This window comes from Thioalkalivibrio sp. ALE23 (assembly GCF_000378545.1).
In the GTDB taxonomy this organism is placed as follows: Bacteria; Pseudomonadota; Gammaproteobacteria; order Ectothiorhodospirales; family Ectothiorhodospiraceae; genus Thioalkalivibrio.
In genome coordinates this window covers 575,313-628,543 of record NZ_KB900031.1, presented here as the reverse complement: position 1 = coordinate 628,543, position 53,231 = coordinate 575,313, and the positions used below count along the sequence as shown (strand labels likewise).

General features: G+C 67.0%; 66 protein-coding genes and 3 tRNA genes (2 of these 69 cut by a window edge). 55 read left to right on the top strand and 14 right to left on the bottom strand.

Going from position 1 to position 53,231, the window contains the following annotated elements; translation table 11 throughout:
* Positions 1-690, top strand: the 3' portion of a protein-coding gene (locus F573_RS0103135; protein ID WP_026300776.1) for a Nudix family hydrolase. Its footprint begins 297 nt before the window's first position; the window shows 690 of its 987 coding nt (coding positions 298-987); its start codon lies off the left edge, out of view; the stop codon is at positions 688-690.
* 28 nt (positions 691-718) lie between these two features.
* On the opposite strand, the gene zapD is transcribed toward F573_RS0103135, so the two are convergent.
* Genes zapD through pilB form a run of 5 tightly spaced genes read right to left on the bottom strand, consistent with a single transcriptional unit; the run spans position 719 to position 6,001 of the window.
* Complete coding sequence (zapD, locus tag F573_RS0103130; RefSeq protein ID WP_018869887.1) at positions 719-1,489, bottom strand: cell division protein ZapD; 771 nt, start codon at positions 1,487-1,489, stop codon at positions 719-721.
* Positions 1,490-1,544: 55 nt separating this feature from the next.
* On the bottom strand, positions 1,545-2,156 hold the full coding sequence (gene coaE, locus F573_RS0103125; RefSeq protein WP_018869888.1) for a dephospho-CoA kinase: 612 nt from the start codon (positions 2,154-2,156) through the stop codon (positions 1,545-1,547).
* Positions 2,157-2,165: 9 nt separating this feature from the next.
* Positions 2,166-3,032 carry an A24 family peptidase gene (locus F573_RS0103120; RefSeq protein ID WP_019021417.1) on the bottom strand — a complete coding sequence of 289 codons (867 nt, stop codon included), beginning with the start codon at positions 3,030-3,032 and terminating at the stop codon, positions 2,166-2,168.
* Positions 3,033-3,054: 22 nt separating this feature from the next.
* Positions 3,055-4,266 carry a type II secretion system F family protein gene (locus F573_RS0103115; RefSeq protein ID WP_019021416.1) on the bottom strand — a complete coding sequence of 404 codons (1,212 nt, stop codon included), beginning with the start codon at positions 4,264-4,266 and terminating at the stop codon, positions 3,055-3,057.
* A gap of 19 nt (positions 4,267-4,285) precedes the next feature.
* Positions 4,286-6,001, bottom strand: a complete 1,716-nt coding sequence (gene pilB, locus F573_RS0103110; RefSeq protein ID WP_018869891.1) for a type IV-A pilus assembly ATPase PilB — start codon at positions 5,999-6,001, stop codon at positions 4,286-4,288.
* Between the two features lie 260 nt (positions 6,002-6,261).
* On the opposite strand from pilB, the gene F573_RS0103105 reads away from it, so the two are divergent.
* From F573_RS0103105 to rplQ, 32 genes are all read left to right on the top strand, one after another.
* A tRNA-Tyr gene (locus F573_RS0103105) sits at positions 6,262-6,346 on the top strand.
* Between the two features lie 53 nt (positions 6,347-6,399).
* A tRNA-Gly gene (locus F573_RS0103100) sits at positions 6,400-6,473 on the top strand.
* Positions 6,474-6,493: 20 nt separating this feature from the next.
* Positions 6,494-6,569: transfer RNA gene (locus F573_RS0103095), tRNA-Thr, on the top strand.
* Between the two features lie 70 nt (positions 6,570-6,639).
* A complete protein-coding gene (tuf, locus tag F573_RS0103090; protein WP_019021415.1) occupies positions 6,640-7,830 on the top strand; it encodes an elongation factor Tu in 1,191 nt (396 codons plus the stop codon).
* 6 nt (positions 7,831-7,836) lie between these two features.
* Positions 7,837-8,148 (top strand): 30S ribosomal protein S10, encoded by a 312-nt coding sequence (gene rpsJ, locus F573_RS0103085; RefSeq protein ID WP_018870684.1) that lies wholly within the window; start codon positions 7,837-7,839, stop codon positions 8,146-8,148.
* Positions 8,149-8,255: 107 nt separating this feature from the next.
* Positions 8,256-8,900, top strand: coding sequence for a 50S ribosomal protein L3 (gene rplC, locus F573_RS0103080; RefSeq protein WP_026279564.1), 645 nt, complete (start codon positions 8,256-8,258; stop codon positions 8,898-8,900).
* A gap of 5 nt (positions 8,901-8,905) precedes the next feature.
* Positions 8,906-9,511, top strand: coding sequence for a 50S ribosomal protein L4 (gene rplD / locus F573_RS0103075; protein ID WP_019021414.1), 606 nt, complete (start codon positions 8,906-8,908; stop codon positions 9,509-9,511).
* A complete protein-coding gene (gene rplW / locus F573_RS0103070; RefSeq protein ID WP_018870681.1) occupies positions 9,508-9,804 on the top strand; it encodes a 50S ribosomal protein L23 in 297 nt (98 codons plus the stop codon). The genes rplD and rplW overlap by 4 nt, the downstream gene beginning before the upstream one ends.
* 2 nt (positions 9,805-9,806) lie before the next feature.
* Positions 9,807-10,628 (top strand): 50S ribosomal protein L2, encoded by an 822-nt coding sequence (rplB, locus tag F573_RS0103065; RefSeq protein ID WP_018946635.1) that lies wholly within the window; start codon positions 9,807-9,809, stop codon positions 10,626-10,628.
* Positions 10,629-10,640: 12 nt separating this feature from the next.
* Positions 10,641-10,913 carry a 30S ribosomal protein S19 gene (gene rpsS, locus F573_RS0103060; protein WP_018870679.1) on the top strand — a complete coding sequence of 91 codons (273 nt, stop codon included), beginning with the start codon at positions 10,641-10,643 and terminating at the stop codon, positions 10,911-10,913.
* A gap of 10 nt (positions 10,914-10,923) precedes the next feature.
* Complete coding sequence (gene rplV / locus F573_RS0103055) at positions 10,924-11,265, top strand: 50S ribosomal protein L22 (protein ID WP_018870678.1); 342 nt, start codon at positions 10,924-10,926, stop codon at positions 11,263-11,265.
* A 2-nt stretch (positions 11,266-11,267) separates the two neighbouring features.
* The gene (rpsC, locus tag F573_RS0103050) at positions 11,268-11,948 is read left to right on the top strand and encodes a 30S ribosomal protein S3 (protein ID WP_018870677.1); all 681 of its coding nucleotides are present in this window, start codon (positions 11,268-11,270) and stop codon (positions 11,946-11,948) included.
* A gap of 10 nt (positions 11,949-11,958) precedes the next feature.
* Entirely contained in the window at positions 11,959-12,372 is a 414-nt protein-coding gene (gene rplP / locus F573_RS0103045) for a 50S ribosomal protein L16 (RefSeq protein WP_018870676.1), read from the top strand.
* On the top strand, positions 12,372-12,566 hold the full coding sequence (rpmC, locus tag F573_RS0103040) for a 50S ribosomal protein L29 (RefSeq protein WP_018870675.1): 195 nt from the start codon (positions 12,372-12,374) through the stop codon (positions 12,564-12,566). The genes rplP and rpmC overlap by 1 nt, the downstream gene beginning before the upstream one ends.
* A 5-nt stretch (positions 12,567-12,571) precedes the next feature.
* On the top strand, positions 12,572-12,838 hold the full coding sequence (rpsQ, locus tag F573_RS0103035) for a 30S ribosomal protein S17 (protein WP_018870674.1): 267 nt from the start codon (positions 12,572-12,574) through the stop codon (positions 12,836-12,838).
* A gap of 22 nt (positions 12,839-12,860) precedes the next feature.
* Positions 12,861-13,229: a 50S ribosomal protein L14 gene (gene rplN, locus F573_RS0103030; protein ID WP_018870673.1), complete on the top strand. Its 369-nt coding sequence runs from the start codon at positions 12,861-12,863 to the stop codon at positions 13,227-13,229.
* A 7-nt stretch (positions 13,230-13,236) separates the two neighbouring features.
* Positions 13,237-13,551, top strand: a complete 315-nt coding sequence (gene rplX / locus F573_RS0103025; RefSeq protein WP_018870672.1) for a 50S ribosomal protein L24 — start codon at positions 13,237-13,239, stop codon at positions 13,549-13,551.
* A gap of 18 nt (positions 13,552-13,569) precedes the next feature.
* Positions 13,570-14,109 carry a 50S ribosomal protein L5 gene (rplE, locus tag F573_RS0103020; protein ID WP_019021413.1) on the top strand — a complete coding sequence of 180 codons (540 nt, stop codon included), beginning with the start codon at positions 13,570-13,572 and terminating at the stop codon, positions 14,107-14,109.
* Positions 14,110-14,122: 13 nt separating this feature from the next.
* On the top strand, positions 14,123-14,428 hold the full coding sequence (rpsN, locus tag F573_RS0103015) for a 30S ribosomal protein S14 (RefSeq protein ID WP_018870670.1): 306 nt from the start codon (positions 14,123-14,125) through the stop codon (positions 14,426-14,428).
* Positions 14,429-14,440: 12 nt separating this feature from the next.
* Positions 14,441-14,833: a 30S ribosomal protein S8 gene (gene rpsH, locus F573_RS0103010; protein ID WP_018870669.1), complete on the top strand. Its 393-nt coding sequence runs from the start codon at positions 14,441-14,443 to the stop codon at positions 14,831-14,833.
* Positions 14,834-14,843: 10 nt separating this feature from the next.
* A complete protein-coding gene (gene rplF, locus F573_RS0103005) occupies positions 14,844-15,374 on the top strand; it encodes a 50S ribosomal protein L6 (protein WP_018870668.1) in 531 nt (176 codons plus the stop codon).
* A gap of 10 nt (positions 15,375-15,384) precedes the next feature.
* Entirely contained in the window at positions 15,385-15,738 is a 354-nt protein-coding gene (gene rplR / locus F573_RS0103000; protein WP_018870667.1) for a 50S ribosomal protein L18, read from the top strand.
* Between the two features lie 24 nt (positions 15,739-15,762).
* Positions 15,763-16,269 (top strand): 30S ribosomal protein S5, encoded by a 507-nt coding sequence (rpsE, locus tag F573_RS0102995; RefSeq protein ID WP_018870666.1) that lies wholly within the window; start codon positions 15,763-15,765, stop codon positions 16,267-16,269.
* Between the two features lie 2 nt (positions 16,270-16,271).
* Positions 16,272-16,451 (top strand): 50S ribosomal protein L30, encoded by a 180-nt coding sequence (gene rpmD / locus F573_RS0102990; RefSeq protein WP_018870665.1) that lies wholly within the window; start codon positions 16,272-16,274, stop codon positions 16,449-16,451.
* Between the two features lies 1 nt (position 16,452).
* Positions 16,453-16,884, top strand: coding sequence for a 50S ribosomal protein L15 (rplO, locus tag F573_RS0102985; protein WP_018870664.1), 432 nt, complete (start codon positions 16,453-16,455; stop codon positions 16,882-16,884).
* A 2-nt stretch (positions 16,885-16,886) separates the two neighbouring features.
* A complete protein-coding gene (gene secY / locus F573_RS0102980; protein ID WP_019590827.1) occupies positions 16,887-18,239 on the top strand; it encodes a preprotein translocase subunit SecY in 1,353 nt (450 codons plus the stop codon).
* A 15-nt stretch (positions 18,240-18,254) separates the two neighbouring features.
* Positions 18,255-18,368, top strand: coding sequence for a 50S ribosomal protein L36 (gene rpmJ, locus F573_RS0102975; protein ID WP_018935185.1), 114 nt, complete (start codon positions 18,255-18,257; stop codon positions 18,366-18,368).
* A gap of 65 nt (positions 18,369-18,433) precedes the next feature.
* Complete coding sequence (gene rpsM, locus F573_RS0102970) at positions 18,434-18,790, top strand: 30S ribosomal protein S13 (protein ID WP_019021412.1); 357 nt, start codon at positions 18,434-18,436, stop codon at positions 18,788-18,790.
* 21 nt (positions 18,791-18,811) lie between these two features.
* The gene (gene rpsK, locus F573_RS0102965; RefSeq protein ID WP_018870661.1) at positions 18,812-19,201 is read left to right on the top strand and encodes a 30S ribosomal protein S11; all 390 of its coding nucleotides are present in this window, start codon (positions 18,812-18,814) and stop codon (positions 19,199-19,201) included.
* A 15-nt stretch (positions 19,202-19,216) separates the two neighbouring features.
* Positions 19,217-19,837, top strand: a complete 621-nt coding sequence (rpsD, locus tag F573_RS0102960) for a 30S ribosomal protein S4 (RefSeq protein ID WP_018870660.1) — start codon at positions 19,217-19,219, stop codon at positions 19,835-19,837.
* A 30-nt stretch (positions 19,838-19,867) separates the two neighbouring features.
* Entirely contained in the window at positions 19,868-20,857 is a 990-nt protein-coding gene (rpoA, locus tag F573_RS0102955) for a DNA-directed RNA polymerase subunit alpha (protein ID WP_019021411.1), read from the top strand.
* 42 nt (positions 20,858-20,899) lie between these two features.
* Positions 20,900-21,283 carry a 50S ribosomal protein L17 gene (gene rplQ / locus F573_RS0102950; RefSeq protein WP_018870658.1) on the top strand — a complete coding sequence of 128 codons (384 nt, stop codon included), beginning with the start codon at positions 20,900-20,902 and terminating at the stop codon, positions 21,281-21,283.
* Between the two features lie 102 nt (positions 21,284-21,385).
* Here the strand turns inward: rplQ and uvrA are convergent, their stop codons facing one another.
* The gene (uvrA, locus tag F573_RS0102945; RefSeq protein ID WP_026300775.1) at positions 21,386-24,238 is read right to left on the bottom strand and encodes an excinuclease ABC subunit UvrA; all 2,853 of its coding nucleotides are present in this window, start codon (positions 24,236-24,238) and stop codon (positions 21,386-21,388) included.
* A 157-nt stretch (positions 24,239-24,395) separates the two neighbouring features.
* Between uvrA and F573_RS0102940 the strand changes: the two genes are divergently transcribed.
* The 7 genes from F573_RS0102940 to lnt all read left to right on the top strand — a co-directional run bounded on the left by F573_RS0102940 (position 24,396) and on the right by lnt (position 31,660).
* Positions 24,396-25,766, top strand: coding sequence for an MFS transporter (locus F573_RS0102940; protein WP_019021409.1), 1,371 nt, complete (start codon positions 24,396-24,398; stop codon positions 25,764-25,766).
* Between the two features lie 114 nt (positions 25,767-25,880).
* On the top strand, positions 25,881-26,375 hold the full coding sequence (ssb, locus tag F573_RS0102935; protein WP_019021408.1) for a single-stranded DNA-binding protein: 495 nt from the start codon (positions 25,881-25,883) through the stop codon (positions 26,373-26,375).
* Between the two features lie 42 nt (positions 26,376-26,417).
* On the top strand, positions 26,418-27,770 hold the full coding sequence (gene miaB, locus F573_RS0102930; protein ID WP_019021407.1) for a tRNA (N6-isopentenyl adenosine(37)-C2)-methylthiotransferase MiaB: 1,353 nt from the start codon (positions 26,418-26,420) through the stop codon (positions 27,768-27,770).
* A 7-nt stretch (positions 27,771-27,777) separates the two neighbouring features.
* Complete coding sequence (locus F573_RS0102925) at positions 27,778-28,749, top strand: PhoH family protein (protein ID WP_019021406.1); 972 nt, start codon at positions 27,778-27,780, stop codon at positions 28,747-28,749.
* Positions 28,739-29,245, top strand: a complete 507-nt coding sequence (gene ybeY, locus F573_RS0102920; RefSeq protein WP_018870652.1) for an rRNA maturation RNase YbeY — start codon at positions 28,739-28,741, stop codon at positions 29,243-29,245. The genes F573_RS0102925 and ybeY overlap by 11 nt, the downstream gene beginning before the upstream one ends.
* Entirely contained in the window at positions 29,235-30,146 is a 912-nt protein-coding gene (locus F573_RS0102915; protein ID WP_019021405.1) for an HlyC/CorC family transporter, read from the top strand. The genes ybeY and F573_RS0102915 overlap by 11 nt, the downstream gene beginning before the upstream one ends.
* Positions 30,146-31,660 carry an apolipoprotein N-acyltransferase gene (gene lnt, locus F573_RS0102910; RefSeq protein ID WP_019021404.1) on the top strand — a complete coding sequence of 505 codons (1,515 nt, stop codon included), beginning with the start codon at positions 30,146-30,148 and terminating at the stop codon, positions 31,658-31,660. Before F573_RS0102915 ends, lnt begins: the two co-directional genes overlap by 1 nt.
* A gap of 63 nt (positions 31,661-31,723) precedes the next feature.
* Here lnt and F573_RS0102905 read toward each other — a convergent pair whose 3' ends face one another.
* Entirely contained in the window at positions 31,724-32,293 is a 570-nt protein-coding gene (locus F573_RS0102905; RefSeq protein WP_018870649.1) for a zinc ribbon-containing protein, read from the bottom strand.
* Between the two features lie 190 nt (positions 32,294-32,483).
* Positions 32,484-33,326, bottom strand: a complete 843-nt coding sequence (locus tag F573_RS0102900; protein ID WP_019021403.1) for a DUF2189 domain-containing protein — start codon at positions 33,324-33,326, stop codon at positions 32,484-32,486.
* Between the two features lie 195 nt (positions 33,327-33,521).
* Here F573_RS0102900 and leuS point away from each other — a divergent pair, with 195 nt between their 5' ends.
* Genes leuS through F573_RS0102860 form a run of 8 tightly spaced genes read left to right on the top strand, consistent with a single transcriptional unit; the run spans position 33,522 to position 41,166 of the window.
* Complete coding sequence (gene leuS / locus F573_RS0102895) at positions 33,522-36,113, top strand: leucine--tRNA ligase (RefSeq protein ID WP_019021402.1); 2,592 nt, start codon at positions 33,522-33,524, stop codon at positions 36,111-36,113.
* Complete coding sequence (gene lptE, locus F573_RS0102890; protein ID WP_019021401.1) at positions 36,110-36,622, top strand: LPS assembly lipoprotein LptE; 513 nt, start codon at positions 36,110-36,112, stop codon at positions 36,620-36,622. The genes leuS and lptE overlap by 4 nt, the downstream gene beginning before the upstream one ends.
* A 1-nt stretch (position 36,623) precedes the next feature.
* A complete protein-coding gene (gene holA / locus F573_RS0102885; protein ID WP_019021400.1) occupies positions 36,624-37,655 on the top strand; it encodes a DNA polymerase III subunit delta in 1,032 nt (343 codons plus the stop codon).
* Between the two features lie 3 nt (positions 37,656-37,658).
* A complete protein-coding gene (locus F573_RS0102880) occupies positions 37,659-38,963 on the top strand; it encodes a glutamate-5-semialdehyde dehydrogenase (RefSeq protein WP_019021399.1) in 1,305 nt (434 codons plus the stop codon).
* A gap of 21 nt (positions 38,964-38,984) precedes the next feature.
* The gene (nadD, locus tag F573_RS0102875) at positions 38,985-39,632 is read left to right on the top strand and encodes a nicotinate-nucleotide adenylyltransferase (protein ID WP_018870643.1); all 648 of its coding nucleotides are present in this window, start codon (positions 38,985-38,987) and stop codon (positions 39,630-39,632) included.
* An 11-nt stretch (positions 39,633-39,643) separates the two neighbouring features.
* On the top strand, positions 39,644-40,048 hold the full coding sequence (gene rsfS, locus F573_RS0102870; protein WP_026300773.1) for a ribosome silencing factor: 405 nt from the start codon (positions 39,644-39,646) through the stop codon (positions 40,046-40,048).
* A 15-nt stretch (positions 40,049-40,063) separates the two neighbouring features.
* On the top strand, positions 40,064-40,534 hold the full coding sequence (gene rlmH, locus F573_RS0102865; protein WP_019021397.1) for a 23S rRNA (pseudouridine(1915)-N(3))-methyltransferase RlmH: 471 nt from the start codon (positions 40,064-40,066) through the stop codon (positions 40,532-40,534).
* A gap of 17 nt (positions 40,535-40,551) precedes the next feature.
* Positions 40,552-41,166 carry a nucleoside triphosphate pyrophosphatase gene (locus tag F573_RS0102860; RefSeq protein WP_019021396.1) on the top strand — a complete coding sequence of 205 codons (615 nt, stop codon included), beginning with the start codon at positions 40,552-40,554 and terminating at the stop codon, positions 41,164-41,166.
* Here F573_RS0102860 and F573_RS0102855 read toward each other — a convergent pair whose 3' ends face one another.
* Genes F573_RS0102855 through F573_RS0102845 form a run of 3 tightly spaced genes read right to left on the bottom strand, consistent with a single transcriptional unit; the run spans position 41,167 to position 44,506 of the window.
* Positions 41,167-42,621 carry a sigma-54 dependent transcriptional regulator gene (locus F573_RS0102855; RefSeq protein ID WP_019021395.1) on the bottom strand — a complete coding sequence of 485 codons (1,455 nt, stop codon included), beginning with the start codon at positions 42,619-42,621 and terminating at the stop codon, positions 41,167-41,169. It abuts the gene before it with no gap.
* Positions 42,618-44,231: a PAS domain-containing sensor histidine kinase gene (locus tag F573_RS0102850; RefSeq protein ID WP_019021394.1), complete on the bottom strand. Its 1,614-nt coding sequence runs from the start codon at positions 44,229-44,231 to the stop codon at positions 42,618-42,620. Before F573_RS0102850 ends, F573_RS0102855 begins: the two co-directional genes overlap by 4 nt.
* A 26-nt stretch (positions 44,232-44,257) precedes the next feature.
* Positions 44,258-44,506 carry a PP0621 family protein gene (locus F573_RS0102845; protein ID WP_018870637.1) on the bottom strand — a complete coding sequence of 83 codons (249 nt, stop codon included), beginning with the start codon at positions 44,504-44,506 and terminating at the stop codon, positions 44,258-44,260.
* A 107-nt stretch (positions 44,507-44,613) separates the two neighbouring features.
* On the opposite strand from F573_RS0102845, the gene F573_RS0102840 reads away from it, so the two are divergent.
* Positions 44,614-45,147, top strand: a complete 534-nt coding sequence (locus tag F573_RS0102840) for an RNA pyrophosphohydrolase (RefSeq protein WP_196799382.1) — start codon at positions 44,614-44,616, stop codon at positions 45,145-45,147.
* Positions 45,148-45,170: 23 nt separating this feature from the next.
* Positions 45,171-47,438: a phosphoenolpyruvate--protein phosphotransferase gene (gene ptsP / locus F573_RS0102835; protein ID WP_018870635.1), complete on the top strand. Its 2,268-nt coding sequence runs from the start codon at positions 45,171-45,173 to the stop codon at positions 47,436-47,438.
* 18 nt (positions 47,439-47,456) lie between these two features.
* Here the strand turns inward: ptsP and F573_RS0102830 are convergent, their stop codons facing one another.
* Together F573_RS0102830 and F573_RS0102825 are read right to left on the bottom strand one after the other, a co-directional pair.
* A complete protein-coding gene (locus F573_RS0102830) occupies positions 47,457-47,972 on the bottom strand; it encodes a CopD family protein (RefSeq protein WP_018870634.1) in 516 nt (171 codons plus the stop codon).
* A 62-nt stretch (positions 47,973-48,034) separates the two neighbouring features.
* Positions 48,035-48,553, bottom strand: a complete 519-nt coding sequence (locus F573_RS0102825; protein ID WP_019021393.1) for a peroxiredoxin — start codon at positions 48,551-48,553, stop codon at positions 48,035-48,037.
* Positions 48,554-48,651: 98 nt separating this feature from the next.
* On the opposite strand from F573_RS0102825, the gene argC reads away from it, so the two are divergent.
* From argC to erpA, 4 genes are all read left to right on the top strand, one after another.
* A complete protein-coding gene (gene argC, locus F573_RS0102820) occupies positions 48,652-49,704 on the top strand; it encodes an N-acetyl-gamma-glutamyl-phosphate reductase (RefSeq protein ID WP_019021392.1) in 1,053 nt (350 codons plus the stop codon).
* A gap of 72 nt (positions 49,705-49,776) precedes the next feature.
* On the top strand, positions 49,777-50,451 hold the full coding sequence (locus tag F573_RS0102815; RefSeq protein ID WP_231384382.1) for a DUF6776 family protein: 675 nt from the start codon (positions 49,777-49,779) through the stop codon (positions 50,449-50,451).
* The gene (locus tag F573_RS0102810) at positions 50,448-50,882 is read left to right on the top strand and encodes a polymer-forming cytoskeletal protein (RefSeq protein ID WP_019021390.1); all 435 of its coding nucleotides are present in this window, start codon (positions 50,448-50,450) and stop codon (positions 50,880-50,882) included. The genes F573_RS0102815 and F573_RS0102810 overlap by 4 nt, the downstream gene beginning before the upstream one ends.
* Positions 50,883-50,936: 54 nt before the next feature.
* Positions 50,937-51,320 (top strand): iron-sulfur cluster insertion protein ErpA, encoded by a 384-nt coding sequence (gene erpA / locus F573_RS0102805; RefSeq protein ID WP_018870629.1) that lies wholly within the window; start codon positions 50,937-50,939, stop codon positions 51,318-51,320.
* 65 nt (positions 51,321-51,385) lie between these two features.
* Here erpA and F573_RS0102800 read toward each other — a convergent pair whose 3' ends face one another.
* The gene (locus tag F573_RS0102800) at positions 51,386-52,498 is read right to left on the bottom strand and encodes an anhydro-N-acetylmuramic acid kinase (protein WP_081619202.1); all 1,113 of its coding nucleotides are present in this window, start codon (positions 52,496-52,498) and stop codon (positions 51,386-51,388) included.
* Positions 52,499-52,602: 104 nt separating this feature from the next.
* Between F573_RS0102800 and tyrS the strand changes: the two genes are divergently transcribed.
* A protein-coding gene (gene tyrS / locus F573_RS0102795; RefSeq protein ID WP_019021388.1) for a tyrosine--tRNA ligase crosses the window boundary here: on the top strand, positions 52,603-53,231 show its 5' portion. It continues 571 nt past the right edge of the window; the window shows 629 of its 1,200 coding nt (coding positions 1-629); it begins with the start codon at positions 52,603-52,605; its stop codon lies beyond the right edge, outside the window.

Below are 53,231 nucleotides of genomic sequence, written 5' to 3'. Positions count from 1 at the left end.
GAGGTCCGGGAGTGCGAAGGACGTGCCCTGTGCTGGCGCGAGGCGGCCGCGCTGGATCCGGCGGATTTCCCGGCCGCCAACGGCCCGACACTGCGCCTGTTGCAGCTCCCCGATTTCCTTCTGGTGACGCCCGACCCGGCCGGGTCCGACGGCATCGCCGCCGTGGTGGACCGTGTGGCGGCCCGCCTCCGGCACGGGGACGTGGGGCTGTTGCAGATCCGTGCGCCGGGGCTGGCACGGGACGACTATCTCCGCTTTGCCCGGGATCTGGTGGCGGTGTCGCAGTCGCTGGGTACCGAAGTGCTGCTGAACGCGCCGCTGGACTGGCTGGACGAGCTGCCGCCGGCCGGGGTGCATCTGCCGGAGCGGCGCTGGCGGGCGCTGTCCCGGCGCCCCGCGGTAGCCGGCCGTATCAGCGTCTCGGCGCACGATGTCACGGGTCTCCGGGAGGCGGGGAGGCTGGCGCCCGATCTGGCCGTGGTCGGTCCGGTCCGGCCGACCCGGACGCACCCGGGGGCGACGCCGCTGGGCTGGGACGGTCTGGCACGTCTGACCGCTGCGAGTCCGGTGCCGGTCTACGCCCTGGGGGGGCTGGACGCGGGCAGCCTCGCGCCGGCCCGCGCCGCCGGTGCCTGCGGGATTGCGGCCATTCGTGGTCTGCTCGGAGAGCCGCCGGGCGGCGGGGAGTGACGGCACGGGCGGTGCCGCCCGGTCCTAACTACAGGGCGCAGCAGCAAAGGCCGAACGTCACATCCTCGCGCACCGGATTCGGGCGCGAGCGGAAATCGCCGGGATCCATGAAGCGCACGGTGAAGCGCTGACGCCCGCCCGAGATCTCGGGGTAGATGCCCAGCTGCGGGTCCACGCTGACCCGGATCATCTGCCAGGCGTGCTGGCTGTCCAGGGGCTGTTCCAGGAAGCCCTCCTCCGCGGTGACGCTGCGGTCGTTACCGGATCCGCGGATATAGCGCAGCACGTGCTGCGTGGCCTCGGTCACGCTCTCCAGCGGCCGGAACCACTCCAGCAGCAGCTCGGTGCGTGCTTCCACGGGCTGTGACAGCCAGTGGTGGTAGATCGGCAGATCGAAGTCGAAGGCTCCCCCGGGCAGGGCCATCCGCTGGCGCACACTGTTGAAGAATTCGTTCTCGCGGACCGCCCCGTCCAGCGCCCCGGCCTGCTCTTCGAGTGCGGTATGCAGGCGTCGCTGGTCGTCCATCGTGCTTCGGAAACGGCTGGCGTCGATCCCGGGCTGGTCGGCCAGCCGTTGCAGATTGGCGGTCTGGCGTTCGATCTCGCCCATCAGTTCGCGCTTGATGTCGACGCGCGTGACCAGCGCATAGATGTCGACCAGGGAGACCAGGGCTTCGTGATGGTCGTAAGGTTGCCCTGCCTGCAGGGCGTCACCGAAACGTTGCGTGAGCGCCTCCAGCCGGAGCAGGAGGCGGATCCGTTCGTGGAGGGGCTGTTCGAAGATCAGCGGACGGGTCACGGCGGCGCCATTGGATTGAAGATCCTGCAGTATCGAACATTGGGGGGCATGGTTTCTACCCGTCGGAAGTGAGGGAGCGCAATTCGCGGTCGATGGTCAGTACCTGTTCACGAAGCCGGGCATCGTCCACGCTGTCCCGATTGTCGATCCAGGCGTCCGCCCGCCGGCGCCGTTCGTCGGACCCGAGCTGACGCTCCATGATGGCGGCGACCTCCTCCCGGGTCCGGTCGTCGCGCCGGGTGACTCGTTCGATTTGCTCCTCGGGCGTGCATTCGACGGTGATCACCCGAACAAAATCGTCCTCCCAGCCGGCCTCGAACAGCAGCGGGACCACGATCAGGGCATACGGGGCGTCCGTGTCGTATTGCTGGAGTCGGGCATGGATCTCCCGATGGACCCGCGGGTGAACGATGGCTTCCAGCGCTTCGCGCTCGGCCGGGTCGGCAAACACGCGCGCGGCCAGCGCACGGCGATCGAGGTGACCGCGCGGATCGAGCACCCCGGGGCCGAAGTATTCAACGATGGCCCCGTGCAGGGGCTGGCCGGGTTCCTGCAGTTCGCGGGTGACGCGGTCGGCATCCAGAACCGGTACCCCCAGTTCCGCGAACAATGCCGCCACCCGGGTTTTCCCGGATCCAATGCCGCCGGTCAGGCCCGCCCGTTCCATACCCCCGGATTATAGGCCGTGAGGAAAATAGATGCGCAGCAACGCGTCGCCGGTGATCAGCGTCAGCCAGCCGGCGGCGGCGAGGTACGGGCCGAAAGGGATGGGGATGTTGCGGTCGCGCCCGCGCAGGGCGATCAGCGCGATCCCGACCGCTGCGCCCACCAGTGACGCGAGCAGCAGGATGACGGGCAGGGCCTGCCAGCCCAGCCACGCCCCGAGGGCAGCCAGCAGCTTGAAATCGCCATAACCCATCCCTTCCTTCCCGGTGAGCAGGCGGAAGCCGTGGAAGATCAGCCACAGGAGCAGGTAACCCGCCATGGCCCCGAACACCGCGGACTGCAGATCGGTGAACAGCCCGAAGCTGTTGACCAGCAGGCCGAGCCACAGCAGCGGGAGCGTCAGCTGGTCCGGCAGCAGGGTGGTGCGGGCGTCGATGCCCCCGGCCGCGACCAGGACGGACGTCAGGATCAGGGCCATGCCGGCTTCGATGCTCGCGCCGAAATACCAGACGGTGACTGCGAACAGGATCCCGGTGAGCAGTTCCACTGCCGGATACTGCCAGCTGATGCGCACACCACAGCCGGGACAGCGGCCACGCAGGAACACAAAGCTGAGCAGCGGGATGTTCTCGATCGCGCGGATGGCGCGCTGGCAGTTCGGACAGCGCGAGCGGGGACGGATCAGGTCGAAACGTTCCGCAGTGGCATCCGCTGCGGGTTCCTCGCCATCCAGCACATAGCGGGCCTCGGCCTGCCACTCCCTTTCGAGCATGACCGGCAGCCGCGCGATGACGACGTTGATGAAACTGCCGATCAGCAGGCCGAGTAAGCCGGCGATGATCGCCAGCGCCACCAGGTTGGTGAGCAGCTCGCTCATGCGCGGGGAAGACGGCCCGGCATCAGATTACCTGCCCCATCTGGAAGATCGGCAGATACATGGCGATCACCAGGCCGCCGACCAGCACGCCCAGGACGACCATGATCAGCGGTTCGAGGAGGCTGGACAGGCTGTCCACCGCGTTGTCGACTTCTTCTTCGTAGAAGTCGGCGACCTTGCCCAGCATCGTGTCCAGCGAGCCGGATTCCTCGCCGATCGCGACCATCTGCACCACCATGTTGGGGAACACGGCGGTATTGCGCATCGACCATTGCAGCTGGCCGCCGGCCGCGGTCTCATCGCGCATCCGCTCGGTCGCTTCGCGATAAACGGCGTTACCCGTGGCGCCGGAGACCGAGTTGAGGGCGTCCACCAAAGGCACGCCGGCGGCGAACATGGTGGACAGCGTGCGGGCGAAACGGGCCACCGCGGCCTTGCGCAGGATGGGCCCGAATGCCGGGGCACGCAGGATCGCGATGTCGAGGAAGCGATCGAATTTCGGGAGACGCTGGCGTGCCTGGACGAAGAGGAAACCGGCCAGAATGGCCCCGCCCAGCAGGGCCCACCACCAGGCCTGCACGAATTCCGACAGGTTGATGACCATGCGAGTGAACACCGGCAGGTCCGCGCCGAAGCCCTGGAACAGGGATTCGAACTGCGGCACCACGTAGATCAGCAGGATGGCCGTTACCACGATGGCCACCACGATGACCGCCGCCGGATAGAACAGGGCCTTGCGGATCTTGGCCTTGAGGGCCTCCGTTTTCTCCTTGTAGGTCGCGATCTTGTCGAGCAGCGTCTCCAGGGTTCCGGACTGCTCGCCCGACTCGACCAGATTCACCACGAGGTCGTCGAAGTGCTTCGGGTGCTTCGACAGGGCGGTGGCGAAGGTGTCGCCGCCCTCGACGTCGGTCTTGATCTGCATGATCAGATCGCGCATCGAGGCCTTTTCGTTGCCCCGTCCCACGATTTCGAACGCCTGCACCAGCGGCACGCCCGACTGCAGCATGGTGGTCATCTGCCGCAGGAAATATGCGATGTCGGCGGGGATGATCTTCTTCTGCCCGCCTCCCAGAAGGGGTTTCGGCTTCTTCTTGATTTTCAGAACGTTGACGCCGTTCTTGCGCAGTTCGGCGCGCGCGGAGGTCTCGTTCTCCGCGGGCACTTCGCCCTTGACGCGGTCGCCGTTCTTGTTGAGGCCTTCCCAAGTATAGATCGTGCCGGAATCGGCCATTCCCTGTCCCCCTTAGCCGCTAGTCGATGGTCACGCGGTTGACTTCTTCCAGGCTGGTCAGCCCTTCGATGACCTTGTGCAGGCCCGCCCGTCGCAGGTCCTTGATGCCTTCCTTTTCGGCCTGGCGGGCGAGTTCGGTGCTGTTGCCATTCTCAAGGATGATTCGTTCGAGTTCCTCCGAGATCGGCAGAACCTGGTAGATCCCGACCCGGCCCTTGTAGCCGTTGGTGCACTGATCGCAGCCCACCGGCCGGTACACCGTGAAGCCCTGTTCGAGCTCCTCGTCGGTGAAGCCCTCGTCGCGCAGCGTTTCCTCCGGCAGATCCTCGGGTGCCTTGCAGTTGGGGCACAGACGGCGCGCCAGTCGCTGCGCGATGATCAGCAGGATGGACGAGGCGATGTTGTATGGCGGGACCCCCATGTTGGCCAGGCGCGTCAGGGTTTGCGGCGCATCGTTGGTGTGCAGGGTGGAGAGTACCAGATGCCCGGTCTGGGCGGCCTTGATGGCGATCTCGGCGGTTTCCAGGTCGCGGATCTCGCCGACCATGATTACGTCGGGATCCTGGCGCAGGAAGGCGCGCAGTGCGCTGGCGAATGTCAGTCCGACCTTGGGGTTGATGTTGACCTGGTTCACCCCGGGCATGTTGATCTCGGACGGGTCTTCCGCAGTGGAGATGTTGCGGTCGGACGTGTTGAGGATGCCCAGACCGGTGTAGAGGGAGACGGTCTTGCCGGAGCCGGTCGGTCCGGTCACCAGGATCATTCCGTACGGGCGGCCGAGGGCCTCCAGGTACTGCGCCTTCTGCTCCTCCTCGTAACCGAGCTGATCGATGCCCATCGATGCCGAGCTCGGGTCGAGGATTCGCAGCACGATCTTTTCGCCGAACAGCGTGGGCAGCGAACTGACCCGGAAATCGATCGCGCGGGTGCGCGAGAGCTTCAGCTTGATGCGCCCGTCCTGCGGAATGCGGCGCTCGGCGATGTCCATGCGCGACATGACCTTGACGCGTGCAAGGATGCGCGGGGCCAGCGAGGTCGGTGGATGAGCCACCTCGTGCAGCACGCCGTCGATGCGGAAGCGCACACGGAAATCTTTCTCGAACGGCTCCAGGTGGATATCCGACGCCTTGCGGTTGATGGCGTCCATCAGGAGCTTGTTGACGAAGCGAACGACCGGGGCGTCGTCGACTGCGTCGCCTTCCTCGGATGCGTTGTCGGCGTCGGAATCCGCCTCGACGTTCAGGCTGTCGAGTTCGTCGTCGCCCAGGTCCTCCATCAGCTGCGACGCAGCATTGAGCGCGTCGTCGATCGCCCGGTCCAGCTTCTTCGGTTCCACCAGCACCGCCTCGACGGGCATTCCGGTGGCGAACTTGAATTCGTCGGTGGCCACCAGGTTGGTGGGATCGGACACGGCGATGAACAGCCGGTTGCCGCGCTGCATCAGAGGCAGGGCATGATGCTTCTGGATCAGCTTCTCGTTCAGGTGGTCACGCGGGATGACTTCCTCGTCAAAGGCCGCCATGTCCAGCACCGGAAGCCCGAACTCCTCGGCCGCCGCCTCCACCAGTCGCGGTTCCGGCACGTCGCCCTTGTCGGCCAGCAGCGCCATGAGGGGGGTCTGTTGGGTCCGCGCCTGTTCGACCAGCTGCTGGGCGATGTCCTGTGCAATCAGCCCGTTGTCGACGAGGCGTTTCGCCAGCCCCGGCAGGCGGGGCGTCGTGTTGCTGTTGGCCATGGGTGTTCGCAGACGTTATTGGGGATGATCCACACTCTACGTGGCGCGGTCCGGAATGAAAACGCATGTCCGGGGCGGCGCCGCGGCCGACCCGTGCATTCGCTCGATATTAGAGCGGTTATTCGGCGGATTACAAGGATGGGTGCAAGGTTTTTCGCCGTCAGCGCCCTCGATGCGGGCCGATCGAAGGTTTTGCGAACGGCCTCTCGCGCGGGGTTGACTTGCCCTGATCTGTCTCTCAGAATGCACGGCTTGGTTCAGGAGGGATACCCAAGCGGCCAACGGGGGCAGACTGTAAATCTGCTGGCACAGCCTTCGGAGGTTCGAATCCTCCTCCCTCCACCACCCAGTTTCATGCCAGCGACCCGAGCGGGCGATGGCGAGAAAGCCAGGGTTCTGCGGGTGTAGTTCAATGGTAGAACCTCAGCCTTCCAAGCTGATGATGTGGGTTCGATTCCCATCACCCGCTCCAGATTCTGGCTTGCAGGTCAGGCTCATGTAGCTCAGCAGGTAGAGCACTTCCTTGGTAAGGAAGAGGTCACCGGTTCGAGTCCGGTCATGAGCTCCATTTTTTCAGGCACGTAGCAGCGTCAGTGCTGCCGTCGTAACGACAGCGTCACGATCCGGGGAAGCGAGATATGTCCAAGGAAAAGTTCGAACGCAAGAAGCCGCACGTGAATGTGGGGACGATTGGTCATGTGGACCACGGGAAGACGACGCTGACGGCGGCGTTGACGGTGGTTCAGGCGAAGAAGTACGGCAGCGATGCGCGTGCCTTTGACCAGATTGACAACGCGCCGGAAGAGAAGCAGCGCGGTATCACGATTGCGACGGCGCACGTGGAGTACGAGTCGGACACGCGCCACTACGCGCACGTGGACTGCCCGGGTCACGCGGACTATGTGAAGAACATGATCACCGGTGCGGCGCAGATGGACGGCGCCATTCTGGTGGTTTCGGCGGCGGACGGTCCGATGCCGCAGACGCGGGAACACATCCTGCTGTCGCGCCAGGTGGGCGTGCCGCACATCGTGGTGTTCCTGAACAAGGCGGACATGGTGGACGATCCGGAGCTCCTGGAGCTGGTGGAGATGGAAGTCCGCGATCTGCTGTCGAGCTATGATTTCCCGGGTGACGACACCCCGGTGGTCACCGGTTCGGCGCTGAAGGCGCTGGAAGGTGACGAAAGCGAGATGGGCGCCCAGGCGATCCACAAGCTGGTGGACGAGATGGACCGCTTCATCCCCGAGCCGGAGCGCGCGGTGGACGGTGCGTTCCTGATGCCGGTGGAAGACGTGTTCTCGATTTCCGGTCGCGGTACCGTGGTCACCGGTCGCGTCGAGCGCGGCGTGGTGAAGGTTGGCGAGGAAGTGGAGATCGTGGGTCTGCACGACACGCAGAAGACCACGGTGACCGGCGTGGAGATGTTCCGCAAGCTGCTGGACCAGGGCGAGGCCGGCGACAACGTGGGCGTGCTGCTGCGCGGCACCAAGCGCGACGACGTGCAGCGCGGTCAGGTGCTGTGCAAGCCGGGTTCGATCACGCCGCACACCCAGTTCGAGGCGGAAGTCTACATCCTGAACAAGGAAGAGGGTGGTCGTCACACGCCGTTCTTCAACGGGTATCGGCCGCAGTTCTATTTCCGCACGACGGACGTGACGGGATCGGTCGAGCTGCCGGAAGGCACCGAGATGGTGATGCCGGGCGACAACGTGAAGATGACGGTGTCGCTGATCAGCCCGATCGCCATGGAAGACGGTCTGCGTTTCGCGATTCGCGAAGGCGGCCGCACCGTGGGCGCCGGCGTCGTCTCCAAGATTATCGAGTAAAGATCCATGGCTAATCAGCGTATTCGAATTCGGCTCAAGGCCTTTGACCACCGTCTCATTGACCGGTCAGCGGCCGAAATCGTGGAAACAGCGAAGCGGACGGGGGCGCGGGTCAAGGGCCCCATTCCGCTGCCGACCAAGCGGGAGTCGTACACGGTGCTGACCTCCCCGCATGTCAACAAGGACGCGCGGGATCAGTACGAGCTGCGTACCCACAAGCGCCTGATGGACATTATGGATCCCACGGACAAGACGGTGGACGCGTTGATGAAGCTGGACCTGGCCGCTGGGGTCAATGTTCAGATTCGACTTAACTAAGCGGAAACTTTCTGTCATAATATTGGGCTTTCCGTGGCCCGGCGTTCGGCGCCGGGCCACGACTTTGGGGCGCAGGGCCGCGCCAGCGATTACGAAGGGGTTGGAAAATGGCTCTTGGACTCATTGGTCGCAAGCTTGGAATGACGCGCGTGTTCACCGAAGAGGGCGCGTCGGTGCCGGTCACGGTGCTCGAGGTGGACAATAATCGCGTGGTCCAGGTGAAGCGTGCCGACAGCGATGGCTACGACGCGGTGCAGGTCACGGCCGGCTCGCGCAAGCCGCAGCGGGTGAACCGCGCGGCGAGCGGGCACTTCGCCAGGGCCGAAGTCGAACCCGGGCGGGGGCTCTGGGAGTTCCGCCTCGATGGTGAAGACGCCGAGGGCCTGAGCCCGGGCGACGCGATGACCGTCGATCGGTTCGAAGAGGGCCAGATGGTCGACGTGACCGCGCAGAGCAAGGGCAAGGGTTTCCAGGGGACGGTGAAGCGGCACAACTTCCGTACCCAGGACGCTACCCATGGTAACTCGCTGGCCCATCGGGCGCCGGGATCGATCGGGCAGAACCAGAGCCCGGGTCGCGTGTTCAAGGGCAAGAAGATGGCGGGCCAGATGGGCGCCGAGCGAAAGACCATTCAGAATCTCAGTGTGGTCCGGGTCGATGCGGATCGCGGACTGCTGCTGGTCAAGGGTGCCGTCCCCGGTCCGTCCAGCGCGGACGTGATGATCCGGCCCGCAGTCAAGGCGAAGGGTTGATAACGATGCAGATGACAACAGCCGATACCGGGGCCAGTGTGGAGCTTTCGTCCGCCTGCTTCGAACGCGAGTTCAATGACTCGCTGGTTCACCAGGCCGTGGTGGCGCAATTGGCGGCCGCCCGCCGCGGTACCCGTGCGCAGAAAACTCGTTCGCAGGTTTCCGGCGGTGGCATCAAGCCGTTCCGCCAGAAGGGGACCGGCCGTGCCCGTGCGGGTACGATCCGCAGTCCGCTTTGGATTGGTGGCGGCAAGGTGTTTGCGGCCCGCACGCGGGATTTCTCGCAGAAGCTGAATCGGAAGATGTATCGCGCTGCGCTGGCGTCGATCCTTTCCGAGCTGGTGCGGCAGGAGCGGCTGAAGGTCGTTTCCAGCTTCAGCGTGGATAGCGGCAAGACGCGTGATGGCGTCGCCGCGCTGCGTCAGCTCGGGATGGAGTCCGGTCTCGTCGTGCTCGATGCCGAGGATGAGCGGACCGACCTGGCATTGAGGAACGTGCCGCGCGTGGATGTGGCGACCCTGGGCGAGATCGGTCCGGCCAATCTCGTCGGAGCCGAAACCGTGGTGATGACCGAAGCGACCGTGCGCCGGATCGAGGAGTGGTTGGCATGAATGGCCGTCTGATGCAGGTAATCCAGGGCCCGGTGGTGTCGGAAAAAGCGACGATGGCCGGGGAGGTCGGGCAATACGTGTTCAAGGTGCTGCCCGATGCAAGCAAGGCCGAGGTGAAGGCTGCCGTCGAGCAGCTCTTCGAGGTGCGCGTGGAAGGCGTGCGCACGCTGCGGCAGCAGGGCAAGACCAAGCGGTTCGGTCGTCAGTTCGGACGGCGGAATCACTGGAAAAAGGCCTATGTGTCGCTGGCCCCGGGCGAAAGCATTGACATGGGTGAAGGGGAGCAGCTCTGATCATGGCTATTATCAAGACCAACCCCACGTCGGCCGGTCGGCGGCACACGGTGCAGATTCGCGGAGATGGTCTGCATCGAGGCGAACCATATCCGGGCCTGGTCGAAAAGAAACAGCGGACCGGCGGGCGCAACAACACCGGCCGCATCACCTCGCGGCATATCGGCGGCGGGCACAAGCAGCGCTACCGTACGGTCGACTTCAAGCGGACGAAGGACAATATCCCGGCTCGCGTTGAGCGGCTGGAATACGATCCGAACCGCAGTGCTCACCTGGCGCTTCTGCTGTATCGCGATGGCGAACGTCGGTATATCATTGCGCCGCGCGGGCTGAAGGTCGGGGATACCGTTTCGAGCGGCTCGCAGGCACCGATCCGGCCCGGCAACGCCATGGCGCTGCGGTCCATTCCGGTGGGCACCACAGTGCACGGCATTGAGCTGAAGCCTGGCAAGGGCGCGCAGCTGGTGCGCTCGGCCGGTGGCAGCGCGCAGGTGGTGGCCCGAGAAGGGCAGCTGGCAACGGTCCGGCTCGCGTCCGGAGAGATGCGCCGCATTCAGTCCGAGTGCCGGGCCGTGGTCGGCGAAGTCGGACACTCCGAGCATTCCCTGCGCAAATTTGGCAAGGCCGGCGCACGTCGCTGGCAGGGCAAGCGCCCGACGGTCCGCGGTACGGCGATGAACCCGGTCGACCATCCGCATGGGGGCGGTGAAGGCCGCAACTTCGGTCGCCATCCGGTAACCCCGTGGGGGCGCCCGACCAAGGGCTTCAAGACCCGTAACAACAAACGTACCGACCGCATGATTGTGCGTCGGCGCAAGAAGTAACGGAGCACGAGCATGCCGCGTTCACTGAAGAAAGGCCCGTTCGTTGACCATCACCTGCGCCAGAAGGTGGAAGTGGCGGCGGAAAAGAACGACCGTCGTCCGATCAAGACCTGGTCCCGGCGTTCGATGATCATTCCGCAGATGGTGGGTCTCACCATCGCGGTGCATAACGGGCGGCAGCATGTCCCGGTGCTCATCAACGAGAACATGGTTGGCCACAAGTTGGGCGAATTCGCCGCGACCCGGACCTTCAAGGGTCACATCGCCAACAAGAAATCGCGCTGAGGACGGTTTGATGGAAACGATCGCAAAACTCCGGTTCGCGCGGATGTCGCCGCAAAAGGCGCGGCTGATTGCTGACCAGGTTCGCGGCATGCCGGTGGAAAAGGCGCTGAACGAACTCACGTTCAGCCGCAAGAAACCGGCGGCCATCGTCAAGAAGGTGCTGGAATCGGCCATCGCGAACGCCGAAAACAACGACGGCGCCGACATTGACGAACTGCGCGTGTCGCGGATCCAGGTCGACGAAGGGCCGGTGCTGAAGCGCATGCAGGCCCGCGCGAAGGGCCGCGGCAACCGTATTCTTAAGCGCACGAGCCACGTGATCGTGGGTGTCAGCGAGAAGGGGGCGAAGTAAGCATGGGTAACAAGGTACATCCGACCGGCATTCGCCTCGGCATCTCGCGCCCGTGGTCCGCCACCTGGTATGCGGACGGCGAGGATTTCGGTGATACGCTGAACAACGACATCCAGCTGCGGGAGTTCCTCCTGAAGCGGCTGAGCCATGCGTCCGTGAGCCGTGTCATCATCGAGCGCCCCGCGAAAGCGGCGCACATCACGATTCAGACGGCACGTCCGGGTATCGTGATTGGCAAGAAGGGCGAGGACATCGAGAAGCTGCGCCGCGAAGTGGCGCGCGAGACGGGTCTGGACCAGGGTTCGGTCAAGATCAACATCGAGGAGGTCCGCAAGCCCGAAATCGAGGCCCAGCTGGTGGCCGAAGGTATCGCCCAGCAGCTGGAGCGCCGCATCATGTTCCGTCGGGCGATGAAGCGGGCGGTGGGCAACGCGGTGCGCCTGGGGGCGGAAGGCATCAAGGTGCATGTTTCCGGTCGCCTGAATGGCGCCGAAATCGCCCGGTCCGAGTGGTATCGGGAGGGTCGTGTTCCGCTGCATACGCTCCGGGCGGATATCGACTACGGATTCGCCGAGGCGCGAACGACTTACGGAATCATCGGCGTGAAGGTCTGGATCTTCAAGGGTGAGGTCTTCAGCCTGGAGCCCACCGAAGGCCGCCGCGCCGCGGCCAACGCGAGCTAGGACATAAGCCATGTTGCAGCCAAAAAGAACCAAGTTCAGGAAGCAGTTCAAGGGGCGCAACCGCGGTATGGCGTCCGTGGGCGCCAAGGTGAGCTTCGGCGAGTACGGGCTCCAGGCGGTCGAGCGCGGTCGGGTGAACGCCCGGCAGATCGAAGCCGCGCGGCGGGCGATGGTCCGTCACATCAAGCGCGGCGGCAAGATCTGGATTCGGGTGTTCCCCGACGTTCCGGTAACCAGCAAGCCCCTGGAAGTCCGCATGGGTAAAGGCAAGGGCGGCGTCGAGTACTGGGTATGCAAGGTCCAGCCGGGCCGCATGCTTTACGAGATGGAAGGGGTCAACGAGGATGTCGCGCGCGAGGCGTTTCGACTCGCCGCTGCGAAGCTCCCCGTCAAGACCGTGTTTACGCGTCGGCAGGTGATGTGATGAAAACGTCCGAACTCAGGAACAAGTCCGATCAGGAACTCGGCAGCGAGCTCGAGGCCCTGTACAAGGAACAGTTCGGTCTGCGCATGCAGCAGGCCGTCGGGCAGCTTTCGCGTCCCGACCGCATGAAAACCGTGCGGCGCGATATCGCCCGGATCAAGACGCTGATGAACGAACGCAGAACGGCGGGTTAACGAAGATGAACCAGGAAACGACGAAAACCCAGCGCTCCGTTGTGGGTCGCGTGGTCAGCGACAAGATGGACAAGACCCGCACGGTCGTGGTTGAACGGCGCGTTCGGCACCCGCTGTATGGCAAGTTCATTCGCCGGTCGACGAAGCTCCGCGTCCATGACGAAGAGAACGTGTCGAAGGAAGGCGATCGCGTACGGGTTCGGGAGTGCCGGCCCATGTCGAAACAGAAGCGCTTTGCCCTGATCGAAGTGGTCGGGCGCGACGCGCTGTGAACCGGATCCCGGGAGAACATCCATGATTCAGATGCAGACCGTCCTTGAAGCCGCCGACAATTCCGGCGCGCGCCGCATGCAGTGCATCAAGGTCCTGGGCGGATCCCATCGGCGTTATGCGCGGATCGGGGACGTCATCAAGGTGTCCGTCAAGGACGCCATTCCCCGGGGCAAGGTCAAGAAGGGCGACGTGTACAATGCCGTGGTCGTGCGTACCGCATCCGGTGTTCGTCGTTCCGATGGTTCGGTGATCCGGTTCGACCGTAATGCGGCGGTGCTGCTGAACAGCCAGTACCAGCCGGTCGGGACCCGTATCTTTGGCCCGGTGACCCGTGAACTGCGTGGAGAGAATTACATGAAGATCATTTCTCTCGCGCCGGAAGTGCTTTGAGGACGTCATGAAAAAGATTCGCAAGGGTGACGATGTCGTCGTGATCGCCGGTAAGGACAAGGGCCGGCGCGGCACGGTGATCAAGGTGCAGGACGACAAGGTCCTGGTGCAGAACATCAACATGGCGAAGAAACATCAGAAACCGAATCCCCAGCAGGGCGTCAGCGGCGGCATCATTGAGAAGGAGATGCCCATGCATATTTCGAACGTCATGCTGTACAACCCGGCGACCGCCAAGGGCGACCGGGTCGGGATTCGCACGCTGGAAGATGGCCGAAAGGTTCGGGTTTATCGCTCGAACGACGAGGTCGTGGACGCTTAACTGCAGGAATATCGGTTTATGGAACGCTTGAAAGAAGATTACGAGTCCAGGATCAAGCCGGCCCTGCAGGAGCAGTTCGGTTACGGCAACGTCATGGAGATCCCGCAGGTCACCAAGGTCACCCTGAACATGGGTCTTGGAGACGCGGTTGCTGACAAGAAGATCATCGAGCACGCGATGGGTGACATGACCGCCATCGCGGGGCAGAAGCCGGTCATGACCCGGGCGCGCAAATCCATTGCCGGATTCAAGATCCGCGACGGGTATCCGATCGGCTGCAAGGTGACGTTGCGGCGCCGCCAGATGTACGAGTTTCTGGATCGTCTGATCAACATCGCGCTGCCTCGTGTGCGCGATTTCCGCGGCTTCAGCCCGAAGGCGTTTGACGGCCGCGGTAATTACACCCTCGGGGTGAAGGAACAGATCATCTTTCCGGAGATCGATTACGACCGCGTCGATCGCCTCCGGGGGATGGACATTACGATTACGACCAGCGCCAAGACGGACGCGGAAGCCCGGGCTCTCCTGGAGGCCTTCAACTTCCCCTTCCGGCAGTAAAGAGGTAAGAGGAATGGCCAAGGTATCGATGGTCCAGCGTGAGCGTAAGCGTGAACGCCTGGCGAAGAAGCACGCCGAGAAACGGCAGGAACTCAAGGCGATTCTCGTCGACGAGAACCGGTCTGGCGAGGAACGTCTGGAGGCGATGAACAAGCTGCAGAAGCTGCCGCGTGACTCCAGTCCCGTGCGGCAGAAGAATCGCTGTGCCGTGACCGGTCGGCCGAAGGGTTACTATCGCCGGTTTGGCCTGGGCCGAAACAAGCTTCGCGAGTACGCCATGAAGGGCGAGATTCCGGGGCTGCGCAAGGCGAGCTGGTAAGGAGAAACCGCCATGATGACCGATCCGATCGCCGACATGCTCACCCGGCTGCGCAATGCACAGCGCGCCGACAAGGAGCAGGTGTCGATCCCGTATAGCAAGAACAAGGAAGCGATTCTGCGTGTGTTCGCGGACGAGGGCTTCATCGCCGATTACCGCTCGGAAGGCGAAGGTGCTCGCAAGGTGTTGATCGCCACCCTGAAATATTTCCAGGGCCAGCCGGTGATCGAAACCGTACAGCGCATCTCGCGGCCGGGGCTGCGGATTTACCGCGGCAAAAACGAGCTGCCCCGCATCAATGCCGGTCTGGGTGTGGCCGTGATCTCCACGCCGCGCGGCGTGATGAGCGATCGCGCCGCACGCGAGATCGGTCAGGGCGGCGAAGTGCTCTGCAAGATCTACTGAGGACGATTCGATGTCTCGCATTGCAAATCTGCCGCTGGAGCTGCCCAACGGGGTGTCCCTCGATCAGCAGGGCGACCGCATCACGGTCAAGGGGCCCAAGGGGGAGATTTCCCTCTCCGTCCCCGAGACCGTGCTGGTCTCCGTCGAGGACAATACCGTGACCGTTCAGCCCAGCGAGAAGGCGAAGACCTACGCGATGGCCGGAACCATTCGGTCGCTGCTCGGCAATCATGTCCATGGCGTCAGCCAGGGCTTCGAAATCGTGCTGGAGCTGGTCGGGGTTGGATACCGGGCACAGGTTCAGGGCAAGAACCTGAATCTGACCCTCGGATTTTCACATCCGATCGACTTCTCGATTCCGGAAGGCGTGACCGTCGAGGCGCGTTCGCCCACCGAAATCGCGGTGCAGGGGCATGATCGTCAGAGCGTCGGCCAGGTGGCCGCCGATATCCGCGCGCTGCGTCCCCCGGAGCCCTACAAGGGCAAGGGCGTGAAGTACAAGGACGAGCGTATCCAGCGCAAAGAAGCCAAGAAGAAGTAGGTAGGCACCAGTGGACAAGAAACAGGCCAGAATCAAGCGGGCACGTCGGGCGCGGTACAAGATTCGCGAGCAGGGCGTTCACCGTCTCTGTATCCATCGCACGCCGCGGCACATGTATGCACAGCTCATCGCCCCCAATGGCGACAATGTGGTGGCCGCTGCCTCCACGGTCGAGAAGGACCTGCGTGATGCGGGTACCTACACCGGGAATGCGGATGCTGCCGCGCGCGTGGGTCAGAAGATTGCCGAGCGTGCGCGCCAGGCGGGTATCCAGGAAGTCGCATTCGACCGTTCCGGCTTCCGCTTCCATGGTCGGGTGAAAGCCCTGGCCGATGCTGCCCGCGAGGGCGGGCTTCAGTTCTAGCAGACGGACCCAGCGGAGATAACAATGGCACGTAATGATGTAAGTGAAGCCACCGATGGGCTCCAGGAAAAGCTGATCGGCGTCAACCGAGTCGCCAAGGTCGTCAAGGGCGGCCGGCAGTTCCGGTTCGCCGCGCTGACCGTGGTGGGCGATGGCGAAGGCCGTGTCGGCTTCGGTTATGGCAAGGCGCGCGAGGTCCCGCAGGCGATTCAGAAGGCGATGCAACAGGCGCGCCTCGAGATGCGGGATGTGGCGTTGCAGGAGGGCACCCTGCACTACGCCGTGAACGGACGCCACGGGGCGGCGAAGGTCTACATGCAGCCGGCATCCGAGGGTACCGGTATCATCGCCGGTGGCGCGATGCGCGCGGTCCTGGAGGTCGCGGGCGTCAAAAACGTGCTGGCGAAATGTGTCGGATCCCGCAACCCCATCAACGTGGTGCAGGCGACAATCAACGGACTGGCCATGGTGAACTCGCCCGAACTGATCGCGGCGAAACGCGGCAAGTCGGTCGAAGACGTGAAGAGCTGATCATGAGCAAACTCAAAGTCAAACTCGTGCGCAGTCCGGCGAATCGGATCCGCAGCCACAAGGCGACGGTTCGGGGGCTCGGCCTGCGCAGGATGCACAGTACCTCGGTGATCGAGGCGACGCCCGAGAATCTGGGGATGGTGCGCAAGGTGCGCTATCTCCTGGACGTAGAGGAAGTCTGAAATGCGACTGAATGAGATTGCGAGTCCGCAGGGTGCCCGTAAGGCCGGGAAACGGGTCGGTCGCGGTATCGGCTCCGGCCTGGGAAAGACCGGCGGACGTGGCCATAAAGGGCAGAAGTCTCGCTCCGGCGGGTTCACCAAGACCGGCTTTGAGGGTGGCCAGATGCCCCTGCAGCGTCGGCTGCCCAAGGTCGGCTTCCGCTCGCGTCGCCAGGCCGAAACGGCCGAAGTGCGCCTGAACGAACTGAACCGCGTTGGCGGCGAGGTCAGTCTGGAGACGCTGAAGCAGGCGGGTGTGATCCCGGCTGAGGCCCGTGCGGCGAAGATCTTTGCCTCGGGCGAGGTGTCCGGCGCGGTCACCGTCCGTGGTGTCCGGGTCTCCAGGGGTGCGCGCGCGGCGATCGAGGCCGCGGGCGGCAGCGTCGAGGTCTGATAATGGCGCGCGGACCGGCAGCCCGAGCGGGTGGTGGAGGCGGACTGACCGGCTTCACTGAGTTGCGCAAACGCCTGCTGTTCGTGCTGGGCGCGCTGGTGGTTTATCGGATCGGGACGTTCATTCCGGTGCCGGGCATCAATCCGGTCGCGGTTCAGCAGTTCTTTGAACAGCAAAGCGGCACCATCCTGGACATGTTCAACATGTTCTCCGGTGGTGCGCTGGAGCGACTGTCGGTCTTCGCGCTTGGCGTGATGCCGTATATCTCGGCGGCCATCATCATGCAGCTTCTGGCCGCGGTGGTGCCGTCTCTGCAGCAGCTGAAAAAGGAAGGGGAAGCCGGCCGCCGAAAGATCACCCAGTACACCCGGTATGGCACCGTGGTGCTGGCTCTGTTTCAGAGTATCGGGATCGGTATCGCGCTGAACGGGCAGACCATACAGGGCATGCCCATGGCGCTGAATCCGGGTCCGATCTTCATCTTTACGGTGGTTGTGTCGCTCGTTACGGGAACGCTGTTCCTCATGTGGCTGGGTGAACAGATCACGGAACGGGGCATTGGCAACGGCATTTCGATCATTATCTTCGCCGGGATTGTGGCGGGGCTGCCGGGCGCGATTGGCGGAACCCTGGAACTGGCGCGGACGGGCGAACTGGCTGCTGCCTTCGTGGTGATCCTGCTGATCCTGGCCCTGGCGGTGACCGCGTTCGTGGTCTTCGTGGAGCGCGGCCAGCGGCGAATCACGATCAACTATGCCAAACGGCAGGTGGGTCGCAAGATGGTGGGTGGACAGTCGTCCCACCTTCCGTTGAAGCTGAACATGGCGGGGGTGATCCCGCCGATCTTCGCGTCGAGTATCATCCTCTTCCCGTCGACGCTGGGTCAGTGGTTCGGACAGGCCGAAGGGATGGACTGGCTGCGGGAGATCTCGACCACGCTGGCGCCCGGACAGCCGTTGTACGTGGGCTTTTATGCCGCGGCGATCATATTTTTCTGTTTCTTCTATACCGCGCTGGTATTCAATTCGCGGGATACGGCGGAGAACCTGAAAAAACAGGGTGCGTTCATCCCCGGGATCCGTCCGGGTGTGCAGACGGAGCGCTACATTGACGGGGTGATGACCCGGCTGACAGCGGTGGGCGCGGTGTACATCACCGCAGTGTGTCTGCTGCCCGAGTTCCTCATCCTGTACTGGAACGTGCCGTTCTACTTCGGCGGTACGTCGCTGCTGATCATCGTGATCGTGGTCATGGACTTCATGGCGCAGCTGCAGTCGCACCTGGTATCGCATCAGTATGAAGGCCTGATGAAGAAGGCGAATCTCAAGGGTTTCGGCGGGACCGGGATCCGCTAGCACAGGAGAAGGAAAATGAAGGTACGCGCATCCGTTAAGCCGATCTGCCGCAACTGCAAGGTGGTGCGTCGCAACGGGACCGTCCGTGTGATCTGTACGGAAGCCCGTCACAAGCAGCGCCAGGGCTGAGCTTGGCCGCTGACCGAAACGCTGATACTATAGTCGGCTTTGCCGAATCTTGATGGAGAAGTTGGATGGCTCGCGTCGCTGGAATCAATATTCCTGATCAGAAGCATACGGTGATCGCACTGACGTCGATCTATGGCATTGGTCCCACGCGTGCCCGGCAGATCTGCGATTCCGCCGGGGTGCGTCCGGAGATGAAGGTGAGGGATCTCACCGATGCCGAGGTGGATGCGCTGCGGGCCGAGGTCGACAAGTTCCCAGTTGAAGGGGACCTGCGGCGCGAGATCAGCATGAACATCAAGCGGCTGATGGATCTCGGTTGCTACCGGGGCGTGCGCCATCGTCGCGGCCTTCCGCTGCGCGGGCAGCAGACGCAGACCAACGCGCGCACCCGCAAGGGCCCGCGGCGTCCGATTCGCAAGTAACACGACTGGGAATACAGGTTAATGGCACAAGCGCAGACCCGGACCAAGAAAAAGGTCCGCAAGAACATCGCCGAGGGCGTCGCGCATGTCTATGCGACGTTCAACAACACGATCATCACCATCACCGATCGCCAGGGCAATGCGATCAGCTGGGCGACGTCCGGCGGGTCCGGCTTTCGCGGTTCACGCAAGTCGACGCCCTTTGCCGCGCAGGTGGCGGCCGAGCGCGCCGGCAATGCAGCGGCGGAGCACGGGGTGAAGAACCTGGACGTCGAGGTCCGCGGCCCGGGGCCGGGGCGCGAGTCGGCGGTGCGTGCGCTGAATAACGCGGGTTTCAAGATCACGAACATCAGTGACGTGACACCGATCCCGCACAATGGTTGCCGGCCGCCCAAGAAGCGGCGCGTCTGAGGCTGGAGTCGAATTATGGGTCGTTATATTGGACCGAAGTGCAAACTGAGTCGTCGCGAGGGTGCCGATCTCGGTCTGAAGAGCCGGGCGCGCGCACTCGAGACGAAGTGCAAGCTGGATCAGCCGCCGGGTCAGCATGGCGAACGCCGTACGCGGCTTTCGGACTATGCGGTCCAGCTGCGCGAGAAGCAGAAGCTGCGCCGGACTTACGGTGTACAGGAAAAGCAGTTTCGTAATTATTACCACAAGGCTGCGCAACGGAAGGGTTCGACCGGGGAGAATCTCCTGAAGCTCCTCGAAGGCCGTCTGGATAACGTGGTCTATCGCATGGGCTTCGGCTCGACGCGCTCCGAAGCGCGCCAGCTCGTGGCGCATCGCGCGATTCTGGTCAATGGCCGGGTTGTGAATGTGGCGGCCTATCAGGTTCAGCCGGCGGATGTGGTGAGTGTTCGCGAGAAGGCCCGCAAGCAGGTTCGGATCCAGGATTCCATGACCCTGGCCGAACAAAGCGGTCTGCCCGAGTGGGTGGAGGTCGACAGCAGCAAGTTCGAGGGCACCTTCAAGGCGGTGCCGGATCGTGCGGATCTGCCGGCCGACATCAACGAGTCGCTCGTCGTCGAGCTTTATTCGAAGTAAACGCCAGCGGGCATTTCGCCGGGAGCATCAATGCAAGCCAACGAACTGGTCAACAAACAGCAGATCGAGGTCGAGTCGGAGGCGCGGAATCAGTCGCGTGTGGCGCTCGAGCCGCTGGAGCGTGGTTTCGGGCACACGCTCGGCAACGCGCTGCGGCGGGTGCTGCTGTCTTCGATCCCGGGTGCGGCGATCGTCGAAGCCCGCATCGAGGGCGTGCTGCACGAGTACACGACCATTGAGGGCGTGCAGGAAGACGTCGTGGACATCCTGCTGAACCTGAAAGGCGTGGCGCTGCGCATGCATGCGCGGGATGAGTCCACGCTCACGCTCAAGAAGAAAGGTCCGTGCACCGTGACGGCTGCGGACATCCAGGTGGACCATGACGTCGAAGTGGTCAATCCGGAGCACGTGATCGCGACGATCAACAAGGACGTTGAGCTCGACATGACGATGACGGCGCGGACGGGGGAAGGCTACGAGCCGGTCACCGCCCGCCAGACCGGCGGAGAAACGGACGAAACCGGGATTGGTCGTCTGCAGCTGGACGCGACGTTCAGTCCGATTCGCCGCGTGGCCTATCGGGTGGAAAGTGCGCGCCTGGCTCAGCGTACGGATATGGATCGCCTGGTGCTGGAGCTGGAAACGAACGGGGCCATTGCTCCGGACGATGCCGTTCGGCAGGCAGCGACCATCCTTCAGGGACAACTGGCGCCGTTCGTCGATCTGCAGGAAGAGGTCTCCGAAACAGCGACCGGTGGTGCCAGCGCGGTGGATCCGGTGCTGCTGCGTCCGGTGGACGAGCTTGAGCTTACCGTGCGCTCGGCGAACTGCCTGAAGGCCGAGAACCTGTACTACATCGGTGACCTGGTCCAGCGTACGGAAGTGGAACTGCTGCGTGCCCCGAATCTCGGCAAGAAGTCGCTGACCGAGATCAAGGACACGCTTGCGACCCACGGGCTTTCCCTGGGTATGCGGCTGGAAAACTGGCCGCCGCCGGGTCTGCGGGACGAGAACGAGTAATCAGTGGGCGTCACACGCCAATAGCATTCAGAGGATAGTCCAATGCGTCATCGTCATTCCGGCCGGCAGCTCGGCCGCAACAGTTCGCACCGCAAGGCCACCATGCAGGCGCTGACGAATGCGCTGTTTCGGCACGAACTGATCAAGACCACGCTGCCCAAGGCGAAGGAGCTTCGCCGGGTAGCCGAGCCGTTGATCACCCTGTCGAAGAATGACAGCGTGCATGCGCGGCGCGAGGCCTTCTCCCGCCTGCGGGACAAGGAAACCGTGGGCAAGCTGTTTACCCAGCTGGGCCCGCGTTACCAGGAACGTCCCGGGGGGTATCTGCGTATCCTCAAGTGCGGCTTCCGCGCAGGAGACAATGCGCCGATGGCCTACGTGGAGCTGGTGGACCGTCCGATGCCGGACGAGGAAGAGGCAGCCTGACGCCACGTCGGCCGTCGCTGTGAGAAGAGGCCGCCCTTCGGGGCGGCCTTTTTCGTTTCGGGGGGGTAGTCTGGTCCGCGGCTCGAGTCTGCGCCGTCCGCGTCAGGCAGGGGCATCCTCGGTAGCGGGCCACGGGGCGAGCATCGGGCCGAGGAAGTGGCCGGTATGGCTGGCGGGCGTGGCCGCGACGGTTTCGGGTGTTCCGGCGACGATCAGCTGCCCGCCCCCGCTGCCGCCCTCGGGTCCGATGTCGACCAGCCAGTCGGCCGTCTTGATGACGTCCAGGTTGTGTTCGATGACCACGATGGTGTTGCCGTGGTCACGCAGGCGATGCAGGACGCGAAGCAGCTGGGCGATATCCTCGAAGTGGAGACCCGTGGTGGGTTCGTCGAGGATGTAGAGCGTCTTGCCGGTGTCGCGTTTGGACAGTTCGCGGGCGAGCTTGATGCGCTGGGCTTCGCCGCCGGAGAGGGTGGTGGCGTTCTGCCCGAGCTGGATGTAGGAAAGCCCGACCTCCATCAGCATTTCGAGCTTGCGATGGATGACGGGGACCGGCTGGAAGAAGTCCAGCGCTTCTTCCACGGTCATTTCCAGGACTTCGTGGATGTTCTTCCCCTTGTAACGAACCTCGAGGGTCTCGCGGTTGTAGCGCTGGCCGCGGCATACGTCGCAGGGCACGTAGACGTCCGGGAGGAAATGCATCTCGACCTTGATGACGCCATCACCCTGGCAGGCCTCGCAGCGCCCACCGCGCACGTTGAAGGAAAACCGGCCGGGCTTGTAACCGCGTGAACGGGCCTCGGCGGTGGCGGCGAACAGCTCCCGGATGGGGGTGAACAGGCCGGTGTAGGTCGCGGGGTTGGATCGTGGCGTGCGGCCGATCGGGCTCTGGTCGATGTCGACCACCTTGTCGATTCGTTCAAGCCCTTCGATGCGGTCGTGTTCGGCGACCGGATGCCGCGCGTTGTGCAGGGTGTTGGCCGCGGCGGGATACAGGGTGGCGTTGACCAGCGTCGACTTTCCGGAACCGGAGACCCCGGTCACGCAGGTGAACAGCCCCAGCGGGAATTCAAAGTCGCCGCCGCGCAGATTGTTGCCGCGCGCGCCGCGAACCCGAAGCGTATGGTCCGGATCGGCGGCGTGGCGCTGTTCGGGGATCGCGATACTGCGCCGCCCGGAGAGGTAGGCGCCGGTCAGGGAATCTTCGCTGGCGGCGATCTCTGCCGGCGTGCCCGCGGCCACGACTTCGCCGCCATGGCGGCCGGCCCCGGGCCCGATGTCGAGGACATGATCGGCTTCGCGGATGGCGTCCTCGTCATGCTCCACCACGATGACCGTGTTGCCGAGGTCGCGCAGGCTGGCCAGGGTGTTGAGCAGGCGCGCGTTGTCCCGCTGGTGCAGGCCGATGGAGGGTTCGTCGAGGATGTACATCACGCCGACCAGTGCCGAGCCGATCTGTGACGCCAGGCGGATGCGCTGGGCCTCGCCACCGGAGAGGGTTTCGGCGGAACGATCCAGCGTCAGGTAGTCCAGACCGACATCCACCAGGAAACCGAGCCGGGCGGCGATCTCGCGGACGATTTTTTCCGCGATGCGTGCGAAACGCCCCGGCAGCTCGAGGTCGTCGAAGAAGGCCTGGGCGCCGGCGACGCTCATGTGCGTGATCTCCGGCAGGGTGTGGCCCTTGACGAACACGTTGCGAGCGGCGGCATTGAGACGCGTGCCATGGCACGAGGGGCAGGGCTGCTCGTTGAGATAGCGCCCCAGTTCCTCGCGCACGGCCGCCGAATCGGTCTCCCGATAACGCCGTTCGAGGTTGGGGATGATGCCCTCGAAGACCCGGTGGTCGGTGCGCAGGCGCCCGTTCGCTGCCGGGGTGCTCAGGGGGATCTCCTCGGCACCGGAGCCGTGCAGGATCACGGCCCGGACCTCCGCCGGCAGGTCCTTCCACGGCGTCTCCACATCGAAGCCGTAGTGGCGGGCCAGGCTGTTCAGGAGGCTGAAGTACCAGGCGTTGCGGCGATCCCAGCCGCGAACCGCGCCACCGGCCAGGCTGACCTCGGGCTGGGCGACCACACGCTCGGGGTCGAAGTACTGGTGCACGCCCAGGCCGTCACAGGTGGGGCAGGCACCGGCGGGATTGTTGAAGGAGAACAGGCGCGGTTCCAGTTCGCGCAGCGCATAGCCGCACACCGGGCAGGCGAAGCGGGCCGAGAAGGTCATCGGTTCGCGTTCCGGCTGGTCCATCCAGGCGACCAGTGCCAGGCCGTCGGCCAGCTCGGTCGCGGTCTCGAAGGATTCGGCCAGGCGCTGCCGCAGGTCCTCGCGGACCTTGAAGCGGTCGATGACGATCTCGATGTTGTGCTTGCGTTTGGGGTCCAGCTCGGGCAGGGCGTCCAGTTCGTGGATCTCGCCGTTGATGCGCGCACGCAGATACCCGTGGGCACGCATGGATTCCAGCAGCTTGTGGTGTTCGCCCTTGCGGTCGCGCACCACCGGCGCCAGCAGCATCAGCTTTTCGCCTTCAGGCATCTCCAGTACCTGGTCGACCATCTGCGAGATGGTCTGTGCGGCCAGGGTCTCGCCGTGATCAGGACAGCGCGGCTCGCCGGCGCGGGCGAACAGCAGGCGCAGGTAGTCATAGATCTCGGTGATGGTGCCGACGGTCGAGCGGGGGTTGTGGGAGGTGCTTTTCTGCTCGATGGAGATGGCCGGGGACAGACCGTCGATCTGGTCGACATCCGGTTTTTCCATCATCGACAGGAACTGCCGCGCGTAGGTCGACAGGCTCTCGACGTAGCGTCGCTGGCCTTCGGCGAACAGGGTGTCGAAGGCCAGCGACGACTTGCCCGACCCCGAGACCCCGGTGATCACGATCAGCCGCTCGCGCGGCAGTTCGATATGCAGGTCCTTGAGGTTGTGGGTGCGGGCGCCGCGGATCTGGATGTTCTGCATCATGGGACGACGGATACTCCGGAGTCGTTGGGAAGGGCAGCCGGCGGCTGCCAGCCGGCCATGGTAACACCCGGTCACGGCCCGCCGGAGGCCCGGGGCTCTGGTAGACTCCCGTCCGCGTTCGTTCACCGGCGTGCCATGCAGGAGTCCTGACCACATGAATGCCCGCGAGTTGCGAGCCACCTCCGGACTGGCGGCCATCTACGGCGTGCGCATGGCCGGCCTGTTCCTGATCCTGCCGGTGTTCATGCTGCACGCCGACGATATCCCGGGTGCCACGCCGCTGCTCGCCGGGCTGGCGCTGGGGATCTACGGCCTGACCCAGGCGGCCCTGCAGATTCCGTTCGGTCTGCTCTCCGATCGCCTCGGCCGCAAGCCGCTCATCGCGGCCGGCCTGGGCCTGTTCGTGCTCGGCAGCCTGGTGGCGGGACTGGCGGAGGACATCCACGGGATCATCCTTGGCCGGGCCCTGCAGGGAGCGGGTGCGGTTGCCGCGGTGGTGCTGGCGCTGACCGCCGACCTGATCGCCGAGGAACGCCGGACCCGGGCGCTGGCGGTGATCGGCCTGACCATCGGGCTCACGTTCACCGTCTCGATGGCACTGGGGCCGCTGCTCGATCGCGGCGTCGGTCTTTCCGGCATTTTCCTGGTTGCGGCGGGGCTGGGGGTGCTGGCACTGCTGATCCTCCTGTTGTGGGTCCCGTCGCCGGGTCGAAGGCGCCAGCATCCGGACATGGTCCCGCAATGGGCCATGCTGCCGCGGGTGCTGGCGGACCCGGAGCTCGCGCGGCTCAATGCGGGGATCTTCATCCTGCATCTGGTGCTGGCGGCCAATTTTCTGGTGCTGCCGACGTACCTGGTGGCGGGGGCCGGCCTGCCGGCGGCCGAACACTGGGCCTTCTACCTGCCGGTGTTGCTGGCCGGCTTTGCGTTGATGCTGCCGGGGGTCATCCTCGGCGAGCGGCGCAGGCGCATGCACGGCGTGCTGCTGCTGGCGATCGCCCTGCTGGTGCTCGTGCAGACCGGCCTGGCTCTGGCTTTCCATCTTGACGGCGGCGTTTGGTGGCTGGCGCTGTTGATGGTCGGCTTTTTCGCGGCCTTCAACCTGCTGGAGGCGGGGTTGCCCGCGATGGTGTCGCGCGCAGCCCCGCTGGCCCACAAGGGCACCGCGATGGGCGGATTCGCGACCGCCCAGTTCCTCGGGATCTTTGCCGGTGGCGCGCTGGGCGGGGTGCTGCTGGGTCTGGTCGGGCCCGTGGCGGTCCTGCTGGCCAGTGTGCCGGCGCTGGTGATCTGGTTCCTGCTGGCCCGCGGGCGCAGCCCGGAGCATTACGTGACCCGGACGCTCGCGGTGCCGACGGTCTGGGAGGGGCAGCCGGGGAGGCTGCTGAGCGAACTGCGCGGCTGTCCCGGCGTGGCCGAGGTCGCGCTGTCGCCGGATGCAGGCTCGGTTTATGTGCGCCTGCATCCCGATGTGCAGGCGGACGGATCGCTGCGGGAACGCCTGGAGCGCGGCCCGGCCGGGTGAAGCCCGCGCCCGCACCGCCCGGTGACCCGCGTCACGCGGGCGGGTTCTGTTGCGCCCGTCAGCGCCTGCTACACTATCGACTCGATTAACCCGTGCCCGACACAAGGAGTTCCCATGGCCCGCGGAGTCAACAAGGCGATCATTCTCGGCAACCTCGGTGCCGACCCCGAAAAGCGCGAAACGCCCGGCGGGGCGACCGTCACCAACTTCCGCGTGGCCACCACGGAGCAGTGGACCGACAAGCAGAGCGGGGAGCGGCGCGAAAACACCGAATGGCACCGGGTCGTGATGTTCGGCCGTCTGGCCGACATCGCCGCGCAGTATCTGTCCAAGGGCTCCCAGGTGTACATCGAGGGCCGGATCCAGACCCGCAAGTGGCAGGGGCAGGACGGTCAGGATCGCTATACCACCGAGATCGTCGCCAGTGACATGCAGCTGGTCGGTGGACGCGGCGGAGGCGGTGGCGCCGGCGGTGCCGCTGCCGGTGGTGGCTACGGCGGCGGTTACGACCCGGGCCCCGGTGGCGGTGGCGACGGCTTCGGGGGCGGTTCGTCCTCCCCGTCGTCCGGTCCGGGTGGCTCCTTCGATGACGATGACGTCCCGTTCTGACGGGTATCCAGAAGGCACATCAGCTGAGGTGGCCAACACGCAATGACCCGCAAGATCTACATCCAGACCCACGGCTGTCAGATGAACGAGTACGACTCCGACCGCATGCTGGACGCCCTGAAGGCGGACGGCGGCGCGGAGCGTACCGAGGATCCCGAACAGGCCGATGTCCTGCTGCTGAACACCTGTTCGATCCGCGAGAAGGCCCAGGAGAAGGTCTTCTCGCTGCTGGGCCGCTGGCGCGCGATCAAGGAGCGCCGGCCGGGGATGGTGATCGGGGTCGGCGGCTGTGTGGCGAGTCAGGAGGGCGAGGCCTTGCGTCAGCGCGCGCCGTACGTGGATCTGGTGTTCGGGCCGCAGACCCTGCATCGCCTGCCGGAGATGATCCGCGAGGCGCAGCGGGCGCGCGCCCCGGTGGTGGACATCTCGTTCCCCGAGATCGAGAAGTTCGACCGCCTGCCCGAACCGCAGGCCGAGGGCCCCACGGCCTTCGTCTCGGTGATGGAGGGCTGTTCCAAGTACTGTTCGTTCTGCGTGGTGCCCTATACCCGCGGTGACGAGATCTCGCGCCCCTTCGACGACGTGATCGCCGAGGTGGTGGCGCTGGCCGAGCAGGGGGTGAAGGAGATCAACCTGCTGGGGCAGAACGTCAATGCCTATCGCGGTCCGATGGAGGACGGAGACACCGCCGACCTCGCGCTGCTGATCCACTACGTGGCGGCGGTGGACGGGATCGAGCGCATCCGCTTTACCACCTCGCATCCGGTGGAGTTCTCCGACTCCCTGATCCAGGCCTTCGCCGACGAACCCAAGCTGGTCAGCCACCTGCATCTGCCGGTGCAGAGCGGTTCCGACCGGATCCTGGCGCAGATGAAGCGCGGGCACACCATCCTCGAGTACAAGGCGAAGATCCGTCGCCTGCGCGAGGCGCGCCCGGAGCTGGACCTGTCGTCGGACTTCATCGTCGGTTTCCCCGGCGAGACCGACGCCGATCACCGGGCGACCATGGACCTGATCGAGGAACTGCACTTCGATTTTTCCTTCAGCTTTATCTACAGCGCGCGTCCGGGTACGCCGGCGGCCTCGCTGCCCGACGACGTCCCCATGGCGGTGAAGAAGGCACGGCTGGCGGAGCTGCAGGCCGTCATCGAGCGGCATGGCCGCGAGCGCAACCAGTCCATGGTGGGGGGTATCGAGCCGGTACTGGTGGAGGGGCCGGCGAAGCGCAATCCGGACGAGCTGGCCGGGCGCACCGCCAACAACCGCATCGTGAATTTCCCCGCCGACCCGTCCCTGATCGGGCAGATGGTGCCGGTGGAGATCACCGAGGCCCTTGCCCACTCCCTGCGCGGGCGCCGGGTGGTCGAACCCGTTGCCGCCGCCGCGACCGCCTGAACCCGGCATGGCAAACCGACTGGATTTCACCCTGGAACCGGGCGACCAGGAGACCCTGGCACGCCTGTCCGGTCCGCTGGATGCCCACCTGCGTCTGATCGAGAACCGCCTGGGCGTCGCCGTCCACAACCGGGGGCCGCGCTTCAACCTCACCGGGCCCAGCGCCGCGGTGGATGCGGCCGGTGCGCTGATCCACGATCTGCATCGCATGGCGCAGGAGGAGCCGGTCTCCCTGGAGCAGGTCCACACCGCCCTGCAGGAAGCCAATGTCGAGGCCCTGGCCGACAGCTCATCCGACACGCCCGATCCGGTGCTGCGGCTGAAACGTGCCGCGATCCGCGGGCGCGGTCCGCGCCAGTCGCGGTATATCGCCGGGATCGGTCGCAACGACCTGACCTTCGGCATCGGCCCGGCAGGCACCGGCAAGACGTTCCTCGCGGTGGCCGCGGCGGTGGCCGCGCTGGAGCAGGACCGCGTCCAGCGCCTGGTACTGGTGCGCCCGGCGGTGGAGGCCGGCGAGCGCCTGGGATTCCTGCCCGGGGACCTGGCGCAGAAGATCGACCCCTACCTGCGGCCGATGTATGACGCCCTGTACGAGCTGATGGGATTCGACCAGACCGCGCGCCTGATGGAGCGCCAGGTAATCGAGGTCGCGCCGCTGGCCTACATGCGCGGGCGCACCCTGAACGAGGCCTTCATCATCCTCGACGAGGCGCAGAACACCACCGTCGAACAGATGAAGATGTTCCTCACCCGCATCGGCTTCGGCTCGACCGCGGTGGTCAACGGCGACGTGACCCAGGTGGACCTGCCGCGCGGGCAGCATTCCGGCCTGCGGCATGCGATCCGCATCCTCGAGGGCGTGGAGGGCGTCGGCATCCACCACTTCCGCGGCGAGGACGTGGTCCGCCATCCGCTGGTGCAGCGCATCGTGCAGGCCTACGATGCGCACGAAGAGGAGCGTGGCGATGACGCTTGAGGTCGCGGTGCAGTATGCCGTCCCGCGGGCCGGCGTGCCCGCGGCGCGGCGTCTGCATGCCGCCGCCCGCGCGGCCTGGCGCGGCGAGGCCGCGACCGGCGTGACCCTGCGGATCGTGGATGCCGACGAGGGGCGCGAGTTGAACCGGGCCTTTCGTGGTCGCGACCGGGCCACCAATGTGCTGTCGTTCCCGGTGCCGGAGGACATGCCGCTCCCGCCGGAGGCCGGCCCGGGCGGTCTCGGCGATATCGTGCTGTGCGATCCGGTGCTGCAGCGCGAAGCGCGCGAGCAGGGCAAGCCGGTGGCCGACCATTACACCCACATGGTGGTGCACGGGATGCTGCATCTGCAGGGGTTCGATCATCAGGACGCTGACGAGGCGGCCGAGATGGAGGCCCTGGAAACCGCGATCCTGGCCGGCCTCGGACTTGCGGACCCGTATCGCGTGCCGGAGACCCGGTGCGCGGCCGGCGCACGGAGTGTTCATGGCGCCTGAGCCCGGGGCCGCCACTGGCGGGTTGTCGCTGTGGCGGCGCCTGCTGGAGCCGCTGCTGCGCCGTCTGCGGCGCGAACCGCGCAGCCGGCGGGAGCTGGTCGAGACCCTGCGCGGGGCGCAGGAACGCGAGCTGCTGGATCCCGAGGCGCTGACCATGCTGGAGGGCGTGCTCAATGTCGCCGACATGCAGGTGCGCGACATCATGATCCCGCGTGCGCAGATGGAAGTAGTGCGGCGCGATGCCCCGCTGTCGGAATTCCTGCCCGACGTGGTGGCGTCGGCCCATTCGCGCCTGCCGGTGGTTGGCGACCATCGCGACGAGGTGGTCGGGATCCTGCTGGCCAAGGACCTGCTGCGCTTCTTCGGGGATCCCGATGACGCCGGGTTCGACATGCAGGAGATCCTGCGCCCGGCGGTGTTCGTGCCCGAGAGCAAGCGCCTGAACGTACTGCTGAAGGAATTCCGCCTGAGCCGCAATCACATGGCCATCGTGGTCGATGAGTACGGCGGGGTGGCCGGTCTGGTGACCATCGAGGACGTGCTGGAGCAGATCGTCGGCGAGATCGAGGACGAGCACGATGTCGAGGACTATCTGACCCAGATCATGCAGCACCCCGGCGGGCGCTACACCATCAAGGCGCTGACCCCGCTGGACGAATTCAACGCCTATTTCCAGACGGCCTACGACGAGGATGCCTTCGACACCGTGGGCGGGCTGCTGCTGTCGCATTTTGCCCATGTGCCGCACCGCGGCGAGACCCTGCAGCTGGATGGCATGCAGTTTCGCGTGCTGCGTGCGGACAATCGCCGGCTGCACCTGGTGGAGATGCGTCTGGCCGAGCCCGCCGCAGGGCCGGCGGCGTCGTCCGGCCCCGGCGAATCCGGCACGGAGGTCCCGTGATGCGCGGCCTGCCACTGCCCGACCTGAGCGGCCGCTGGGTCGGTGGCCTGCTGGCCCTGCTCGCGGGGGCGTTCGCGGTGCTGGCGTTCGCGCCGGTGGGGCTGTTCACCGCCGCGCCGCTGGCGCTGGCGGTGTGGTTCGGGCTGCTGGTGCGGGTGCAGGGGCGGCCACGGCGTGCCGCGTGGTTCGGCTGGCTGTTCGGCCTGGGATTCTTCGGCGCCGGCACGTCCTGGATCTTCAACAGTCTGCTGGTGTTCGGCCAGGCCCCGCTGGTGGTCGCCAGCGTGATCACGGTGGCCTTCGTGCTGGTGATGGCGCTGTACCCGGCATTGTTGAGTGCGCTGGCCGCGCGCTTTCTGCCGCTGCACCGAATGGAGGGCCTGCTGGCCCTGGCCGGCGGGCTGGTGCTGCTGGAACTGGCACGTTCCTGGCTGTTCTCCGGATTCCCCTGGCTGCTGTTCGGCCATGCCACGCTGGAGACGCCGCTGGCGTCCTGGCTGCCGCTGGGTGGCGAGCTGGCGGCCAGCCTGATGGTGGCACTGATCGCCGCCGGACTGGTGCTGGCGGCCGGGCGGCGTTCGCGCGGCATCGGCGTGGGTCTGGTGGCGGGCGTGGTGGTGGTCTCCGCGGCCCTGCTGCCGTTGCAGTGGACCGAGCCCGACGGCGAGCCGGTCAGCGCGACGCTGGTGCAGGGCAACATCGAGCAGGAGCGCAAATGGGCCCCGGACGGCATCCGGCACTCGCTGGAGGTGTACCGCGAGCTGACCGCGCAGGCCGAGCCGGCGGATCTGGTGGTGTGGCCGGAAACCGCGATCCCCGCGCTGACTGGCGAGGTGGCCGGGGCGCTGGAACAGGTGGCCGCGGAGCTGCCGGGCGAGGACGCGCAGCTGGTGACCGGGCTGTTCGACGGCCACCGCGACGGGGATATCCATAACGCGATCCTGACCTACCCGGGCGGGGCGGCCTACCACAAGCGGCAGCTGGTGCCGTTCGGCGAGTACATCCCGCTGCGTGAGCAGCTGGCCTGGCTCGACCGGCTGCTGATGATCCCGATGTCCGATCTGGCCCGGGGGGAGGATGACGGTCGGATCACGCTGGCGGGGCGCACCGCCGGGGCGAGCATCTGCTACGAGTCGGCCTATGCCCGGCACATCCGCGCTGCCCTGCCCGAGGCGGGCTTCCTGGTCAACGTGTCCAACGATGCGTGGTTCGGCGACAGCCTGGCCCCGGCCCAGCATCTGCAGATCGCGCGGGTGCGGGCGGTGGAGACCGGACGTCCGATGCTGCGCGCGACCAACACCGGGGTGTCCGCGCTGATCGACTTCGACGGCCGGCTGATCGACGCTTCGCCCCTGTTCGAACCGGCTACCGTGCACGGCGAGATCCGGCCACGCAGCGGCATCACCCCGGCGGCGGCGATGGGCGAGGGACCCGCGGTGCTGGCCGCACTGGTGCTGGTGGTGCTGGGCGCGGCGGTCGGTCGGCGGCGGGCCGGCGCCGAAGACCGGGACTGACCGCCGCCCCGGGTCTGCTCGACTCGGGTTCACTCGACCCGGGCTGCCCCGGCACCGCGGATCTCAGCCGGCGTCGGCCTCCGGCGGCGGTCCGCGGCGAAACGCCGTGTGGTGACACTGCGCGCAGGGCGGAATGCGGCCGACCCTTTCCATGTGCAGCGGGTGGCCGCAGTGCTTGCAGACCAGTTCGCCCGGGCCGGTGATCTCGCCGGTGTGCCACTCGCCCATCACCTGCGCGCGGGCCGTCAGCTCGGTGATCTCCACCCGGGTGCGATCGGCGATGCGCTCGAGGGCGTTCTTGATGCTGGCCTCGATCAGGCCGATGTCGATGCGCAGCCAGCTGCGCCAGTCCTCGCTGCGCGCATCGATGTAGGCACCCAGGTCCTGCAGGTCGCGCTGCAGGTACTCCATCACCTCGTGGGCCTCTTCGCGCGTCAGGTCGGTGGCATTATGTACCCGGTCGCGTGCGCCCTCGAGCGCCTGGCTGATGGCCTTGCCGGTGCGTTCCTCCAGTTTCTCGAGGTCTTCGGTGACCTCGTGCAGCATGCGGTGGTAGGCATCGCTCAGGCGCGATTCGCGTTCATGCTGGTCCTCTTCCTGCCCGCCCTCGGGATTCCTGTTCTTGTCGCTCATCGGCATCACTCCGGATTGATCGGTGCTCGGAGGTACGTTAGCACGAGCATGCCCCGAAACGGGCGCGCGGCCGGGTCTTCCTGTCGCCCGTATGCAGAACGGGGCGCAGCCCCCGCCCGGGCGTGCGCCCCGTGGAGTGATACCCCGTTACCCGCCGACGCCTCCGCGAGCGCCGGTAACGGGGCCTGCGTCAGGTCGTCGGAGCCGCCTCCTCCGGGGGTTCGACTAGGTCGCGGTAGGCGTGCCACATGGCGTAGCCCAGCCAGGGGAACACGACGATCAGGGCCAGCAGAGCGGTGGCCACCGAGACTGCGAACAGAACGGTGATCAGCGCGGCCCAGATCAGTGTGGCGGCCGGGCTGGTGCGCAGGGCCTTCAGGCTGGTGCCCATCGCCGTCATGAGTCCGGTCCGGCGGTCCAGCAGCGTCGGGATCGTGACCACCGAGAGCGCCAGAACCACGACCGCGAGAGCCGCACCGGCGACGACCAGACCGGCCAGCGAGATCAGTCCGCTGGTGCTGCCCAGCAGGACCGGAAGGGCCTCGTGCAGCGGGCCCAGGAGTCCGGCGTGGCCGACGTTGAGGACCCCCATCCACAGCCAGACGAAGGCGGTCCAGGCCAGGAAGATCGAGGCCAGCAGGGCGGCGAAGGCCCAGATGGCACCGCCGGTCGCCTCCAGCGCGCCGAAGCCCGAGCGCAGGCCGACGGTCTCGCCGCGTTCGATGCTCCGGGCCAGGCCGTTGAGGCCGGTGGCGAGGACGGGTCCGACCAGAAGGAAGCCCGTGAGGGCGGCAACCCCGGCCCATGGCCAGGACCAGAGCACACCCATGATGACGGCTCCGATCGCGGTCACCATCAGGCCGTGCAGAAGCCCGGCCGGGGCATGCCGCAGGTCGTGCCAGCCGGCACCCAGCCAGCGCAGCGGGCGGCCGGCCTCGATCCGGCGTACGCCGGGCGTGGCCTCCTCGTACCCGTGGCGGGGCCGGATTTCGGAAAGGTCGTCCGGATAACGGCGCTGGATCAGGGAGATCATGCTGCACCTCCTTCGCATCGCATCGGTCGATGCGCCAAGGGTATGTATCCTGAAGTCTAGATGGCCATGCGCCGCCTTGCGGTTGCGTTTGACGGAACCATTCGGCAGATCCGGGACTTGTCTGGAAGGGGGGCGGGGTGACTGGTATTCTGCGCGGTTCTTCGTTCGCGGCGGCAAACAGCACAGGTGAGGCCCATGCAGGAGCATTATTCCCCGGAGCAGGTGGAGACCGAGGTCCAGCGTCGCTGGGACGAGACCGGCTGTTTCCGGGCGCGGGAAGATGCCGCGGGAGAACCCTTCTATTGCCTGTCGATGTTCCCGTACCCGTCGGGCAAGCTGCACATGGGCCACGTGCGCAACTACACCATCGGCGACGTGATCGCGCGCTTCCAGCGCATGCAGGGCAGGAGCGTGCTGCAGCCGATGGGCTGGGACGCCTTCGGCCTGCCGGCGGAGAACGCGGCGATGCAGAACAATGTGCCGCCGGCGACATGGACGCGCCAGAACATCGAGCAGATGCGCACCCAGCTCCAGCGCCTGGGCTTCGCCTATGACTGGTCGCGCGAATTCGCGACCTGCGATGCCGAATACTACCGCTGGGAGCAGTGGCTGTTCGTGCGCCTGCTCAAGAAGGGTCTGGTCTACCGTGCCCGGGCCACCGTGAACTGGGATCCGGTCGACCAGACCGTGCTCGCCAACGAGCAGGTGATCGAGGGGCGCGGCTGGCGCTCCGGCGCGCCGGTCGAGCGCCGCGAGCTGCCGCAGTGGTTCCTGCGCATCACCGACTACGCCGACGAGCTGCTGGAGGCCCTGGACGACCTGGACGGCTGGCCGGATCAGGTGCGCACCATGCAGCGCAACTGGATCGGGCGTTCCGAGGGTGTGGAGCTGGAGTTCGCGGTGGAAGGCGGCGAGCCGCTGAACGTGTTCACCACGCGCCCGGACACCCTGTTCGGCGTCAGCTACATGGCGCTCGCGCCGGAGCACCCCACGGTGCAGGCGCTGGCGCAGAACGATCCGGAACTGGCTGCGTTCGTGGACGAGTGCGGCCAGGGCGGGGTGGCCGAGGCGGACCTGGCCACAATGGAGAAGAAGGGCCGCGCGCTGGGCTTCACCGCCCGCCACCCGCTGACCGGCGAAGACATCCCGGTGTGGGTCGCCAACTTCGTGCTGATGGAATACGGCACCGGCGCGGTGATGGCGGTGCCGGCACACGACGAGCGCGACCACGAGTTCGCGACGCAATATGGCCTGCCGATCCGCCAGGTGATCGCCCCGGCCGACGGGGGCGAGTGCGACGTGCAGGTCGCCGCGTTCACCGAACCCGGCGTGCTGGTGAACTCGGGAGATTTCACCGGGCAGGACTCGGAGGCCGCGAAGGCCGCGATCGCCGATCATCTGGAGCAGGCCGGACTGGGCCGGCGCCGGCGCAACTACCGTCTGCGCGACTGGGGTATCTCGCGCCAGCGCTACTGGGGCTGCCCGATCCCGGTGATCCACTGCGACGACTGCGGGGCGGTGCCGGTGCCGGAAGAGGATCTGCCCGTGCGCCTGCCGGAGGACGTGATCCCGGACGGGGCCGGCTCGCCGCTGGCGCGCATGCCGGAATTCTACGAGGCGACCTGCCCGCAATGCGGCAAGCCGGCACGGCGCGAGACCGATACCTTCGACACCTTCTTCGAGTCCAGCTGGTACTTCGCCCGCTACGCCTGCGCCGACAACGACACGGCGATGCTCGACGAGCGCGCCGATCACTGGCTGCCGGTGGATCAGTATGTCGGCGGCATCGAGCACGCGGTACTGCACCTGCTGTATGCGCGCTTCTTCCATAAATTGCTGCGCGACGAGGGGCTGGTGGGCTCCGACGAGCCGTTCACCCGGCTGCTGACCCAGGGCATGGTGGTGGCGCCCACCTTCTACCGCGACCGCGGCGATGGCGGGAAGGACTGGATCAACCCCGCCGACGTGGAACTGGAACGCGCGGAGGATGGTTCGGTGAAGGCCGCACGCCATCGCGAAGACGGGCAGCCGGTGGCGATCGGCGGCATGGAGAAGATGTCCAAGTCGAAGAACAACGGCGTGGACCCGCAGGCGCTGATCGAGCGCTTCGGGGCCGACACCGCGCGGCTGTTCACCATGTTCGCCGCCCCGCCGGACCTGTCGCTGGAATGGTCCGACTCCGGCGTGGAGGGCGCGCAGCGTTTTATCCGCCGCCTGTGGCGCACGGTGCGCGAACATGTCGGAGGCCCGGCGGCGTCGCCGCTGGATCCCGAAAACCTGTCCGAACCGGCGGCCGAGCTGCGGCGCAAGTTGCACGACACCATCGCCAAGGTCACCGACGACATCGGTCGGCGCCAGACCTTCAATACCGCAGTCGCGGCGAACATGGAGCTGCTGAACGAGCTCGGGCGGCTGCCGGAGGATGCCGAGGGCGCCATCGCGGTCCGCCAGGAGGTGCTCGAAGGTATCGTACGCATGCTGGCTCCGATCATTCCGCACGTGACCCAGGTGCTGTGGGAGGCGCTGGGCCATGACGGGCTGGTGGCCGATACCCGCTGGCCGCAGGTCGACGAGGCCGCCCGTCAGGCCGCCCGCGAGACCCTGGCGGTGCAGGTCAACGGCAAGCGCCGCGCGGAGATTGCGGTACCGGCCGGCGCGGACCGCGAGAGCGTGGAGCGTATCGCGCGGGAGGACGAAAACGTCCAGCGCCATCTCGAGGGGCAGGGCATCGTGAAGGTGATCGTGGTCCCCGGACGCCTGGTGAATTTCGTGGTCAAGCCGCAATGACCCGGTTCCTGCCTCGTCTGCTGGCGGTGCTCGTGCTGACGGCCTCGCTGGCCGCCTGCGGGTTCCAGCTGCGCGGCACCGGGGGCTGGCCGGCGGAACTGGACCCGGTGGAGATCCGCGGCCTGCAGCCGCGAGACTCCCTGTACCAGGAACTGGCCCGGGGCCTGCGTGCCTCCGGGATCGAGATCGTGGACGAGCGCCCGGAAGAGCGGGGCGCGACCCTGGAGATCCGCTCGGTGGATGATTCGCGGCGCGCGCTGTCGGTGTCCGATCAGGCGCGGGTCAGCGAGTACGAACTGACCCGCAGCCTGCGCGTGCGCCTGCGCCCGGCCGATGGTGAAGCGATGGATCTCGAACCGCTGCGTGCGTCCCGCACTTACGTCTATGACGAGACCGCCGTGCTCAGCCGCTCGGAGCGCGAGGAGGACCTGCGGGCCACCATGAACCGCGATCTGGTGGCCCTGCTGCAGCGTCGGGTGCGAGCCCTGACCGGGGGGGGCGAGGACTGACATGGCCGTCGAACCGGGACGCATCGATCAGTCCCTGCGCAAGGGCGTGGCCCCGCTGTACATGCTGCTGGGCGAGGAACCGCTGCAGACCATCGAGGCCGCCGATGCGATCCGGGCCGCCGCCCGCGAGCAGGGTTTCGACGAGCGCACGGTGCTGGATCTCTCCGCCCAGTCCGACTGGTCGGCCCTGGATGCGGCGCTGCGTGACCGCTCGCTGTTCGCCAGCCGCACGCTGGTGGACCTGCGTCTGGCGACCGGCAAGCCCGGGCGCGAGGGCGGGGAGAAGCTGAAGGCCTGTGCGGCGGCGCCGCAATCCGACACCGTGCTGCTGTTGCAGCTGCCGCGCCCGGATCGCGACATGCGCCGGGCCGCCTGGTTCAAGGCCATGGAGTCGGCTGCGGTGGTGGTGCATGCGCGGCCGGTACCGCCGGATCGCCTGGGCGGCTGGATCCGCGAACGCCTGGCCCGCCACGGGCTGCGGATTACCGACGAGGCCCTGCAGCTGCTGGCCGCCCGGGTGGAGGGGAATCTGCTGGCCGCGCGCCAGGAGATCGAAAAGCTGTCGCTGGCGGGCGTGCGGGAGATCGATCTGGAGACCCTGTCCGAGTCCACCGCGGATGCCGCGCGCTTCGACCTGTTCGGCCTGTCGGCGGCCGCCCTGCGCGGCGAGACCGGCCGCGCCCTGCGCATGCTGGAGGGTCTGCTGGACGAAGGTCAGCCCGAGCCGCTGATCCTGTGGGCGCTGGCGCGCGATGCCCGGCTGCTGGTGCAGGCCCTGGAACGCCGGGCCGCCGGGGCGAACGACCGCGACGCCTTCCAGGGCAGCTTCGGCGACCAGCAAAAGGCCCTGCGCCTGGCGGCGGGACGCCTGGACGTGGCGCGGGCGCGTGACATCCTGTGCCTGGCCGCCCGCGTGGACCGGGTGATCAAGGGGCAGGAATCCGGCAGCCCGCGGCGGCTGTTGCTAGACTTGGTGGCCCGGATCGCCGGGCAACCGCTCACCCTTTCCGTGCCCGAACTCGAGACCGTCTGAACCATGAATGCCGTGACCGACGAAGACAACGCCATCGACGCCGACCTGTTCGAGCGCATGCAGGCCCTGGGCCGCGCCGCCCGCGCCGCCTCGCGCCACATGGCCGAGGCCGAACCGGGTGCCAAGAACGCGGCGCTGCAGGCCATCGCCGAGGGGATCGCCGAGCGTCGCGCGGAGCTGGCCGAGGCCAACGAGCGCGACCTGGAGGCGGGGCGAGCCCGCGGGCTGGACGCGGCGATGCTGGACCGTCTGGCGCTGACCGATGCGCGCATCGACACCATGATCGAGGGCTGCCGGCAGGTCGCGGGTCTGCCGGACCCGGTGGGTACGATCACCGACATGGCCTATCAGCCGAGCGGGATCCAGGTGGGTCAGATGCGGGTGCCGCTGGGGGTGATCGGCATCATCTATGAATCACGTCCCAATGTGACCATCGACGCGGCGGCGCTGTGCCTGAAGTCGGGCAATGCGGCCATCCTGCGCGGGGGCTCCGAGGCGGCGCATTCCAATCGCGCGCTGGCCGGCATTATCCAGTCCGGACTGGCGACCGCGGGGCTGCCGCGCGAGGCGGTGCAGATCGTCGACACCACCGACCGTGCCGCGGTGGGCGCGCTGCTGCGCATGCCCGAGTACGTGGATGTGATCGTGCCACGCGGCGGCAAGGGCCTGATCGAACGTATCAGCCAGGAGTCGCGCATCCCGGTGATCAAGCACCTCGACGGGGTGTGCCACGTGTACGTGGACGCCGCGGCGGACCCGGACAAGGCGCAGGCGGTGGCGGTGAACGCCAAGACCCAGCGCTACGGGACCTGCAACACCATGGAGACCCTGCTGGTGCACGCCGACCGTGCCGAGGGTTTCCTGCCGGCGGTGGCGGCCGAACTGGACGGGCTGGGGGTCAGCCTGCGCGGCTGCGCCCGCACCCGCGCGGTGCTGGCCGACGGCGGGCCGGAGGTCGCCGAGGCTGGCGAGGAGGACTGGGCGGCCGAATACCTGGGGCCGATCCTGGCGATCCGCGTGGTCGATGATCTGGACGCGGCGATCCAGCACATCAACACCTGGGGATCGCACCACACCGACAGCATCGTGACCGAAAACTGGGGGCATGCGCGGCGCTTCCTGCGCGCGGTGGATTCCAGTTCGGTGATGGTCAATGCCTCCACCCGCTTCGCCGACGGCTTCGAGTACGGGCTGGGCGCGGAGATCGGGATCTCCACCGACAAGCTGCACGCGCGCGGGCCGGTGGGGCTGCACGGCCTGACCACCCTGAAATACATCGTGTTTGGCGACGGCCATGTGCGTGACTGAGCGCGGCGGGAAGGTGGCGGCTTGATCGGGATCCTCGGCGGGACCTTCGACCCGATCCATTTCGGTCATCTGCGCCCGGCGCTGGAGGTGCAACAGCACCTGGGGCTGGAACGGGTGCACTTCGTGCCCTGCCACGTGCCGCCTCATCGCGCCAGCCCCGGGACTTCGGGCGAGGACCGCCTGGCCATGGTGGAGCGCGCGGTGGCCGGTGTGGAGGGGTTCGTCGCCGACCGGCGCGAGCTGGACCGCACCGGGCCGTCCTACACCGTGGACACCCTGCTGACCTTCCGCCGGGAGCTGGGTGACGATGTGCCGCTGGTGCTGATCATGGGCATGGATGCCTTCGCCGGCCTGTCGTCCTGGCACCGCTGGGAGACCCTGTTCGAGCTGGCGCACGTGGCGGTGTCGCATCGCCCCGGAAGCCCCGCCTCGCAGGACCTGGGCGACGGCCCGGGAGGCGCGGTCACTGACGATCCCGCCGTGTTGCGGGCGAGTCCGGCCGGCCGGGTGTACTTCCAGCCGGTGACCCAGCTGGATATCTCCGCTACCGCCATCCGGGCCCAGCTGCGCGAGGGGACCAGCCCCCGCTTCCTGCTGCCCGGGGCGGTCGAACGCTACATACAGGAGCGCGGGCTTTACCGGTCCGCCGCAGGAAACGCATCGATATGACATCCGAGACCATGAACAGCGAACAGTTGCTGGAGCTGACCATCGAGGCGCTCGAGGACATGAAGGCCCGCAACATCCGCAGCATCGACGTGCGCGGCAAGACCACCCTGGCCGATTTCATCGTGATCGCCTCGGGGACCTCCGGGCGCCACGTGCAGTCCACCGCCGAGAACGTGGCGACCGAGGCCAAGCACCGTGGCATCCAGCCGCTGGGCGTGGAGGGCCAGGAGGGCCAGGAATGGGTCCTGGTCGATCTCAACGACGTGATCGTCCACGTGATGCTCCCCGAGACCCGCGATTTCTACAACCTGGAAAAGCTGTGGCTGGCCGAGGAAGAGGCCGCGGAGGGGGACGGGGCCGATGGCGGCATGGAGGGCGACCCCGGCCTGCAGCGGGTCCGCCGGCTGCGCGGCTGAAGCGGAGCGCCGGCGATGCGTCTGCATCTGATCGCCATCGGCCGCCGCATGCCCGACTGGGTCGCCTCCGGCCTTGCCGAATACCGGGACCGGCTGCCCCGCGAATGGGGTTTCCGGCTGCACGCACTGGCGACCCCGGCGGGCTCGAAATCCATGGATGCCACGACCCGGCTGCGGCGCGAGGGCGAGGCCCTGCTCAAGGCGGTGCCCGAGGGTGCCCGGATCATCACCCTGGATGAATGCGGCCGTGAGGTGGACACCCGCGGACTGGCGCAGCGTCTGGCAGGCTGGCAGGACGACGGGCGCGACGTCGCGCTGCTGATCGGCGGCGCCGACGGTCTGGATACGGCCGTGCGCGAGCGGGCCGAGTGGGCCTGGTCGCTGTCGCCGCTGACCTTCCCGCACATGCTGGTGCGGGTGCTGGTGGCGGAGCAGCTCTACCGCGCCTGGTCGTTGCTCAACAATCATCCCTATCACCGCGCCTGAGTCGCGCGGCGTCCGCCATGTCCTTCGCCGCTCCCGGAAACCGCCCCGACGCCCTGCCCCTGCTGCTGGCCTCGGCGTCTCCCCGACGGCGCGAACTGCTGACGCAGATCGGGGTGGTGTACGAGGTGGCGGCCATGGATGTGGACGAGACCGCCTGGCCCGGGGAGGATCCAGCGGTCCTGGTCGAGCGCCTCGCGGCGGCCAAGGCGGAAGCCGCGCGCGGCCACGCCCGCCGCGGGCAGTGGGTGCTGGCGGCCGATACGGTCGTGACGATCGACGGAGAGGCGCTGGGCAAGCCCGCGGACGAGGCTTCGGCCGCCGCCATGCTGCAGCGGCTGTCCGGCCGCGAACACCGGGTGATCACCGGCATGGCACTGCTGCGCGATGACGGCCCGGTACGCACCGGGCGCGGCGAGACGCGGGTATGGATGCGCCCGCTGGACACCCGCGACATCGCGGCCTACTGGGCCAGTGGCGAGCCGCGCGACAAGGCGGGGGGTTATGCCCTGCAGGCGCGAGGCGCGGCCTTTGTCGAACGCATCGACGGTTCCTGCAGCAACGTGATCGGCCTGCCGCTGTTCGAGCTGGAGCAGTGGCTGAACGACCTGGAGGACCCGCCCGCCCGAGCCTGACTATTCGATTCCGAGTTTCTTCAGACGGTAGCGCAGCTGGCGGAAGCTGAGCCCCAGCAGCCGCGCGGCCGCGGTGCGGTTGCCGCCGGTCTGGTGCAGGGCGGTCTCGATCGCCTGGCGCTCCTGGTCGGCGAGGTGATCATCCAGACCCACATCCTCGTAGCGGATCGACGGCGGGGTGCGGCGCTCCTTCACCCCGGGGGGCGGGGTGCCCGGGTTGTCTGCGCCGGGGCCGGCGCGGCGGTCCCCGTCGTTGTGCTCCGGGGTCGGGGCGGTGGCCGGAAGATCGATGTTCTCGGCGTGGATTGCCGCGCCCTCCGCGAGGGTGGCGGCGCGCTCCAGGATGTTCTCCAGCTCCCGCACGTTGCCCGGGAAGGGGTGGCGCTCCAGCAGCTCCTGCGCGTCCGGCGCGAGTTCGCGGGCCTCCAGGCCCCATTGTTCGGCGATTCGCTGCAGCATCACGGTGGCCAGGCCGGGAATGTCGCCGTCGCGTTCGCGCAGCGGCGGGACCCGCAGTTCGATCACGTTGAGACGGTAATAGAGGTCCTGGCGGAAACGGCCTTCGCGCACGGCGCGCTCGAGGTCGTGATGGGTCGCCGACAGGATGCGCACGTCCACCGGAATCTCCCGCGAGCCCCCGACCGGCTTGATCGCGCGCTCCTGGATCGCGCGCAGCAGCTTGACCTGCATCGCCAGCGGCAGGTCGGCGACCTCGTCCAGGAACAGGGTGCCGCCCTCGGCCGCCTGGAACAGCCCGGGGTGGTCCTGGGTGGCCCCGGTGAAGGCGCCCTTGCGATGGCCGAAGAACTCGCTCTCCATCAGTTCCGCCGGGATCGCGCCGCAGTTCACCGGCACGAAGGGGCGGTCGGCGCGCGGCCCCAGCCGATGGATCTCGCGCGCCACCAGTTCCTTGCCGGAACCGGATTCTCCGGCGATGAACACCGGCGCCTGGGAGCGCGCCAGCTTGCGTATGGTGGCGCGCAGTTTCTGCATGGGTTCGGAGTCGCCCAGCAGCGGGCTGTCGGGGTCTTCGGTCGTGCTGCAGCGGGTCGGCGTCGAGCCGCACGCCGCCTCCGTCGCCGGCGCGGATTCCATGCGCAGGGCGCTGTCGATCAGTTCGCGCAGCTGCTTGAGGTCGACCGGCTTGCTGACGAAGTCGAACGCGCCCAGCTTGAGGGCCTGCACCGCCGTATCGACACTGCCGTGCGCGGTGATGACCGCCACCGGCAGCTCCGGGCGGGTGGTCTGGATGTGACGCACCAGGTCCAGCCCGTCCCCGTCCGGCAGGCGCATGTCGGTCAGGCAGAGGTCGAAGTCCCGCTGCGCCAGCAGCTGCCGTGCCGGGTCCAGCGCGCCGGCCGTTTCGGCCTCCAGGCCCATGCGCGCGAGGGTGATCTCCAGCAGTTCGCAGATGTCGGGTTCATCGTCGACAACCAGCACGTGCTTGATGCTCATGACGCCGATCCCTGGTGTTGTTCGTCGGGGGCAAACAGGATGCGGAAGCAGCCCCCGGAGGGTGCATGCGCGTATTCCAGCGAGGCCCCGTTGTTTTCGCACAGCATGCGCGAGATGTACAGGCCCAGGCCGGAGCCGCCGGAATGGCCGGAGACGAAGGGCTCGAACAGCTCCTTCTCGGTTTCCGGATCGATGCCGGGGCCGGCGTCCAGCACGTCGAGGCTGACCACGCGGGCCACCTGGCCGGAACCGCCACGCAGGATGATGGGCGGGCTGTCGGGCCGGTCGTGCCCGCCGTGCACCCGGGCATTGCCGCACAGGTTCCACAGCACCTGGTTGAGCTGCGACGGGTCGAACAGCACCACGGAGTCCGCCGGTTCCACGTTCACGTGCAGTGATTCCCGCGGTATCTGCAGCGCACTGCAGAATTCCTCGGCGAAGCGTTCGAGCTCGTCGCGCAGGTTGAGACGCTGGCGTTCGCCCGATTCGCGACGCGAGAGGCTGAGGACGTTGGCGATCAGACTGTTCACGCGGTCGCTCTGCTTGTCGATGATCGCCAGCAGGCGCTGGTCGGGTGCCGAAAGGTCGGGCGATTCGCGCAGCAGCTGGGCGCTGTGGGAGATCGCGCCCAGCGGGTTGCGGATCTCGTGCGCGATACTGGCGGTCAGGCGGCCGAGGGCCTGCAGCTTGCTTGCCTGGGCCTGGCGGCGCAGTTCGGCGGCGTCTTCCAGGATCAGCAGAGTACCCTGATCGCCCTGGTTGCCCAGCGGGGCCAGGCGGACCTGCAGGGCCGGCTGTTCCTGGTCGCCGGGCAGGTGGCGGGTGCGGCTGGCCGGCCCGGTTTCTTCCTGCCATTCGCGCACGGCCCGGGCCAGGCGCGGCGAGATGGACGACAGGTGGCGCCCCGGGCGGGGCGGGAGGAGCTGGCGCGCCGCCTCGTTGATGGAGCGGATGTAGCCTCGGGGATCGATCGCCACCACCCCGGCGCTCATGCGCGCGATGATCTGGGCGTTGAGTTCCGCCAGGCTGGCGAGATCGACCTCCTGCTGTTCGACCTGGGCGCGGCTTTCGTCGGCCCGCCGGCTGAAATGGTGGGCCAGCAGGGTCCCGGCCAGCAGCGCGGCCCCCAGCAGCCCGGCCTGGGTCAGGCTGTCGAGGTCGCCCAGCGTGATCAGGATGGCGAGGCCTTCCGCACCCAGCAGGCCGGCGGTCACGCCAGCGGCCAGCGGGAGCCCCAGGCGACCCGCCGACAGCAGGGCGGTGGCCATCACCGCGGGGATCAGCAGCAGGCCGATGCCGGTGTGGACGCCCCCGGCAACCACCATCAGGGCGAGCAGGCCCGCGGCATCCCCGGTGCCGCCCAGCAGGATCATGCGGCGGAACTGTACGACGCGCTCGGGTTCGCGGTTGCAGTGTTCGGCAAACGTCGCCATGAACACCGAGAACACCAGGTAGCCACCGGCCAGTGCCGGATAGACTTCGGGGACCGCGGGGGCCACGCCCACCGGCAGGCCCGGGAACAGGCCCATCAGGAGCAGAACCAGCGCGACGAACACCCGGTACAGGGCGTACAGACGACTGGAGCGCTGGGTGTCGCTGTCGATGACCATCGATCAGGGGTTCCCCGTGACGGTGGTCAGCTGCGGCCGGAAGGTCCGGCGTCGGCATGTTGCCGCGAGCAGTAGCAGAGGTCGCCGTCGCAAACCGCCTGGTCCTCGGGCACGTGTACCCCGCAGTGGGCACAGCGGACCATGGCGCCACTTTCGCGCAGGCTTTCCGGAGGTTCGTCGCGGCGCACGCGGCGGCGCTCGCCGCTGGAGCGCACGAGGGTGCGTACGGCGAGAAAGATGGCAACGATGGCGATGATCAGCAGGAGCAGCCTCATGCCGCGAGTCTAAAACAATGTGCACCCGCATGCCTTCCGCGGGTCTTTGCCGCATTGCAGGGGGTGTGGAACAATGCGGGTAAACGAGAAGCGTCTGGTTGCGGCAAGTGATTGATTGCGATGGATTTCGTCCCAATGTAGGCATCATCCTGTGCAACCGGGAGCGGCAGTTGTTCTGGGGCAAGCGCGCGGGTCAGGACGCCTGGCAGTTTCCGCAGGGCGGCATCCGCACCGACGAGACGCCGGAAGAGGCCCTGTTCCGTGAACTGCGCGAGGAGACCGGGCTGCTGCCGGAGCATGTGGAACTGCTGGGCAGCACCCGACGGTGGCTGCGCTACAGGCTGCCGGAACGCATGATCCGGCGGCATCGCAACCCGGTGTGCGTGGGGCAGAAGCAGCGCTGGTTCCTGCTGCGCATGACGGGCGAGGAGAGCAATGTAATGCTGGATGCGATGGATACGCCGGAGTTCGATTCGTGGTGCTGGATTGACTACTGGCGGCCGGCGCGCGAGGTGGTGCACTTCAAGCGCAATGTCTACCGCCGGGCGCTGTGCGAACTGGTGCCACTGATGTTCCCCGAGCTGCAGCGCGACGGCGATGCGGCACCGCCATCCTGCAACCCGCCCGCGGTGCCGCGTTGAACGCCCCCGTGAACCCGCCCTCCATGCTGCAGGTCCTGCGCCGCGTGGTGCAGGAGGTCAATGGTGCGGCCGATTTCTTCGAGGCCCTGCACATCATCGTGACCCGGGTGAAGGCGGCGCTGGATATCGATGTCTGCTCGATCTACCTGAAGTCGCCGAGCTCCGGGCGCCTGGTGCTGATGGCCTCGGAAGGCCTGCATGCCGAATCGGTGGGGCAGGTGGAGATGGACCCGTCGGAGGGTCTGGTCGGGCTGGTCGCGTCACGCGCGGAGCCGGTCAACCTCGACAGCGCCCAGGACCATCCGCGGTTTCGCTATTTCCCGGAGACCGGCGAAGAGCGCTTTCTCGCCTTCCTGGGCGTGCCGATCATCCACCAGCGCAGCATGCTGGGGGTGCTGGTGGTGCAGCAGCGCGAGGCCCGCCGGTTCGACGACGAGCACGTGTCCTTCCTCATCACCCTGGCCGCGCAGCTGGCCGGGGCGATCGCCTATGCCGAATTCAACGACGAGATCTCCAGCGAGACCCCGCTGATCGGTCACCAGAACGTGGAGGCCACGGGGATCCCGGGGTCGCCGGGCGTGGCCATCGGGCATGCCGTGGTGGCCTATCGGCTGGCGGACCTGGATTCCATCCCCGATCGCGAGGGGGCCGGCCCGGAGGCCGAGCTGGAACGCTTCCGCCAGGCGGTCAGCGATACCCGCGACGAGATCCAGGACCTCAAGCAGCGCATGGGCGAGGCCCTGGGGCCGGACGAGCAGGTGCTGTTCGACGCCTACCTGATGCTGCTGGGCTCGGATTCCCTGGTGCACAAGACCGAGGGCCGGATCTCCGCGGGCCAGTGGGCCCCGGCGGCGCTGCGCGACACCGTGCGCGAGAGCGTGCGGGTGTTCGAGGACATGGAGGACCCCTACCTGCGCGAACGCGCGGCGGATGTGCGTGACCTCGGACGCCGCGTGCTGTCGCATCTGCTGCCGGCGGATCGCAGCCAGGACGAGTTCCCCGACGGCGGGATCCTGGTGGGGGATGACCTGACCGCATCGCATCTGGCCGAGGTGCCGATCGAGCGTCTGGGCGCGATCGTGTCCGCGCAGGGCACCGGCTCCTCGCACATCGCCATCCTGGCGCGGGCGCTGAACGTGCCCGCGGTGATGGGGGTGTCGGATCTGCCGGTGGGGCGGCTGGAGGATCGCGAGATCCTGGTGGACGGCTATCGCGGCCGGCTGTTCGTGAACCCGAATGCCGAGCTGCGCGCGGAGTTCGAACGCCTGGTGCGCGAGGAGCGCGAGCTGGCCGAGGATCTGCGCGCGCTGGCCAGGGATCCCGCGGCGACCCGTGACGGCCACCCGGTGCCGGTGCTGGCCAACTCCGGCTTGCTGGCGGACATCAAGCCTTCACTGGAATCGGGTGCCGAGGGCGTCGGGCTGTACCGCACCGAGGTCCCGTTCATGATCCGCGACCGTTTCCCCGGCGAGGAGGAGCAGGTCCGGCTGTACGAGCAGATCGTCGCCTCCTTCGACCCGATGCCGGTGACCCTGCGGACCCTGGACATCGGCGGGGACAAGGCGCTGCCGTACTTCCCGGTGCAGGAAGACAACCCCTTCCTCGGCTGGCGCGGCATCCGTATCTCGCTGGACCACCCGGAGATCTTCCTGACCCAGCTGCGGGCGATGCTGCGGGCGAGCCGCGAGCACGACAACCTGCAGATCCTGTTCCCGATGATCTCGGCGCTGGACGAGCTCAAGGGGGCGATGGCCCTGCTCAACCGGGCACGCGAGGAACTGCTGGACGAGGGCTACCGCATCCCGATGCCGAAGGTCGGGGTGATGGTGGAGGTCCCCGCCGCGGTGTACCTGGCGGAGACCCTCGCGCGGCGGGTGGACTTCCTGTCGGTGGGCACCAATGACCTGGTGCAGTACCTGCTGGCGGTGGACCGCAACAACGCCCGCGTCGCCAACCTCTACGACACCCTGCATCCGGCCTGCATCCGTGCGCTGGAAGCGGTCGCCGAGGGGGCGCACCGGGCCGGCAAGCCGGTCTCGGTGTGCGGCGAGATGGCGGCGGATCCGGCGGCGGTGATCCTGCTGGTGGGGATGGGGATCGACAGCCTGAGCGTGAGCGTCTCGGCGATCCCGCGGGTGAAGTGGGTGATCCGTTCGTTCTCCACCGATCGTGCCGAGGCCCTGCTGGCGCAGTGCCGGCTGCTGGAAAACCCGGAACAGATCCGCTCCCTGCTCAACAATGCGCTGGTGCAGGCCGGGCTGGGCGGGCTGGTGCGCGCCGGCAAGACCTGACCCGCCGACGCGGCTGCGTCAGTTCCGCGCGCGGCGCCAGGCGGCCACCGCGGCCGAGATCACGAACAGCAGCAGGATGGCGCCGATGCCGATCAGGGCATCGGTGATCGAGCGGTTGACGGCCAGGATCACGATGCCCACCAGTGCCGGGACCGGCAGTTCATTGAACCAGCGATACCAGGTGTGGCCGCGGGTGTTGCGGTCCGCGGCGAAATCCGCCACCAGCTTGCCGCACCACAGGTGATAGGCGATCAGCAGGGCGATCAGGGTGAGCTTGAAGTGCATCCAGGGCTGTTCCAGGTGCACCGGCACCAGAGCCAGCATGATGCCGCCGAAGATCACCGTGATGATCCCCCCCGGTGTCATGATCCCGTAGAACAGCTTGCGTTCCATGACCTTGAAGCGCTCGTTGCCGGGCGCGTCCTCGGTCATTGCGTGGTACACGAAAAGCCGCGGCAGATAGAACAGCCCCGCGAACCAGGTGACCATGAAGATCAGATGAAGGCTGAGGAACCAGGAGTAGGCGTCGTGCATGGTGGCGTCCTTGTTGCGCCCGCAGCGGCGTTACGGGCCGGGTGTCCGACGCGGGCGCCGGCTCAGGAGAGCCAGCGCTCCAGGTGGTCGCGGATCTGGTCGAAATCGGGTTCGCCGAGCTTCTGGTAAACGATCCGTCCGCGGGGCGACACCAGGAACGTGGTCGGTGTCAGGCGAACCCCCCCCCAGGTGCTCGCCAGGTCGCCGGCCTCGTCGTGGATGACGGTGTAGGCGATCTCGCGATCCTCGCTCATCGAGCGTACCCGGCTTTCGCGATCATGTTCCATGGCGATGGCCACGATATCGAATCCGCGGTCACGGAAATCGGCGTGCAGTTCATTGAGGGTGGGGATTTCGCGGATGCATTCCGGGCAGTCGGTGGCCCAGAAGGAGATCAGGACCGGGCGGCCGTCATAGTCGTCGAGTGACACCGCCTCGCCTTCCAGGTTGGTGGCGGCGAAGCCGGGGGCTTCGCGCACGCCATCGCCGGTGGTGATCCATGCCGCGCCGACCGCGATCAGCACAAGGATGATGAAGACGCCGCCGATCGCGGCCTTGCGGTCCAGTTTGAGCTTGCTCATGTTTCCGGTTCCCGTGACTGGTCAAGGAGGCGTTGTTACTGACCTCGAAATGCGTACCGCGTTCCGCCGCGGGGCGCGAGCCGGTATCATGCCGCAGCATGACTTCCGTAACCAACAACAAGCCCACCCGGGTCGGGGTGGTCGGGGCCACCGGCTACGCCGGCGTCGAACTGTTGCGCATCCTCGCCGGACATTCGGCGGTGGAGCTTCACGCGGTGACCTCGCGCAGCGAGGACGGCACCCCGGTCGCCGATCTGTTCCCCAGTCTGCGCGGGGTGCTGGATGCGGTCTTCCGGGCCCCGGAGCCGGAGCTGCTGGCGGAGTGCGACGTGGTGTTCTTCGCCACGCCGCACGGCGTGGCCCATGCGATGGCCGGCGATCTGCTCGCGCGCGGCGTGCGCGTGATCGACCTGTCGGCGGACTTCCGCATCCGCGATCCCGAGCTGTGGAGCCGGTGGTACGGCCAGCCGCACGGGGCGCCGGAATACCTGGGCGAGGCGGTGTACGGCCTGCCCGAACTGCACCGCGGACGCATCTCCGAGGCGCGTCTGATCGCCGTGCCGGGCTGCTACCCCACCGCGGTGACGCTGGCCCTTCTGCCCTTGCTCGAGAACAACCGGGTGGATGTGTCCGACATCATCGCGGATGCCAAGAGCGGGGTCAGCGGAGCGGGCCGGCAGGCGCGTATCGGCGGGCTGTTCGCCGAGGTGCAGGAGAATTTCCGCGCCTACGCCAGCGGCGGACACCGGCACTGGCCGGAGATCCACCAGACGCTGGCGGAGGTGGCCGGCGCGGACGTGGGGCTGATCTTCCAGCCGCACCTGGTGCCGATGACGCGCGGGATCCTGGCCACTCTCTATCTGCGTCCGCTGGATGACGGCGACTGGGAGGCGCTGTTCCGGGAACGCTACGCCGGCGAGCCTTTCGTGGATGTCATGCCGTCGGGGTCGCATCCGGAGACTGCGTCGGTGCGGGGGACCAACCAGTGTCGTCTGGCTCTGGCCACGCCGCCGCACAGTGGCCGCCGCATGGTGATTTCGGCCATCGACAACCTGGTCAAGGGTGCGGCAGGGCAGGCCGTGCAGAACATGAATCTGATGCTGGGACGCCCGGAAACGGAGGGGCTGGAACTGGTTCCGGCCTTCCCTTGATCCATGCGATGGCGACGGCGTCCGCGGGTTCCCGCCCCGCGACGGTTGCGGGGGCACCCCCTGCGCCGCGCGGTGGCGCCCGTTCTCGTGCTGATGATGGTGGGTGCAGCGGGCGTATGGTGGTGGTTGAACGCCGGAGTGCCGCAGTCGACGGAGGTGACCCGTGAGCGGGACGCGCGTCTGCTCGAACTGCAATCGGCCTTGCAGGAACTTGCGCAGGAGCGTGATGCGGCCGTGCGCGAGCGGCTGCGCAGCGAGCGGCACCGTGAGGTGGTCGAGGCGGAACTCGCGGCCTGCCGGCGCGATGCCGAAGCCCGCGAAGCCGAACTGCTGGTGCTGCGCGAAGAGCTGGCGTTCTACCAGCGGCTGGCGGACGATGCCGGAGGCGACCGCATCGGGCTGCGCAATATCGCGGTGCACGAGACCGGCATCGAGGGTGAATACGAACTGATTTTCCAGGTGCACCGCGCCGGTCTGCGCGGAGAGGTCCCGGTGAGCTGGGACCTGGAGCTGGAAGGCGAACGCGACGGGGAGCGCGTGAGTCAGGGGACCGATGACCTGGGGCCGGACCTGCAGTCCGGGCGCAGCTTTGATCTGCGATTCCTGCGCACGGTCCGGGTGCGCCTGGTGCTGCCGGAGGGTTTCGGCCCGCAACGGCTGTCCATTAGAGTGGATCCCGAAGAGGACGGGCCGGACCGGATCGAAGAAACAAGAGGATGGGCCGCGGCCCGGAGGGCGAGTGAATGATGGGACGCAAGCGCAGGCAACGGGCCCGCCGGGTCGACACCCTGATCGGCGAGAACACCGCGATCCACGGCGACCTGGAATTCAGCGGCGGGCTGCATCTTGAAGGCCGGATCGTCGGAGACGTGCGGGCTTCGACCGACGGCTCCGCGGTGCTGGTGGTCGACGAGAAGGGGCAGATCGAAGGGCAGGTCGCGGTGCCGCATCTGGTACTGAACGGCAGTGTGCGCGGCGATGTCCATGCCGGAGAGCACGTGGAGCTGGGCGAGAAGGCGCGGCTGGAGGGGAATCTCTATTACAGCGTGCTGCAGATGGCGGAAGGCGCCTCGGTGGACGGACAGCTGCGGCGCCGGGATGCGGACGCCGCGCTGGAAGGCGAGGCACCATTGACTGCCCTGACCGATGACACGCTTACGACGCGTAACGATTCTTGACTCCGGCGGTCAGACTTCATAGCTTGGCAACGAAATGATCACAGGAGACACCGCATGTCCGAAACGATGACGTCCAACGCGCAGGCCGAGACGGATGACATGGACATCCCCAGCCCGCTGGTGTTTACCGATGCCGCCGCAAGCAAGGTGAAGGGGCTGATCGAGGAGGAGAACAACGACAACCTCAAGCTCCGCGTCTTCGTCAGCGGTGGCGGCTGCTCCGGTTTCCAGTACGGCTTCACCTTTGACGAGACCGTCGGCGATGGCGACACCGTGGTCGAGAACGGCGGGGTGACCCTGCTGATCGATCCGATGAGCTTCCAGTACCTGGCCGGCGCCGAGATTGACTACACCGAAGGCCTCGAAGGCGCCCAGTTCGTGATCCGCAACCCGAACGCGACCACCACCTGCGGCTGCGGTTCCAGCTTCTCGGTCTGACCCGGCGGCCAGATCCGCGCACTACAGGCCCGGTCCGGCAACGGACCGGGCCTTTTTCATGCCATTTATCCCCCGGGGATCACGCACCCGAGGATGCGGGGGCCGCGGGCCCCGGTGACCGCCGGCAGGTTTCCGCTCTGATGATGCAGGGTCCGGAACGCCAGCCATGCAAAAGCGGCGCCTTCGACCTGTTCCGCCGGAATGCCGCAGGCATCGGTGAGTTCGATCCGGGTCTGCGGCAGGGCGGCCGCGAGCCGTTCCAGCAGAAAGCCGTTACGCGCGCCCCCTCCGCAGATCAGTACGTCTTCCGGTGCGTTGCCCGGTCGCACGAGTTCCCGGGCGATCGCGTGTGCCGTCAGCTCGGCCAGGGTTGCCTGCACGTCCGCCGGCTTCGCGGTGGACAGCGTTTGCCCGCCTCGAGCCACGAGCCACGCGGGCGAAAAATGTTCGGGCCCGGTGCTCTTGGGCGGCGGACGCTGGAAGTAGGGGTCCGCCAGCAGGGCCTGCAGCAGTTCCGGGTGCACCTGCCCGGTGCGCGCCCATGCCCCGTCCGCGTCATATTGGCAGCCCCGGTGGTGCCGCACCCAGTGATCCAGCAGGGTGTTGCCGGGGCCGCAGTCGTGGCCGCTGACCTCGCCGTCAGGTGGCAGCCGGGTCACGTTGCTGATGCCACCGATGTTCACCACCGCCCGGTCATGACCCGGCTGCGCGAAGCGGGCCGCGTGGAACCCGCAGGCCAGCGGTGCGCCTTCTCCGCCGGCGGCGATGTCCCGCTGACGGAACATAGCCACCGTATCCACGCCGGTTCGCTCGGCGATCCGGAACGGGTCGCCGATCTGCCACGAAAACGCCGGTTCTGCATCGGGGGCGTGATGGAGCGTCTGGCCATGGCTGCCGATCCCGCGGACATCGCCCGGGGTCAGGCCCTCCGCCCGGAGCAGCTCCGTGGCCGCGCGCGCGAACTGCTCGCCGACCCGCGCATCCAGGGTGCCCGCGGTCACCGCGCTCAGCTCCGACTGCTCCACCGCCGCGGCCAGATCCATCGCGAGACTGGCCGGATACGCGCGGTGGTGATGTGCGATTACCCGCGCGTCGCGGCCATCCCCGATGGCAGTGAGGACCGCGTCGATCCCGTCGCGGCTGGTGCCCGACATCAATCCGATGTAGTACGCCAATATCGTCTCTCCTGGGTCCTTCGCGCCGATGCGGCCGCCGGGGTATCCTTGCGGCTTTTCCGTGCCCGCGCTCGGGCGGGGCAACAATCGTGACACGAGAGGCATCGATGGATATCGAAGAACAGCTCGCCGTCTTCCGCCGCGGCGCCGACGAGATTCTCCGCGAAGACGAGCTGCGCGAAAAGCTGCGCCTCGGCCGGCCCCTGCGGATCAAGGCCGGGTTCGATCCCACCGCGCCGGACCTGCATCTGGGCCACACGGTCCTCATCAACAAGCTGCGTCAGCTCCAGGACCTCGGGCACCACGTGCTCTTCCTGATCGGGGACTTTACCGGCCGTATCGGCGACCCGTCCGGCAAGAATGCCACGCGCCCCCCGCTGTCGGGCGAGGACATCGAGCGCAACGCCGCCACCTACCGCGAGCAGGTGTTCCGGATCCTCGATCCCGAGCGCACCGAAATCGTCTTCAATTCCACCTGGATGGAACCGCTGGGCGCCGCGGGCATGGTCCAGCTGGCCTCGCGCCAGACCGTCGCCCGGATGCTGGAGCGCGATGACTTTCACAAGCGATATCAGGACCACCAGCCGATCGCGATCCATGAATTCCTCTATCCCCTGATCCAGGGATATGACTCGGTCGCCCTGGAAGCCGACGTCGAGCTGGGCGGCACCGACCAGAAGTTCAACCTCCTGGTGGGGCGCGAGTTGCAGAAGCAGGAGGGAGGCGACCCCCAGGT

Excerpts from the sequence above, each read along its gene's own strand:
- rpsN (WP_018870670.1), top strand. The coding sequence starts at position 14,123 with ATGGCCAAGGTATCGATGGTCCAGCGTGAGCGTAAGCGTGAACGCCTG.
- secY (WP_019590827.1), top strand. The coding sequence starts at position 16,887 with ATGGCGCGCGGACCGGCAGCCCGAGCGGGTGGTGGAGGCGGACTGACC.
- F573_RS0102825 (WP_019021393.1), bottom strand. The coding sequence starts at position 48,553 with ATGAGCAAGCTCAAACTGGACCGCAAGGCCGCGATCGGCGGCGTCTTC.
- rlmH (WP_019021397.1), top strand. The coding sequence starts at position 40,064 with ATGCGTCTGCATCTGATCGCCATCGGCCGCCGCATGCCCGACTGGGTC.
- rpsQ (WP_018870674.1), top strand. The coding sequence starts at position 12,572 with ATGAACCAGGAAACGACGAAAACCCAGCGCTCCGTTGTGGGTCGCGTG.
- rpsC (WP_018870677.1), top strand. The coding sequence starts at position 11,268 with ATGGGTAACAAGGTACATCCGACCGGCATTCGCCTCGGCATCTCGCGC.
- ssb (WP_019021408.1), top strand. The coding sequence starts at position 25,881 with ATGGCCCGCGGAGTCAACAAGGCGATCATTCTCGGCAACCTCGGTGCC.
- F573_RS0102900 (WP_019021403.1), bottom strand. The coding sequence starts at position 33,326 with ATGATCTCCCTGATCCAGCGCCGTTATCCGGACGACCTTTCCGAAATC.
- F573_RS0103120 (WP_019021417.1), bottom strand. The coding sequence starts at position 3,032 with ATGAGCGAGCTGCTCACCAACCTGGTGGCGCTGGCGATCATCGCCGGC.
- F573_RS0102860 (WP_019021396.1), top strand. The coding sequence starts at position 40,552 with ATGTCCTTCGCCGCTCCCGGAAACCGCCCCGACGCCCTGCCCCTGCTG.
- uvrA (WP_026300775.1), bottom strand. The coding sequence starts at position 24,238 with ATGCAGAACATCCAGATCCGCGGCGCCCGCACCCACAACCTCAAGGAC.
- F573_RS0102915 (WP_019021405.1), top strand. The coding sequence starts at position 29,235 with ATGGCGCCTGAGCCCGGGGCCGCCACTGGCGGGTTGTCGCTGTGGCGG.
- coaE (WP_018869888.1), bottom strand. The coding sequence starts at position 2,156 with ATGGAACGGGCGGGCCTGACCGGCGGCATTGGATCCGGGAAAACCCGG.
- F573_RS0102940 (WP_019021409.1), top strand. The coding sequence starts at position 24,396 with ATGAATGCCCGCGAGTTGCGAGCCACCTCCGGACTGGCGGCCATCTAC.
- rplW (WP_018870681.1), top strand. The coding sequence starts at position 9,508 with ATGAATGGCCGTCTGATGCAGGTAATCCAGGGCCCGGTGGTGTCGGAA.
- F573_RS0103115 (WP_019021416.1), bottom strand. The coding sequence starts at position 4,266 with ATGGCCGATTCCGGCACGATCTATACTTGGGAAGGCCTCAACAAGAAC.
- rpsH (WP_018870669.1), top strand. The coding sequence starts at position 14,441 with ATGATGACCGATCCGATCGCCGACATGCTCACCCGGCTGCGCAATGCA.
- rplF (WP_018870668.1), top strand. The coding sequence starts at position 14,844 with ATGTCTCGCATTGCAAATCTGCCGCTGGAGCTGCCCAACGGGGTGTCC.
- holA (WP_019021400.1), top strand. The coding sequence starts at position 36,624 with ATGGCCGTCGAACCGGGACGCATCGATCAGTCCCTGCGCAAGGGCGTG.
- rplE (WP_019021413.1), top strand. The coding sequence starts at position 13,570 with ATGGAACGCTTGAAAGAAGATTACGAGTCCAGGATCAAGCCGGCCCTG.
- tuf (WP_019021415.1), top strand. The coding sequence starts at position 6,640 with ATGTCCAAGGAAAAGTTCGAACGCAAGAAGCCGCACGTGAATGTGGGG.
- F573_RS0102810 (WP_019021390.1), top strand. The coding sequence starts at position 50,448 with ATGATGGGACGCAAGCGCAGGCAACGGGCCCGCCGGGTCGACACCCTG.
- ybeY (WP_018870652.1), top strand. The coding sequence starts at position 28,739 with ATGACGCTTGAGGTCGCGGTGCAGTATGCCGTCCCGCGGGCCGGCGTG.
- rplC (WP_026279564.1), top strand. The coding sequence starts at position 8,256 with ATGGCTCTTGGACTCATTGGTCGCAAGCTTGGAATGACGCGCGTGTTC.
- erpA (WP_018870629.1), top strand. The coding sequence starts at position 50,937 with ATGTCCGAAACGATGACGTCCAACGCGCAGGCCGAGACGGATGACATG.
- leuS (WP_019021402.1), top strand. The coding sequence starts at position 33,522 with ATGCAGGAGCATTATTCCCCGGAGCAGGTGGAGACCGAGGTCCAGCGT.
- lptE (WP_019021401.1), top strand. The coding sequence starts at position 36,110 with ATGACCCGGTTCCTGCCTCGTCTGCTGGCGGTGCTCGTGCTGACGGCC.
- F573_RS0102830 (WP_018870634.1), bottom strand. The coding sequence starts at position 47,972 with ATGCACGACGCCTACTCCTGGTTCCTCAGCCTTCATCTGATCTTCATG.
- rplV (WP_018870678.1), top strand. The coding sequence starts at position 10,924 with ATGGAAACGATCGCAAAACTCCGGTTCGCGCGGATGTCGCCGCAAAAG.
- rplX (WP_018870672.1), top strand. The coding sequence starts at position 13,237 with ATGAAAAAGATTCGCAAGGGTGACGATGTCGTCGTGATCGCCGGTAAG.
- rplQ (WP_018870658.1), top strand. The coding sequence starts at position 20,900 with ATGCGTCATCGTCATTCCGGCCGGCAGCTCGGCCGCAACAGTTCGCAC.
- rpsK (WP_018870661.1), top strand. The coding sequence starts at position 18,812 with ATGGCACAAGCGCAGACCCGGACCAAGAAAAAGGTCCGCAAGAACATC.
- miaB (WP_019021407.1), top strand. The coding sequence starts at position 26,418 with ATGACCCGCAAGATCTACATCCAGACCCACGGCTGTCAGATGAACGAG.
- rplB (WP_018946635.1), top strand. The coding sequence starts at position 9,807 with ATGGCTATTATCAAGACCAACCCCACGTCGGCCGGTCGGCGGCACACG.
- rsfS (WP_026300773.1), top strand. The coding sequence starts at position 39,644 with ATGAACAGCGAACAGTTGCTGGAGCTGACCATCGAGGCGCTCGAGGAC.
- pilB (WP_018869891.1), bottom strand. The coding sequence starts at position 6,001 with ATGGCCAACAGCAACACGACGCCCCGCCTGCCGGGGCTGGCGAAACGC.
- rplO (WP_018870664.1), top strand. The coding sequence starts at position 16,453 with ATGCGACTGAATGAGATTGCGAGTCCGCAGGGTGCCCGTAAGGCCGGG.
- F573_RS0102925 (WP_019021406.1), top strand. The coding sequence starts at position 27,778 with ATGGCAAACCGACTGGATTTCACCCTGGAACCGGGCGACCAGGAGACC.
- rpsM (WP_019021412.1), top strand. The coding sequence starts at position 18,434 with ATGGCTCGCGTCGCTGGAATCAATATTCCTGATCAGAAGCATACGGTG.
- rpsD (WP_018870660.1), top strand. The coding sequence starts at position 19,217 with ATGGGTCGTTATATTGGACCGAAGTGCAAACTGAGTCGTCGCGAGGGT.
- rpmC (WP_018870675.1), top strand. The coding sequence starts at position 12,372 with ATGAAAACGTCCGAACTCAGGAACAAGTCCGATCAGGAACTCGGCAGC.
- F573_RS0102845 (WP_018870637.1), bottom strand. The coding sequence starts at position 44,506 with ATGAGGCTGCTCCTGCTGATCATCGCCATCGTTGCCATCTTTCTCGCC.
- F573_RS0102855 (WP_019021395.1), bottom strand. The coding sequence starts at position 42,621 with ATGAGCATCAAGCACGTGCTGGTTGTCGACGATGAACCCGACATCTGC.
- rplP (WP_018870676.1), top strand. The coding sequence starts at position 11,959 with ATGTTGCAGCCAAAAAGAACCAAGTTCAGGAAGCAGTTCAAGGGGCGC.
- argC (WP_019021392.1), top strand. The coding sequence starts at position 48,652 with ATGACTTCCGTAACCAACAACAAGCCCACCCGGGTCGGGGTGGTCGGG.
- rplD (WP_019021414.1), top strand. The coding sequence starts at position 8,906 with ATGCAGATGACAACAGCCGATACCGGGGCCAGTGTGGAGCTTTCGTCC.
- rpsE (WP_018870666.1), top strand. The coding sequence starts at position 15,763 with ATGGCACGTAATGATGTAAGTGAAGCCACCGATGGGCTCCAGGAAAAG.
- rpsS (WP_018870679.1), top strand. The coding sequence starts at position 10,641 with ATGCCGCGTTCACTGAAGAAAGGCCCGTTCGTTGACCATCACCTGCGC.
- F573_RS0102850 (WP_019021394.1), bottom strand. The coding sequence starts at position 44,231 with ATGGTCATCGACAGCGACACCCAGCGCTCCAGTCGTCTGTACGCCCTG.
- rpmD (WP_018870665.1), top strand. The coding sequence starts at position 16,272 with ATGAGCAAACTCAAAGTCAAACTCGTGCGCAGTCCGGCGAATCGGATC.
- ptsP (WP_018870635.1), top strand. The coding sequence starts at position 45,171 with ATGCTGCAGGTCCTGCGCCGCGTGGTGCAGGAGGTCAATGGTGCGGCC.
- F573_RS0102905 (WP_018870649.1), bottom strand. The coding sequence starts at position 32,293 with ATGAGCGACAAGAACAGGAATCCCGAGGGCGGGCAGGAAGAGGACCAG.
- rpsJ (WP_018870684.1), top strand. The coding sequence starts at position 7,837 with ATGGCTAATCAGCGTATTCGAATTCGGCTCAAGGCCTTTGACCACCGT.
- rplN (WP_018870673.1), top strand. The coding sequence starts at position 12,861 with ATGATTCAGATGCAGACCGTCCTTGAAGCCGCCGACAATTCCGGCGCG.
- rpmJ (WP_018935185.1), top strand. The coding sequence starts at position 18,255 with ATGAAGGTACGCGCATCCGTTAAGCCGATCTGCCGCAACTGCAAGGTG.
- lnt (WP_019021404.1), top strand. The coding sequence starts at position 30,146 with ATGCGCGGCCTGCCACTGCCCGACCTGAGCGGCCGCTGGGTCGGTGGC.
- rpoA (WP_019021411.1), top strand. The coding sequence starts at position 19,868 with ATGCAAGCCAACGAACTGGTCAACAAACAGCAGATCGAGGTCGAGTCG.
- F573_RS0102880 (WP_019021399.1), top strand. The coding sequence starts at position 37,659 with ATGAATGCCGTGACCGACGAAGACAACGCCATCGACGCCGACCTGTTC.